At 70.5% G+C, this 55454-nt stretch carries 53 protein-coding genes and 1 pseudogene (2 of these 54 cut by a window edge); 32 read left to right on the top strand and 22 right to left on the bottom strand.

All coding sequences use genetic code 11. From position 1 onward, the window contains the following. The 3 genes in view from EZ216_RS00825 to EZ216_RS00815 are tightly spaced (at most 30 nt apart) and all read left to right on the top strand, a layout consistent with a single transcriptional unit that may run on beyond the window. Positions 1–735: the 3' portion of a patatin-like phospholipase family protein gene (locus EZ216_RS00825; protein ID WP_135247678.1), read on the top strand. It extends 120 nt beyond the left edge of the window; the window shows 735 of its 855 coding nt (coding positions 121–855); its start codon lies off the left edge, out of view; the stop codon is at positions 733–735. 30 nt (positions 736–765) lie between these two features. Beyond that, a complete protein-coding gene (locus tag EZ216_RS00820; RefSeq protein WP_135247677.1) occupies positions 766–1734 on the top strand; it encodes a Bug family tripartite tricarboxylate transporter substrate binding protein in 969 nt (322 codons plus the stop codon). Position 1735: 1 nt separating this feature from the next. After that, positions 1736–2314 carry a nuclear transport factor 2 family protein gene (locus EZ216_RS00815; RefSeq protein WP_135247676.1) on the top strand — a complete coding sequence of 193 codons (579 nt, stop codon included), beginning with the start codon at positions 1736–1738 and terminating at the stop codon, positions 2312–2314. A 103-nt stretch (positions 2315–2417) separates the two neighbouring features. On the opposite strand, the gene EZ216_RS00810 is transcribed toward EZ216_RS00815, so the two are convergent. The 3 genes from EZ216_RS00810 to ygiD form a co-directional block, all read right to left on the bottom strand. After that, the gene (locus tag EZ216_RS00810) at positions 2418–4619 is read right to left on the bottom strand and encodes an ATP-binding protein (RefSeq protein ID WP_135247675.1); all 2202 of its coding nucleotides are present in this window, start codon (positions 4617–4619) and stop codon (positions 2418–2420) included. 105 nt (positions 4620–4724) lie between these two features. After that, a complete protein-coding gene (locus tag EZ216_RS00805; protein WP_135247674.1) occupies positions 4725–5171 on the bottom strand; it encodes a hypothetical protein in 447 nt (148 codons plus the stop codon). After that, positions 5168–6025, bottom strand: coding sequence for a 4,5-DOPA-extradiol-dioxygenase (gene ygiD / locus EZ216_RS00800; protein WP_205959600.1), 858 nt, complete (start codon positions 6023–6025; stop codon positions 5168–5170). Before ygiD ends, EZ216_RS00805 begins: the two co-directional genes overlap by 4 nt. Positions 6026–6135: 110 nt before the next feature. On the opposite strand from ygiD, the gene EZ216_RS21225 reads away from it, so the two are divergent. Continuing rightward, positions 6136–6303, top strand: coding sequence for a hypothetical protein (locus EZ216_RS21225; RefSeq protein ID WP_167772791.1), 168 nt, complete (start codon positions 6136–6138; stop codon positions 6301–6303). Positions 6304–6489: 186 nt separating this feature from the next. Here EZ216_RS21225 and EZ216_RS00795 read toward each other — a convergent pair whose 3' ends face one another. Both EZ216_RS00795 and EZ216_RS00790 read right to left on the bottom strand, forming a co-directional pair. Next, positions 6490–7710: an MFS transporter gene (locus EZ216_RS00795; RefSeq protein ID WP_135247673.1), complete on the bottom strand. Its 1221-nt coding sequence runs from the start codon at positions 7708–7710 to the stop codon at positions 6490–6492. Beyond that, complete coding sequence (locus EZ216_RS00790) at positions 7703–8158, bottom strand: MarR family winged helix-turn-helix transcriptional regulator (RefSeq protein ID WP_135247672.1); 456 nt, start codon at positions 8156–8158, stop codon at positions 7703–7705. Before EZ216_RS00790 ends, EZ216_RS00795 begins: the two co-directional genes overlap by 8 nt. Positions 8159–8215: 57 nt before the next feature. Between EZ216_RS00790 and EZ216_RS00785 the strand changes: the two genes are divergently transcribed. Both EZ216_RS00785 and gloA read left to right on the top strand, forming a co-directional pair. Then, positions 8216–8761 (top strand): PaaI family thioesterase, encoded by a 546-nt coding sequence (locus EZ216_RS00785; RefSeq protein ID WP_135247671.1) that lies wholly within the window; start codon positions 8216–8218, stop codon positions 8759–8761. A gap of 414 nt (positions 8762–9175) precedes the next feature. Continuing rightward, positions 9176–9571, top strand: a complete 396-nt coding sequence (gene gloA, locus EZ216_RS00780) for a lactoylglutathione lyase (protein WP_135247670.1) — start codon at positions 9176–9178, stop codon at positions 9569–9571. Positions 9572–9574: 3 nt separating this feature from the next. Here the strand turns inward: gloA and EZ216_RS00775 are convergent, their stop codons facing one another. Further along, complete coding sequence (locus EZ216_RS00775) at positions 9575–10324, bottom strand: metallophosphoesterase family protein (protein WP_135247669.1); 750 nt, start codon at positions 10322–10324, stop codon at positions 9575–9577. Between the two features lie 170 nt (positions 10325–10494). On the opposite strand from EZ216_RS00775, the gene EZ216_RS00770 reads away from it, so the two are divergent. Next, positions 10495–11325, top strand: coding sequence for a nucleotidyltransferase (locus EZ216_RS00770; RefSeq protein ID WP_135247668.1), 831 nt, complete (start codon positions 10495–10497; stop codon positions 11323–11325). Between the two features lie 53 nt (positions 11326–11378). On the opposite strand, the gene EZ216_RS00765 is transcribed toward EZ216_RS00770, so the two are convergent. Further along, positions 11379–11585, bottom strand: a complete 207-nt coding sequence (locus tag EZ216_RS00765; RefSeq protein ID WP_135247667.1) for a hypothetical protein — start codon at positions 11583–11585, stop codon at positions 11379–11381. 118 nt (positions 11586–11703) lie between these two features. Further along, positions 11704–12873, bottom strand: coding sequence for a DNA topoisomerase IB (locus EZ216_RS00760; RefSeq protein WP_135247666.1), 1170 nt, complete (start codon positions 12871–12873; stop codon positions 11704–11706). Between the two features lie 191 nt (positions 12874–13064). On the opposite strand from EZ216_RS00760, the gene EZ216_RS00755 reads away from it, so the two are divergent. Further along, positions 13065–14537 (top strand): sensor histidine kinase, encoded by a 1473-nt coding sequence (locus EZ216_RS00755; protein WP_439126717.1) that lies wholly within the window; start codon positions 13065–13067, stop codon positions 14535–14537. A gap of 7 nt (positions 14538–14544) precedes the next feature. Here EZ216_RS00755 and EZ216_RS00750 read toward each other — a convergent pair whose 3' ends face one another. The 4 genes from EZ216_RS00750 to EZ216_RS00735 are packed head-to-tail and all read right to left on the bottom strand — an operon-like array spanning position 14545 to position 19372. After that, positions 14545–15030 (bottom strand): GNAT family N-acetyltransferase, encoded by a 486-nt coding sequence (locus tag EZ216_RS00750; protein WP_135247664.1) that lies wholly within the window; start codon positions 15028–15030, stop codon positions 14545–14547. Between the two features lie 49 nt (positions 15031–15079). Next, positions 15080–16126, bottom strand: coding sequence for an ABC transporter ATP-binding protein (locus EZ216_RS00745; RefSeq protein WP_135247663.1), 1047 nt, complete (start codon positions 16124–16126; stop codon positions 15080–15082). Between the two features lie 16 nt (positions 16127–16142). After that, positions 16143–18362 (bottom strand): ABC transporter permease, encoded by a 2220-nt coding sequence (locus EZ216_RS00740; protein ID WP_135247662.1) that lies wholly within the window; start codon positions 18360–18362, stop codon positions 16143–16145. Beyond that, complete coding sequence (locus EZ216_RS00735) at positions 18362–19372, bottom strand: ABC transporter substrate-binding protein (protein WP_135247661.1); 1011 nt, start codon at positions 19370–19372, stop codon at positions 18362–18364. The genes EZ216_RS00740 and EZ216_RS00735 overlap by 1 nt, the downstream gene beginning before the upstream one ends. 126 nt (positions 19373–19498) lie before the next feature. Between EZ216_RS00735 and EZ216_RS21705 the strand changes: the two genes are divergently transcribed. From EZ216_RS21705 to EZ216_RS00725, 3 genes are read left to right on the top strand one after another with little or no spacing between them, the layout of a single operon-like run. Then, positions 19499–19999, top strand: coding sequence for a hypothetical protein (locus tag EZ216_RS21705; protein ID WP_239024241.1), 501 nt, complete (start codon positions 19499–19501; stop codon positions 19997–19999). Then, positions 19888–20346: a nucleotidyltransferase family protein gene (locus EZ216_RS22045; protein WP_338050519.1), complete on the top strand. Its 459-nt coding sequence runs from the start codon at positions 19888–19890 to the stop codon at positions 20344–20346. Before EZ216_RS21705 ends, EZ216_RS22045 begins: the two co-directional genes overlap by 112 nt. Next, complete coding sequence (locus EZ216_RS00725) at positions 20343–21320, top strand: Bug family tripartite tricarboxylate transporter substrate binding protein (protein ID WP_135247659.1); 978 nt, start codon at positions 20343–20345, stop codon at positions 21318–21320. The genes EZ216_RS22045 and EZ216_RS00725 overlap by 4 nt, the downstream gene beginning before the upstream one ends. 3 nt (positions 21321–21323) lie before the next feature. On the opposite strand, the gene EZ216_RS00720 is transcribed toward EZ216_RS00725, so the two are convergent. Both EZ216_RS00720 and EZ216_RS00715 read right to left on the bottom strand, forming a co-directional pair. Further along, positions 21324–22640 (bottom strand): ABC transporter ATP-binding protein, encoded by a 1317-nt coding sequence (locus EZ216_RS00720; protein ID WP_135247658.1) that lies wholly within the window; start codon positions 22638–22640, stop codon positions 21324–21326. A 12-nt stretch (positions 22641–22652) separates the two neighbouring features. Continuing rightward, positions 22653–24389, bottom strand: a complete 1737-nt coding sequence (locus EZ216_RS00715; protein WP_135247657.1) for an ABC transporter permease — start codon at positions 24387–24389, stop codon at positions 22653–22655. Positions 24390–24567: 178 nt separating this feature from the next. Here EZ216_RS00715 and EZ216_RS00710 point away from each other — a divergent pair, with 178 nt between their 5' ends. After that, positions 24568–25641 (top strand): sterol desaturase family protein, encoded by a 1074-nt coding sequence (locus EZ216_RS00710; protein ID WP_135247656.1) that lies wholly within the window; start codon positions 24568–24570, stop codon positions 25639–25641. Here the strand turns inward: EZ216_RS00710 and mctP are convergent. Both mctP and EZ216_RS00700 read right to left on the bottom strand, forming a co-directional pair. Then, positions 25617–27167, bottom strand: coding sequence for a monocarboxylate uptake permease MctP (gene mctP, locus EZ216_RS00705; RefSeq protein ID WP_135247655.1), 1551 nt, complete (start codon positions 27165–27167; stop codon positions 25617–25619). The two genes, EZ216_RS00710 and mctP, sit on opposite strands and share 25 nt — an antisense overlap. After that, entirely contained in the window at positions 27164–27391 is a 228-nt protein-coding gene (locus EZ216_RS00700; protein WP_135247654.1) for a DUF3311 domain-containing protein, read from the bottom strand. The genes mctP and EZ216_RS00700 overlap by 4 nt, the downstream gene beginning before the upstream one ends. 453 nt (positions 27392–27844) lie before the next feature. Here EZ216_RS00700 and EZ216_RS00695 point away from each other — a divergent pair, with 453 nt between their 5' ends. The 10 genes from EZ216_RS00695 (at position 27845) to EZ216_RS00650 (ending at position 40604) form a co-directional block, all read left to right on the top strand. Beyond that, complete coding sequence (locus EZ216_RS00695; protein ID WP_135247653.1) at positions 27845–29041, top strand: EAL domain-containing response regulator; 1197 nt, start codon at positions 27845–27847, stop codon at positions 29039–29041. Further along, complete coding sequence (locus EZ216_RS00690) at positions 29038–29508, top strand: chemotaxis protein CheW (protein ID WP_135247652.1); 471 nt, start codon at positions 29038–29040, stop codon at positions 29506–29508. The genes EZ216_RS00695 and EZ216_RS00690 overlap by 4 nt, the downstream gene beginning before the upstream one ends. Then, positions 29505–30869: a CheR family methyltransferase gene (locus tag EZ216_RS00685; protein WP_239024240.1), complete on the top strand. Its 1365-nt coding sequence runs from the start codon at positions 29505–29507 to the stop codon at positions 30867–30869. Before EZ216_RS00690 ends, EZ216_RS00685 begins: the two co-directional genes overlap by 4 nt. Further along, positions 30866–31429: a chemotaxis protein CheW gene (locus EZ216_RS00680; RefSeq protein ID WP_135247651.1), complete on the top strand. Its 564-nt coding sequence runs from the start codon at positions 30866–30868 to the stop codon at positions 31427–31429. The genes EZ216_RS00685 and EZ216_RS00680 overlap by 4 nt, the downstream gene beginning before the upstream one ends. Beyond that, entirely contained in the window at positions 31426–33153 is a 1728-nt protein-coding gene (locus EZ216_RS00675) for a methyl-accepting chemotaxis protein (protein WP_135247650.1), read from the top strand. Before EZ216_RS00680 ends, EZ216_RS00675 begins: the two co-directional genes overlap by 4 nt. A gap of 3 nt (positions 33154–33156) precedes the next feature. Beyond that, on the top strand, positions 33157–35259 hold the full coding sequence (locus tag EZ216_RS00670) for a hybrid sensor histidine kinase/response regulator (RefSeq protein ID WP_135247649.1): 2103 nt from the start codon (positions 33157–33159) through the stop codon (positions 35257–35259). A gap of 10 nt (positions 35260–35269) precedes the next feature. Further along, positions 35270–36307 (top strand): chemotaxis protein CheB, encoded by a 1038-nt coding sequence (locus EZ216_RS00665; protein WP_135247648.1) that lies wholly within the window; start codon positions 35270–35272, stop codon positions 36305–36307. Next, the gene (locus EZ216_RS00660; RefSeq protein WP_135247647.1) at positions 36307–38880 is read left to right on the top strand and encodes a response regulator; all 2574 of its coding nucleotides are present in this window, start codon (positions 36307–36309) and stop codon (positions 38878–38880) included. The genes EZ216_RS00665 and EZ216_RS00660 overlap by 1 nt, the downstream gene beginning before the upstream one ends. Positions 38881–39015: 135 nt before the next feature. Then, positions 39016–39672: a cysteine peptidase family C39 domain-containing protein gene (locus EZ216_RS00655; RefSeq protein WP_135247646.1), complete on the top strand. Its 657-nt coding sequence runs from the start codon at positions 39016–39018 to the stop codon at positions 39670–39672. A 35-nt stretch (positions 39673–39707) separates the two neighbouring features. Next, positions 39708–40604 carry a response regulator transcription factor gene (locus EZ216_RS00650; RefSeq protein WP_135247645.1) on the top strand — a complete coding sequence of 299 codons (897 nt, stop codon included), beginning with the start codon at positions 39708–39710 and terminating at the stop codon, positions 40602–40604. 73 nt (positions 40605–40677) lie between these two features. Here EZ216_RS00650 and EZ216_RS00645 read toward each other — a convergent pair whose 3' ends face one another. Next, the gene (locus EZ216_RS00645; protein WP_135247644.1) at positions 40678–41574 is read right to left on the bottom strand and encodes a LysR family transcriptional regulator; all 897 of its coding nucleotides are present in this window, start codon (positions 41572–41574) and stop codon (positions 40678–40680) included. A gap of 62 nt (positions 41575–41636) precedes the next feature. Between EZ216_RS00645 and EZ216_RS21695 the strand changes: the two are divergent. After that, positions 41637–41780: pseudogene (locus EZ216_RS21695) on the top strand (YjiS-like domain-containing protein); the annotation flags it as partial. 47 nt (positions 41781–41827) lie between these two features. On the opposite strand, the gene EZ216_RS00635 reads toward EZ216_RS21695, so the two are convergent. Continuing rightward, positions 41828–42367: a cytochrome b gene (locus EZ216_RS00635; protein WP_135247642.1), complete on the bottom strand. Its 540-nt coding sequence runs from the start codon at positions 42365–42367 to the stop codon at positions 41828–41830. 14 nt (positions 42368–42381) lie between these two features. Next, a complete protein-coding gene (locus EZ216_RS00630) occupies positions 42382–42627 on the bottom strand; it encodes a hypothetical protein (RefSeq protein ID WP_135247641.1) in 246 nt (81 codons plus the stop codon). 88 nt (positions 42628–42715) lie between these two features. Between EZ216_RS00630 and EZ216_RS00625 the strand changes: the two genes are divergently transcribed. The 4 genes from EZ216_RS00625 (at position 42716) to EZ216_RS00610 (ending at position 46128) form a co-directional block, all read left to right on the top strand. Then, complete coding sequence (locus EZ216_RS00625; RefSeq protein WP_135247640.1) at positions 42716–44284, top strand: cation:proton antiporter; 1569 nt, start codon at positions 42716–42718, stop codon at positions 44282–44284. Positions 44285–44435: 151 nt separating this feature from the next. Further along, complete coding sequence (locus EZ216_RS00620) at positions 44436–44624, top strand: hypothetical protein (protein ID WP_135247639.1); 189 nt, start codon at positions 44436–44438, stop codon at positions 44622–44624. Positions 44625–44737: 113 nt separating this feature from the next. Then, a complete protein-coding gene (locus EZ216_RS00615) occupies positions 44738–45661 on the top strand; it encodes a LysR family transcriptional regulator (protein ID WP_135247638.1) in 924 nt (307 codons plus the stop codon). 113 nt (positions 45662–45774) lie between these two features. After that, on the top strand, positions 45775–46128 hold the full coding sequence (locus EZ216_RS00610) for a hypothetical protein (RefSeq protein WP_135247637.1): 354 nt from the start codon (positions 45775–45777) through the stop codon (positions 46126–46128). Here the strand turns inward: EZ216_RS00610 and EZ216_RS00605 are convergent. Next, positions 46125–46550 (bottom strand): SRPBCC family protein, encoded by a 426-nt coding sequence (locus tag EZ216_RS00605; RefSeq protein WP_167772789.1) that lies wholly within the window; start codon positions 46548–46550, stop codon positions 46125–46127. The genes EZ216_RS00610 and EZ216_RS00605 overlap by 4 nt on opposite strands. 31 nt (positions 46551–46581) lie before the next feature. Beyond that, complete coding sequence (locus tag EZ216_RS00600; protein WP_135247635.1) at positions 46582–48993, bottom strand: hybrid sensor histidine kinase/response regulator; 2412 nt, start codon at positions 48991–48993, stop codon at positions 46582–46584. A gap of 105 nt (positions 48994–49098) precedes the next feature. Between EZ216_RS00600 and EZ216_RS00595 the strand changes: the two genes are divergently transcribed. From EZ216_RS00595 to EZ216_RS00580, 5 genes are all read left to right on the top strand, one after another. Further along, the gene (locus EZ216_RS00595) at positions 49099–50706 is read left to right on the top strand and encodes a 4-hydroxyphenylacetate 3-hydroxylase family protein (RefSeq protein ID WP_135247634.1); all 1608 of its coding nucleotides are present in this window, start codon (positions 49099–49101) and stop codon (positions 50704–50706) included. Positions 50707–51157: 451 nt separating this feature from the next. Continuing rightward, positions 51158–51754, top strand: a complete 597-nt coding sequence (locus EZ216_RS00590) for a DUF1003 domain-containing protein (protein WP_135247633.1) — start codon at positions 51158–51160, stop codon at positions 51752–51754. A gap of 58 nt (positions 51755–51812) precedes the next feature. Next, positions 51813–51986 (top strand): hypothetical protein, encoded by a 174-nt coding sequence (locus EZ216_RS21220; protein ID WP_167772788.1) that lies wholly within the window; start codon positions 51813–51815, stop codon positions 51984–51986. 49 nt (positions 51987–52035) lie between these two features. Continuing rightward, the gene (gene ctaD / locus EZ216_RS00585) at positions 52036–53664 is read left to right on the top strand and encodes a cytochrome c oxidase subunit I (protein WP_135247632.1); all 1629 of its coding nucleotides are present in this window, start codon (positions 52036–52038) and stop codon (positions 53662–53664) included. A 299-nt stretch (positions 53665–53963) separates the two neighbouring features. Then, positions 53964–54839, top strand: a complete 876-nt coding sequence (locus tag EZ216_RS00580; RefSeq protein ID WP_135247631.1) for an SDR family NAD(P)-dependent oxidoreductase — start codon at positions 53964–53966, stop codon at positions 54837–54839. A 162-nt stretch (positions 54840–55001) separates the two neighbouring features. On the opposite strand, the gene EZ216_RS00575 is transcribed toward EZ216_RS00580, so the two are convergent. Beyond that, a protein-coding gene (locus EZ216_RS00575) for a methyltransferase (protein WP_135247630.1) crosses the window boundary here: on the bottom strand, positions 55002–55454 show its 3' portion. It continues 522 nt past the right edge of the window; only the last 453 of its 975 coding nucleotides appear in the window; its start codon lies off the right edge, out of view — the gene reads right to left on this strand; the stop codon is at positions 55002–55004.

The raw sequence follows: 55454 nt of genomic DNA, 5'->3' as shown, positions 1-55454 counted from the left end.
ACCTCCGGCGGCTCGGTGGTCGGCGCGCAGATCGCCGCCGGCGTGCCGCTGGACCAACTGCTTTCCGCGCAGCTGGCGCCGCCCGCGGACTCCAAGGAAACGGCGCGTCCCTATTCGCAGGCCGACTCCGACGCCCGCAACCGGCAGCTGATCGACAAGGTGGGCGGCGACGTCGTCGCCGCCCGCAAGCGCATCGCGGCCTACGCGCTGCGCAGCGAGACCGTGCCGCTGCCGATGCGGCGCGACATCATCGCCTCGCGCCTGCCCACCGCCGACTGGCCGGAGGGCAACCTGCGCGTGGTGGCCGTCGACACCGCCACCGCCGAACACCGGCTGTTCGACCGCGCCAGCGGCGTCGACTTCGTCGATGCCATCGCCGCCAGCTGCGCCGTGCCCGGCGCCTGGCCCTGCGTGCCGATCGGCGGCGCGCTGTGGATGGACGGCGGCATCCGCTCGCACACCAACGCGGACCTTGCCGCCGGCGCCAGGTCGGTGCTGGTGGTCGCGCCGCTCGGCTGGAGCGACGGCGACCCGGTCTGCGGCCACCTGCGCGCCGAGGTGTACGCGCTGGAGTCGCAGGGCACCGAGGTGCACGTCGTCGTGCCCGACGCCGGATCGCTGGAAGCCATGACCGACAACGTGCTGGACCCCGCGCGCCGCCTGCCCAGCGCGCGCGCCGGGCTGGCGCAAGGCCAGCGCATCGCCGCGCAACTGGCCGCCCGCTGGGCGGCCTGAAGCATTCCCACACCACATAGGAGACAAGCAATGGACATCCGACGCCGACAGCTGATCGCCGCGGGCGCCGCCCTGCCGCTGGCGGGCATCGCGCACGCGCAGCAGGACTGGCCCGAGCAGACCGTCAAGGTCATGGTGCCGTTCCCGCCGGGCGGCTCGACCGACATCCTGGGCCGCATGGTGGCCGACAGCCTGCAGAAATCGCTGGGCAAGCCGGTCATCGTGGAGAACCTGCCGGGCGCCACGGGCACCATCGGCGTGGCCGCGGTCGCGCGCGCCAAGCCCGACGGCCACACGCTGCTCATGGGGTCCGTCGGCACCATGGTGACCAACCACTTCGCCTACGAGAAGCTGCCCTTCACCATCGATTCCATCGCGCCGGTGATCGACCTCGCGGAAACGCCGAACGTGCTGATGGTGCGCGCAGACCTCCCCGTGAACACGCCGGCCGAGCTGATCGCGCTGATGAAGGCCAACCCGAACAAGTTCCAGTACGGCAGCTCGGGCATCGCGTCCAGCTCGCACGTGTCGTGCGAAATGTTCAAGCTGCGCGCGGGTGTCAACGCCGTGCACGTGCCGTACAAGGGCGGCACGCCCATGCTCACCGACCTGGTCGGCGGCCAGATCGACTTCTCCATCGACCAGATCTCGTCGGCGCTCAAGCTGATCCAGGCCGGCCGCATCAAGGCGCTGGCCGTCACGTCGGCCAAGCCCTCGACGCAACTGCCCAACCTGCCCACGCTCAGCCAGACGCTGCCCGGCTTCGTCGCGTCGCCCTGGTTCAGCGTCGGCGCGACCGCGGGCACGCCGCGCCCCATCATCCAGCGCCTGAACGCCGCGCTGAACGCCATGCTGGCCGACAAGGCGGTGCTGGCCAAGCTGGACGGCTACGGCATCGTGCCCGTCGGCGGCACGCCGGAGGACCTGGCCGCGCTGATGAAGCGCGAAGCGGACCAGATGCGCGAGTTGTCGCAGCGCGTGAGCCTGAAGGCGGGTTGAGATGGCGCTCGATCCTTTCGGTCCCGGGCGCATCCGCGACCGCCTGCAGATCCAGGACCTGATGTACCGCTGGTGCCGGGCGGTGGACCGCCTGGACAAGCAGGGCATGCTGGACATCTTCTGGCCCGGCGCCATCGACAGTCATGGCCCCTACATCGGCCCCGCCGAGGGGCTGGTGGAATGGATCCTGGTGCGGCACAAGCCCATCGCCACGTCCAGCCACTTCGTCGGCAACCTGCTGATCGAGTTCGCTTCCGACGACGTGGCGCTGGTGGAAACCTACGTGCGCACCATCCAGCAGTACCCGCCGGAAGCCAAGTCGCAGCTGGCGCAGCTGACCGGCGGCGCGGCCGGCGAGCCCGGCGGCGCGATGGACATGTTCACTTCCTCGCGCTACCTGGACCGCATGGAGCGGCGCGACGGCGAGTGGCGCATCGCGCACCGCGACCTGATCCAGGACTGGAAGCAGATCGCGGACGTGAAGTACCCGGCGCTGGCGCCCAAGGAAGGCTGGATCATCGGCCGCCGCGACGGCACCGACCAGATGCAGGCCGAGCGCAAGCGGCTCGGCATCGGCTGAGCGCCCAGGCGCTCGGTTCAATGCCCCGCAGCTGGCGCTTCGCCGCGCGCATCCGCAAGCTGGCACCGGGACGCAGCCTGCGGCCGATGACGGAGCGCGCCGCCTAGGCTCCCGCGCCCGGCCAGCGGAAGGTGAAGACGACGTCCGGCGCCTGGTAGCGGTAGCTGAGCGTGCCGCCGTGCGCGCGGGCGATCTCGTTGGCGATGTACAGGCCCAGGCCCAGGCCGCCGCGGTTGCGCTCGTTGCCGACCGACTGCCGCTTGTACGGGTTGAACAGCTGGCTCGCCAGTTCGCCCGGGATGGGCGGACCCTGGTTGGCGACCGACACCACTGCATCGCTGCCCTCGCGCCGCAACGCGACGCGCACCGGATGCCCCGGCTCGCCGTGCTGGCGCGCATTGCCCAGCAGGTTGTCCAGCAGCTGCTCCAGCCGCGCGGCATCGGCCGGCACGACGAAGCTGAAAGGCGCGTCCAGCGCCACTTCCACGCTGGGATGCGCGATGCGCGAGTCCTGCGCGATCTCGCGCAGCACCGCGGCCACGTCCACCGGCTCGGGCTGCACGCCCAGGCCGATGCCGGCCTGCAGCCGCGAGACGTCCAGCACGTCGGTGATGAGGCGCGCCATCTGCGAGCTGCTGCGGCTGATGCGCTGGCCGATCTTGGCGCCGTCGGCGCCACGCTGCAGCATCTGCGAAGCCATCGCGATGGTCTGCAGCGGATTGCGCAGGTCGTGGCCCAGCACCGCGAACATCTGGTCGCGCGCGCGGGCCATCTGCGCCTGCCGCGCCACGGTGGCGCGCAGCAGTTCGCCGCGCAACGAACTGCCCAATTCCTTTTCGGTGTCGGTCCACGGCAGCGTGATGCCGCGCACCGTCTCGCGCCACACGTCGAACGAGCCGCGCGGGGTGAGGCGCGGGCCGTTGGGTCCGGGCACGTACTGCTTCTCCGGCCGGCCGCCCCACTCGATGGTCTCGACCTGCTCCTTGCGCAGCAGCACCAGCCAGCCCGAGCCTTCTTCCTCCATGCGCAGCGCCATCAGGCCGCAGTACGGCCACAGGCTTTCCGCCAGCTCGGGCGGCAGCTCCGCGCGCGAAGACACGCACAGCATGCCGCGCGGCAGCGAGTGCCCGCGCAGCCAGCGCACCAGCTCGCCCGCCGCCTCGGCCGGCACGCCGCCATGCACGAAGGTTTCCGTGCCTTCCGAAGCGACCAGCGCCTCGGCATGGAACAGCGCGCACAGCTCCTGCGCGAACGGGGTGATGCCGGCCATGGTGGCGTCGGCGTGCGTCACCTTCTCGATCAGGCGCACGCGCAGTTCGCTGCCCAACGCCAGCTGGCGCGAGTGCTCGGCCGACAACAGGGTCTGCACGCTGCTGGCCAGCAGCTGCGCCAGCACGTCGGCCGCGGTGCGCATGGCGTACGGCACCACCTTGGGCGACATGTGGTGGCAGGCCAGCATGCCCCACAGGTGGCCGCCGATGACGATGGACACGCTCATCGAAGCGGCCACGCCCATGTTGGTGAGGTACTCGATGTGGATCGGCGACACGCTGCGCAGGCTGCACCAGCTCATGTCCAGCGTGGAAGGCACGTCCGCCACCAGCGGCACAGGCCTGGCGCCGACGTCCGCGATCTGCCGCACCGTGTTCAGCACATACAGGCGCCGCGCCTGCGCCGGGATGTCGCTGGCCGGGTAGCGGCGGTGCAGGAAGGGTTCCAGGTCTTCTCTGCACGCTTCGGCGACCACGTCACCGCTGGCGTCGTGGCGGAAGCGGTAGGCCATCACCCGGTCGAAGCCGGCGATGGCGCGCAGCTCCACCACCGCCGTGTCCAGCAGGTCGCGGATGCTGCGCTGCTGCCGCAGGCGCGCCATGCTGGTGTAGGCCAGGCCGGCGAAGCCGGTGCGCTCGGCCGCGCCGTCGCCGGAGCGGATCTCGAACTCGGCCACCGCCGCGTGGCCGTTGTGGTGCACCAGAAGGTCGAAGGTGCGCGAGCCGAACGCGACCTCGTGGCGGTCGACCATGCCCACGCGCGCGGAGCCGCGGGACAGCACCGCCTCGATCGCGCCCCGCGCGACGCCGTCCGCGTCGAAGTGGCCTTCCGCCAGCTTCTGGCCCAGCGAAGGCAGCATGGCCTGCAGCAGCCCGCCCGCGTCCTGGCTGGCCCAGTGCAGCATGCCGTCGCCGCCGAAAGCCAGCAGCGCGCCATGCGGCTGCACGTGGCCCGGCACATGGATGGGCTCGCGGTCGCAGTTGTCCAGCGTCACCGGCGCCTGCGGCGCGCTGGGTTGGAAGCGGTGCGGCATCAGAGCGCCGCCCGGTGGACCGCGGGAACGTTCATGCCCCGCGTTTGTCGCCGATCCGCGCGAACGCGGCTGTAGGACCGGGCGCTGATGCGCTTGCCGGCCGCGTCAAGGTGGAGGGAATGAATGCGGAGGTTCCAGTTTCACCGCGCCGATCTGCAGGTGGTGCATCAGTTCGCGCAGCAGCAGGAGTGTCGCAGCAAAGTCCGGCCCGGGCGGCAAGGCGTCGGCGGAAGGGAGCGATCCGCCCGCGGCCATCGCCAGCCGGGTGAACACGCGCTCGACCGCATCGGCGGTGAGCGGTTCGCGCGAGGCATCGACGCCGGCGGCCCGGGCGATGGCGGCCAGCTGCGCGCCCTCGCCCTGCAGCGTCGCGCCGGCGAACTTCGCGGCGGGCGCGCCGATGGCTTCCTCCACCACGTCGATCCCCGCTTCGATCTGCCCGGCCGTGGGCGGGTCGCGGCGGAACAGCGCAGCGACCTCGGCCACGCCGACGCGCAAGACGAGATCGCCCGCCTGCGTGGCGTGGTCGCCGAGCACGAGCCGCGTGGTCACAGGTTGGTCTGCTCCGCCGGCACGCCTGCGGGCACGCCCGCCGCTTCGCCCGACGACGGGCTGGCCGGCTTGGCGCCGCCGAGCAGGTAGCCGGTCATGGTGATGCCGCCCATCGTGCCGCCTTCGACGAACGGGACAGGCCGCTCGCCCGCCGCATGCGCAAGCCCCGCCAAATACAGCAGAGGCAGGAAGTGCTCGGGCGACGGCGCGGCCATCGGGTAGTCGGGATGCCGCTCCACCGAAGGCAGCTGCGAGGGATCGGTGGTCATGATGCGGCGCACCTCGGCGTCGAAGCGCTCGCCCCAGTCGTAGGCGCGGTCGCGCAGCGAACGGTCCATGCGGCGCAGGTTGTGCACCACGTTGCCGCTGCCGACGATGAGGATGCCGCGCTCGCGCAGCGGCGCCAGCCGCGCGCCCAGGTCGAAGTGGTACTGCGAGCCCTCGCCGCCATTCAGGGACAGCTGCAGCACCGGGATGTCCGCTTTCGGGAAGACGTGCGCCAGCACCGACCAGGTGCCGTGGTCCAGGCCCCAGCTGTCTTCGTCCAGGCCGACGTAGGCGGGACGCACCACCTCCGCGATCTCGCGCGCGATCTCCGGCGCGCCCGGCGCCGGGTAGTCGAACTCGAACAGCTCGCGCGGGAAACCGTAGAAGTCGTGGATCACGCGCGGTTGCGGCATCGCCGTGACGGCGCTCCCATGGATGAACCAGTGCGCCGAGATGCACAGGATGGCGCGCGGCCGCGGCAACGTGCGGCCCAGTTCGCGCCACGCGCTGGTGTAGCGGTTGTCCTCCAGCGTGTTCATCGGGCTGCCGTGGCCGATGAAGGCGGCGGGCATGAGGGTCGAGTGCATGCCGGGAGCATAGTGCGCGCGCAAGCTCATCCACCAACGGCGCCCCGTCCTACGCCGCGCTGCCGCGGGAACGCGCGATGCTGTCCCATTCCCACTCCCGGGAGGACCGCATGGACGCGACCGGCAGCAACCCACCGCAGCAGCCCGACGACGAGGAAGCGCCGCGGGCGCAGCAACCCAGGCCGATACCCGACGAGCCCGGCCCGCACGACGTGCCCGACAACGAGGTGATCGACAAGACCCTGCCCACGGGCGGCGGCGACAAGCCGCGCGACTGACACGGCGGCTTGCTATTCCGCGGCGTTCACCAGCCGCACCTTCCGCCAGCTCGCGCCGATCTCCAGCAGCTGACCGGCGCGGTCGCGATGTCGAAGTGCTTGAGCGCGTCAACGCTCAAACGTCCCCGGAGAATGAGCCCAGGCCGGGCGCGCAGGCGCAGCCTCAAGGCAAGCACCTCCAGGAACTCAAGCCGCCGCGGCACCCACCTTGGGCTGCAACTTCGCTTCCCGGATCGGCAAGTGCACCAGCGCCGCCCCCACGGCCAGCACGATGTCCACGTACCAAACCCAGTCGTAGCTGCCGGTCGCCTGGAACACGGTGCCGCCCAGCCACGCGCCGAGGAAGCCGCCGACCTGGTGCGACAGCATGACGATGCCGAACAGCGTCGCCATGTTGGCCGGCCCGAAGAACTTCGCGACCAGGCCCGCCGTGGGCGGCACGGTGGACAGGAAGGTGACGCCCATCACCGCCGCGAAGACCAGCACGATGGGACCCGTGCGCGGCGACAGCAGGAACACCAGCACCGCCAGCGCGCGCGTGGCGTACACCAGCGACAGCAGCGACTTCATGCGCCAACGGCCGACGGCCCAGCCCATGGCGACGCTGCCCACGATGTTGAAGAGGCCCAGCAGCGACAGCGCCCAGCCCGCCCATTGGGGAGTGAGGCCGCACGCGGCGACCACGCCCGGAAGGTGCGTGGCGAGAAAGGCGACGTGGAAACCGCAGACGAAGAAGCCGCAAGCCAGCATCAGGTAACTGGGGTTGCGCAGCGCCTGCCCGATGGCTTCGCGCGTGCCTTGCGGCTTGGGTCCCGCGCCGGCAGCCTGCACGGAGTTGCCTTTGAGCACCCAGGCCGCGGGCAAGGCAAACAGCACGAGGACACCCAGCACCTGCATCGCGTTGACCCAGCCCACGCCCACCATCAGCGTGGCGGCCAGGGGCGCCAGCAGGAACTGGCCGGTGGAACCTCCCGCGTTGACGATGCCGGTGGCGAAGCCGCGCTTTTCCGGCGGGGTGAGCCGCGTGACCGCGGACATCAGCACCGCCGGCCCGGCCATGCCCGCGCCGCCCGCGGCCAGCAGGCCGATGACGACGACCAGGCCCAGCGTGCTGTTCATGTACGGCGTGAGGACGGTGCCCAGCGCCACCAGCAGCGCGCCGATCAGGATGACGCGGCCGGTGCCGATCTTGTCGGCGACCGCGCCGGCGAAAGGCTGCGTGAGGCCCCACCACAGCTGGCCGAAGGCGAACGCCAGGCTGATGCTGGCCAGGCCGAGGCCCGTGGCCGTGTTCAGCGGCGAGAGGAACAGGCCCATCGTCTGTCGCACGCCCATGGTCAGCGCGAAGGTGCCGGCGGCCGCCAGCAGCACCAGCCAGAGCGGGTGGACGCGTTTGCTTTCAGTCATCGGATTCCCCCGGTTCGGCGGGCGCGAGCAGCGCACCGCATTCGTCGATCAAGGCGTGCAGCGCCACCACGCGGCGCGCCCCCAGCTGAGCGTTGAGGCTCTCCTGCGCCACGCGCCAGCGGCGCTGCGCTTCCTGCCGTTTCTCGCGGCCGGCTTCGGTGGCCGTGACCACGCGCGTGCGGCCGTCGCCGCCCTGCTCCATCGCCAACCAGCCGGCGGCCAGCAGCGGCTGCAGGTTGCGGCTCAAGGTGGACGGCGTGACCTGCATGGTGCGCGCCAGGTCGACGCAGCGAATGGGCCCCAGCTTGCACACGTACGACAGCAGCGAGTACTGCGTGCCCTTCAGGCCGGTCTTGCCGACTTCCGCGTCGTAGTGCTGCGCCACGCGGCGCATCAGCTGGCGCAGCTTGAGGTTGGTGCAGCCCTGCGGCTTGACAGCGGTGTCCATGGCGATTAGTGTACCTGCAACTATTGCATATGCAATGACCTTTCGGAGCCAACCGCGATGACGCAGAACAACCAACTCGAGCAATGGCTGGCGCAGGAGCGCGAGCAGAAGGCCCTTTTCGAAGGCGGCGCCGGCGTCGGCGTGGCCACGCCCGAGCAGGTCGCCGGGCTGTCGGGGCTGGAGCAATTGCGCGCCATGCTGGCCGGCAAACTGCCCTCCCCTTCGATCGCGCAGACCTTGGATTTCCTCCTGGTCGAGGTGGACGACGGCCGCGCGGTGTTCCAGGGCACACCGGGGCCCGCGCACCTGAATCCGATGGGCACGGTGCATGGCGGGTGGTACGCGACGCTGCTCGACTCGGCGCTGGGCTGTGCGGTGCACACGAAGATGCCGCCGGGTCGTGGATACACCACGGCGGAACTTGGCGTGAATCTGGTGCGCGCGATCGGTGCCAAGGCGCCGCGAGTGCGGGCGGAGGGCAAGGTGATTCATTGCGGGCGGCAGTTGGCTACGGCCGAGGCGCGGCTGTATGGACCGGATGGAACGCTGTACGCGCACGCGACTACGACTTGCCTGGTGTTTGATTTGCCGAGCGCGAAGTGATTCGTTGAAGGCCGTGCGGGCGCGGCGGGTGGCGCCTGGCGCGGCCTCATGCTCCAGCGGCCGTGCTTCGCCTCCGGCTCGCACAGGCTTCCCGCCGAATCGGCCGCGCCAGGCGCGACCCGCCGCGCTGGGACGCGCGTGCGGGTTCGAAGAAGGTATTGCACCTGCAGCGCGCGGCCCCTCAACGGCGTCATTCCCGCGAAGGCGGGAATCCATCGCTTCCACTACGGCCGTTGAATGCGGACGCCATGGATTCCCGCCTTCGCGGGAATGACGCCATTGGAACCCGCGCACTGGTTCCGCGCGCCAGGCGCGCTCTTCGGACAACCACCAAAAAACCCAACTTCACGTCATAAATTCCCACGTTCGCTCCGCGCCTCACGCGGGAATGACGGTCTGCGGATAATTCGGCCCATGCGCCTCCTCCACACCATGCTCCGCGTCGGCGACCTACAGCGCTCGATCGACTTCTACACCCGCGTGCTCGGCATGAAGCTGCTGCGCACGACCGAACGGCCGGAGCAGAAGTACTCGCTGGCCTTCGTGGGCTACGGCACCAACCCGGACCATGCCGAGCTGGAGCTCACCTACAACCACGGCGTCTCCAGCTACGAGCTGGGCACGGCCTACGGCCACATCGCGCTGGGCGTGCCGGATGTGTACGGCGCCTGCGACAAGATCCGCGCGGCCGGCGGCAACGTCACGCGCGAGCCGGGACCGGTCAAGGGCGGCAACACGGTGATCGCCTTCGTCACAGACCCCGACGGCTACAAGATCGAGCTGATCCAGCGCGAAGCCGAATCCGCCTGACGTTCAGGGCTTCGGCACCTCGAACAGGTAGAACGGCGGCTGCTCGGGCCGCGTGCGCGTCAGCAGCGGCTTGGCCACGTTGAACACCGGCACGCCGTTGATGGTCTTGCCTTCCACCGTGCCGCGGTGGGCGTGGCCGTGGAACACGGCGTCCACCGGGTAGCGCAGCAGGGGCTCTTCCAGGCGGCTGCTGCCGAGGAACGGCAGGATCTCCGTGGGCTCGCCCTGCACGGTGCTGCTGACGGGCGAGTAATGCAGCATGGCCAGCCGGCGCGGCGTGCGCAGCTTGGCCAGCGCCGACTCCAGCTTCAGCGCCTCGTTCAGCGCTTCCTGCACGAAGAGCTTGATCGCCGGTTCGCCCCACGCGCCGAGCGAGCCGCGGCCGAAGCCGCCCGCGAAGCCTTTCGCGCCGGCGATGCCAACGCCTTCGATCTCGCAGGCTTCGCCATCGAGCACACGCACGCCCGCCTTGGTGAGCATCTGCCGCACGACGTCGGGCGTGCCGGATTCGAAGTCGTGGTTGCCCAGCACGGCGACGATGGGCACCGAGGAGGCCGCGGCCAGTTCGTCGGCCAGCACCTTGGCTTCCTCGGCCGTGCCGTAGTCGGTGAGGTCGCCGCACAGCAGCAGCGCGTCGGCGGCCTCGGCGGCCTGCGCGAAGAAGCCGCGCAACGTGCCGGCATGGTCCTTGGTGACGTGGATGTCGCCGACAGCGGCGAAGCGCACCACGCCGGGAGAGGCGGTTCTGGACATGGGAATGGGATGGGAGTCGCCGCACCATGCTGCACCGGGGCGCGAGGCTGGGCCATCGTCCATCCACCGTCGCGCACTGTAGGCGCGCGCCGACGCCCGATGGGGCAGCTTGGCCGTGCCTGCCGGACCGCCACGCCCCTACCCTGACCGCAACCTGTCACGGAGCCGCCATGTCCGCCCTGCCCGTCGCCACATCGCTGGAGGAAGAAGTCGCCCCGCACACGGCCGGCTTCTACCGCGCCGCGCTGCGCACGCTCGCCGACGCGGGCGTGCCCTTCCTGGTGGGCGGGGCGTTCGCGCACGCCTGCTTCACCGGCATCCGCCGCTCGACCAAGGACCTGGACCTGTTCATCCGCCGCGAGGACTTCGACCGCGTGGCCGCGCTGATGCGCGAACGCGGCTGGCGCACCGAGATGACGTACCCGCACTGGCTGGCCAAGGTGTACGGCGGCGAGGACTTCATCGACCTCATCTTCAACTCCGGCAACGGCGTGACGCCGGTGGACGACCTCTGGTTCCACGACAACACCGAGACGCTGGTGCTGGGCGTGCCGGTGCGCATCGCCAACATCGAGGACGGCCTGCTGTCCAAGGCCTTCATCATGGAGCGCGAGCGCTACGACGGCGCCGACATCGCGCACCTGCTGCAGGTGAACGCCGAACTGCTGGACTGGCCCGGCCTGCTGCAGCGCTTCGGCCCCAACTGGCGCGTGCTGCTGGCGCACCTGACGCTGTTCGGCTACATCTACCCCGGCGAGCGCCACCGCATCCCCGCGTGGGTGATGGACGAACTGGCCAACCGGCTTCTGCAGGAGGTGCGCCAGCCGCCGGCCGCCGACCCGCACGTGTGCGCCGGCACGCTGCTCTCGCGCGAACAGTACCTGCACGACGTCGAGCAGCTGGGCTACGTGGACGGCCGCCTCACGCCGGCCAGCACGATGACGCCCGGCGACGTGGCGTTGTGGACCGACGCCATCCCGGCGCGGCAGGCGGACGCCTGAAGCGGCTGCCCGCCCTACCATCCGCGAATACGGCGCGCTCGTCGCGCGCTAGGTCAGCGAGCCACGCCTTCCTGCAGCCGGCTGCGGCGCTGCAAGCCCTGCATCGGTTGCGCGGCGCCGGCGTTGGCGAAATGAGCCACTTCGTTGCGGGCCACGGCCAGTTCGCGGGCGAAAGGCGGGCGGGCGGGCGCGGCGGCCGACTGCAACTTGGCCAGCTGGGCGAACAGCGCGCTGTTGCGGTCTTCGGGCGGCAGGTACATGGGGCTTCTCCTTTCCTCTTGCCTTCGTTCGGCGTGGGTGGAAGCTTAGGCACGCGCCTGCGCCTGCGCTTAGGCAGTTGGCTTAAGCCGGGGCAGGACGATGCTTGAAAAAAAGCCCTCAAGTTTTCGCTTGCGCTGCCGAGGCCTTGCCACGCCTGGGCCGGGCGCCATGCTTTTTGCCTTGCAGTGCCACCAGGCTTTGGTCCAGCTGGCCTTCCAGGGTGCGGGAGAGGCGGGTCTCCAGCAGCGTGAGCACCGCCGTCTCCTCCGGCCGCAGCCGGGCGGTGTCCAGCGCCCGCTCCACCCTCCCGCCCACCTGCAGCAGCAGTTCGCCTTCGGCGTAGGCGGCGAACACTTCCGGGTGCACGTAGCACTTGCGGCAGACGGCCGGCGTGTTGCCCAGCCGGGCGGACACGCGCTCCACCGCCGCGCGAACGTTCTTCTTCATCGCCGCCTGCGTATCGACCCTTTCGATCTCCTGCAGGGCCAGCGCCGCCATGACGGTGCCGGCCCAGGTGCGGAAGTCCTTGGCCGTGACGTCGCGGCCGGTGATCTCGCGCAGGTAGTCGTTGACGTCCGATGACGTCACCTCGCGCGCCTCGCCGCCGTCGTCGGTGTACTGGAAGAGGCGCTGGCCCGGCAGCTCCTGGCAGGCCCGCACCACCTTGGCCACGCGGCGGTCCTGCACCTGCAGCCGCCAGGTCTTGCCGCTCTTGCCCTTGAAGTTGAAGCGCAGCTGACCGCCCTCCACCGCCACGTGCCGGTTGCGCAGCGTGGTGAGGCCGAAGCTCTTGTTCTCCCTGGCGTAGTCGTCGTTGCCCACGCGGATCAGCGTGGTCTCCAGCAGGTGCACCACGGTGGCCAGCACCTTCTCGCGCGGCAAGCCGCGCATCGCCATGTGATCCGCGATGGTCTGGCGGATGGCCGGCAGCGCGCGCGCGAACTCGAGCATGTGGCCGTATTTGGTCTCCTCGCGAACCTCGCGAAAGCGCGGGTGATAGCGGTACTGTTTGCGGCCGCGGGCATCGCGGCCGGTGGCCTGCAGGTGGCCGTTGGGCGACGTGCAGATCCACACGTCGGTGTACGCGGGCGGGATGGCCAGCTTGCGGATGCGCTCGAGCGTGGCTTCGTCGCGCACCTCCGCGCCGCCGGAGCGCCGGTAGGTGAAGCCGTCCTTCGCCGGCTCGCGTGACAAGCCAGGCTCCTCGTCGCTGACGTAGCGCAGGCCGGCCGCGAGGGCGGCCTGTTCGGGATCGGCCGCCGGGTCGGGCGCGCGTTCTTCCTTCATGGCCCGCGATGGTGGCCTCCGCGCGGCGCCGCAACCGTAGGACGCCGGCGCCGCGGCGCCGCCCGCGCGTGCCGACAGGCCGCATTGCTGAGCTCCGCGCGCGGGCCTTGCCGCCGATAATGGCGTGCCACCCAAAGGCATTTCCCACCGTCTTGACAGCCATCGCAACCGCCCCGGCCAGCGGCAACTCGATCGAACAGCGCCTGCAGTTGCTGATCGAGGCGGTCGTCGACTACGGCATCTTCCTGCTCGACACCGGGGGGCACATCGTCTCCTGGAACAGCGGCGCCCAGAAGCTCAAGGGCTGGCGCCGCGACGAGGTGCTGGGCCGCCACTTTTCCATCTTCTACCCGCCCGAGGCAGTGGCCACCGGCTGGCCCGAGGAAGAGCTGCGCCGCGCCACCCGCGACGGCCGCTTCGAGGACGAAGGCTGGCGCGTGCGCAAGGACGGCACGCGGTTCTGGGCCAACGTGGTCATCACCGCGCTGCGCGACCCCGCCACCGGCGAGCTGACCGGCTTCGCCAAGGTCACGCGCGACCTCACCGAGCGGCGCGCGCACGAGGAAGAACTGCGCCGCAGCGAGGAACGCTTCCGCCTGCTGGTGGACAGCATCTCCGACCACGCCGTGTTCATGCTCGACGCGCAGGGCCGCGTGCAAAGCTGGAACCGCGGCGCCGAGATGATCCACGGCTACACCGGCGCCGAGATCCTGGGCCAGCACTTCGGCATCTTCTTCTCGCCCACCGACCGCACGGCCGGCAAGCCGCAGAACGAGCTGGAGCTGGCGCGCCGCCACGGCCGCTTCGAGGACGAAGGCTGGCGCTTGCGCAAGGACGGCAGCCGCTTCTGGGGCAAGGTGACGGTGACGCCGATGTACGGCAGCACCGGCGAACTGGTGGGTTTCGCCAAGATCACGCAGGACCTGTCGCAGCTGCGCAAGCTGGAAGACCTGGAGCGGTCCAGCCAGCGCATGAACGAGTTCCTGGCCATGCTGGCGCACGAACTGCGCAACCCGCTGGCCCCCATCCGCAACGCGGTCACCATCCTGCAGAAGCTCGACGGCCAGGTGCCGGGCCAGGTGGGCAAGCTGCGCGACGTCATCGACCGGCAGGTGACGCAGCTCACGCGGCTGGTGGACGACCTGCTGGACGTCTCGCGCCTGACCACCGGAAAGATCAAGCTGCGGCGCGAGCCGGTGCCGCTGGAGGAGATCATCCAGCGCAGCATCGAGACCGTGCGGCCGCTGATCGAGGCACGCCACCACCAGCTGGAGATGGACATCATGCCCGGCCACGCCTGGGTGGACGCCGATCCCACGCGGCTGGCGCAGGTGCTGCAGAACCTGCTGGTCAACGCCGCCAAGTACACGCCCGAGAAGGGGCTGCTGCGCGTCGCGTCGCGCCGGCTGGACGGCACCGTGGAGGTTTCGGTCACCGACAACGGCCGCGGCATCAGCACCGAAGAGCTCGACCAGATCTTCGACCTGTTCGCGCAGGGCGCCGCCGGCCTGGCCGTCACCACCGACAGCGGCCTGGGCGTGGGCCTGGCGCTGGCGCGCGCGCTGGTGCAGATGCACGGCGGCACGATGACCGCGCACAGCGGCGGCGTCGGCCAGGGGTCCACCTTCACGTTCCGCCTGCCGGCGATCCGGGCGCCGGCCTGAGGCCGCTTCAGTTTCCGGGCTGCAGGTACACCACGCCGGGGCGCAGCTCTTCCATCACGCGGTAGTCCGTGCCCGCCATGCCCAGGCTGCGGTAGGTGGCCATCGCGGCCTCGTTGTCCTTCTCCACGTACAGGCGAAAGCCACAGACGTCGCCTTCGTTCATGGCGCGCTCGCGAATGGCTTCGTACAGCGCGCGGAAAGCGCCCTGCCGGCGCGCTTCGGGCCGCACGTAGACGCTTTGCAGCCACCAGAAGCGGCCGTCGCGCCAGTCGCTCCACTCGGTGGTGACCATGGCCGAAGCCATGACGGCGCCGGCGCGTTCGGCCACGAGGTAGAAGCCCATCGAAGGCTGGTCCAGCATGCGGCGCACGCCGCGGCCCACCACCTCGGGGATCAGGCGCCGGTGCTCGGTCTCGAAAGCCATCGCGATGTTGAACCCGGCGAGCGTGTCCGCGTCGGCGGGCGCCGCGGGACGGATGGTGAAGGTGGACATGCGGCGGATCATAGGCACGCGTATGCTCGCCGCCGCAGTCGCCGGCGGCTCAGGCCGCCGGCACCACCGACACGCCGTGGCCCGCCAGCGAAAGCCCCACGCGGTCGCCGGGGCGCGGGCGGAAAGCCAGGTCGTGCGACACCACGAACAGGTCGCCCAGCTCCGTCTGCACCCGGTATTCGCAGGCGGTGCCCAGGTAGGCCGACTTGGTGACCGTGCCGCCGAAAGGCGCGTCTTGCGCGGCATCCAACCGCCACGCTTCCGGCCGCACCGCCACTTTCACGGGTCCCGCCGCCGGCGGCGCACCGGTTGGGATGTGCAGAGGACCCAGCCGCACGGTGCCATCGCCTGACGCGCAAGCTTCGAACAGCATCGCCTCGCCCATGAAGCCGGCGACGAAAGCCGTCCCGGGACGTTCGTAGAGTTCCTCCGGCGTGCCGCGCTGGGCGATCAGGCCGTGGTCCATCACGATGATGTGGTCGCTGACCGCCAGGGCTTCGCTCTGGTCGTGCGTGACGTAGGCCACCGTCAGCGACAGCCGCTGCTGCAACGCGCGGATCTCTTCGCGCATCTCGCGCCGCAGCCGCGCGTCCAGGTTGGACAGCGGCTCGTCGAACAGCAGCACGGCGGGTTCCAGCACCAGCGCGCGCGCCAATGCCACGCGCTGCTGCTGCCCGCCCGAAAGCTCGCCGGGCGCGCGGTCGTCGAAGCCCACCAGCCCGACGCCGGCCAGAGCCTCGCGCGCGCGTTCCGCTGCGCGGGCCTTGGGGATGCCCGACATGCGCAAGCCGTAGCCCACGTTGTCGATCACGCTCATGTGCGGGAAGAGCGCGTAGCTCTGGAACATCATGCTGACGTTGCGCTCGGCCGGGCCGAGCGTGGTGACGTCGCGGCCCGCGATGAAGATGCTGCCGGAGGTCGGCGACTCCAGGCCCGCGATCATGCGCAGCGTGGTGGTCTTGCCGCAGCCGGAGGGGCCGAGGATGGTCGTCAGCGTGCCTTCGGGCACTTCGAAGCTGATGCCCTTGACCGCCAGCGGGGCCGAAGGGTCGGAGCCGTAGCGCTTGGTGACGTCGCGGAATTCGATGCCGTTCATGTTCCCGCCCGGCGCCCTAGGCCAGGCCCTCCATCTTGTGATGCCCCTGGTGCGCGGGCGCCGCCGTGCGCCGGCCCAAACGCCGTTCGCCCACTGCCAGCTGGATCAGCGCGATGGCCAGCGTCATCAGCACGATCAGCACCGTGCAGTACGCCAGCGCGACGCCGTAGTCGCCGTTGCCCACGCGGCTGATGATGTAGGTGGTGGCCAGGTCGTTCTCCGCCGTCACGAGGAAGATCACGGCCGACACCGTGGTCATCGCGCGCACGAAGCTGTAGACCAGCGACGCCACCAGCGCCGGCTTCAGCAGCGGCAGCACCACGTGCCACAGCGTCTGCGCGGTGGACGCGCGCAGCATCAGCGAAGCTTCGTCCAGCGACCGGTCCAGCTGTTTCAGGGCCGCCGTGCCCGCCCGCACGCCCACCGGCAGGTTGCGGAACAGGAAGCACAGCACGATGACCAGGCCGGTGCCCGTCAGCTCGAATGGCGGCACGTTGAAAGCCATGATGTAGCTCACGCCTAGCACCGTGCCGGGGATGGCGAAAGCCAGCAGCGCGGCGAACTCGAAGAGCCCCTGCCCGCGGAATTCCGTGCGCGCCAGCAGCCAGGCGATGAGCAGCCCCAGGCCCGCCGTCAGCGGCGCCGCGGCGGCCGCCAGCTTCAACGTGGTGAAGAGCGAGTCCCAAGCGGTGCCCGCCCACACGATGCCGAAGGCGCCCCATTCCAGCGCGAAGGCGGTCCTGAAGTGCTGCAGCGTCGGCGTGTAGTTGCGTCCCCACGTCTGCACCAGGCCGCCGGCGAAGGCGAACAGGTAGATCACCACCGTGAAAGCCAGCCACGGGACGGCGACCGCGTACACGGCCCGGCGCACGCCATCGGGCAACGGCATCGCCAGGCCCGCATCGCCCTTGCCGCCGACGGTGGTGAACGAAGTGCGGCCCAGCATCGCGCGTTGCAGCGCGAAGACGCCGAGCGCGAAGAGCGTGAGCACCCAGGACAGCGACGCCGCGCGGCCGGGATCGTTCTGCGCGCCGACGATGGCGAAGAAGATGTCGGTCGACAGCACGGCGAACTGGCCGCCCACGACCACCGGGTTGCCGAAGTCGGCGATGCTCTCGATGAACCCGACGAGGAACGCGTTGGCCAGCCCCGGCTTCAGCAGCGGCAGCGTGATGGTGAGGAACGTGCGCGAGCGGCCCGCGCGCAGCGTCTGCGCCGCTTCTTCCAGGCTGGGCGCGACGCCCTGCACCACGCCGCGCATGATCATGAAGGCGATGGGCGTGAAGGCGAACAGCTGCGCAAGCCAGATGCCGAACATGCCGTAGAACCAGCGCGTGGGCTCGACGCCGAAGAAGTGTTCCAGCAGCTGGTTGACCACACCCGCGCGGCCGAACAGCAGGATCAGGCCCAGCCCGACCACGAACGGCGGCGTGATGATCGGCAGCAGCGCCAGCACGCGCAGCGGCACCTGCCACCGGCGCGGGCCACGCTCGGCCAGCAACGCGAACAGCGTGCCCAGCAGCGTGGTGCCGGCCGCCGTGAGCAGCGCAAGCGTCAGCGTATTCCAGGCGACGCCGCAGCGCACGCCGCCCGCCAGGCAGGACAAGCCCCAGATGCGTTCGTTGCCGATGCGTTCGTAGATGGCGAGCAGCGACAGGTGCCCGGCGTCATCGAGGAACGCCGCCGACAAGGCCCTCGCGACCGGGTAGGCGATGAACAGCAGCAGCAGCAGGCCCGCGCCGAGCACGCTGGCCGCGACGAAGGTGTCGCCGCGGAAGAACCCCATTCGCGCGACGCCGGCCGCGGCGAGCACCGTCAGTGCCGCGAGCACCACGAAGGCGCCCGCACCCATGCCGTACTGCTGCGCGGCCAGTTCGCCGAAAGCGCGCTCGAGGAAGGCGAAGGACCACCCCTTCGCGCCGACCAGAAAGCCGCTGCCCAAGAGGGTGAGCAGCCCGGTGAGCCCGCCCGCCAGCAACCAGCGGCCTTGCACGCGTCCCGGTGGGTGGCCCAGGCCGACGGCGGCGATGGCCAGCCCGATCAAGCCGCCGAGCAGCCATTTGCGTCCGTGCAGGAGCGCCTGCGTGATGCCGTTGGCGGTTTCGGGACCGCCGAAGACGCCCGGCACGGCCTGCCACCAGCCCGCGTCCTGGATGGCGTACCAGGGCAGCGCCACATACCCCAGCAAACCCGCCACCAACCAGAGGCGGATGGCCAGCTCGGGCGCGCGGCGCATCAGCGAGGCAGCGAGTTGACTTCCTTCTCCCAGCGCGAGATCAGGCGCTTGCGCTCGCTGCTGGCGCCGTACTTCGCGTAGTCATAGCTGATCAGCTTGATCTTCTTGAAGTCGGGGACGTTGGGATCGACCTTCGCGCCCTTGTTGCTGGGCAGCTGGTACTGCTTGGCGGCGGCGGCGAGTTCCTGCGCCGAAGCCGTCAGCGCGAACTCGTAGAACTTCTTGGCCGCGTCGAGGTTGCGCGCGCCCTTGATGATGCTCATGGAACCGATCTCGGCGCCGGTGCCTTCCTGCGGGGTGACCGTCTCCACCGGGAAGCCCGCCATCTTTTCCTGCGGGCCGTCGTGCACGAAGCTGATGGACACCGCGGTCTCGCCGCGCGCGACGGCCTTGATGGGCGCCGTGCCCGAGCGCGTGTACTGCCCCACGTTCTTGTGCAGGCCCTTCAGGTAGTCGAACGCCTTCTCCTCGCCCATCAGCTGCACCAGCGTGGCGATCATGGTGTAGGCGGTGCCGCTGGAAGCGGGGTTGGCCACCTGGATATCGCCCTTGTACTGCGGCTTGAGCAGGTCGGCCCAGGCCTTGGGCACGGCGAGCTTCTTCTTGGCCAGCAGCTCGGGGTTGTAGCCGAAGCCCAGCGGGCCGGAATAGATGCCCACGGTCTTGTAGCCCGATTGCTTCGCTTGCTGCTGCGCCCATTCGTGCAACTGCGGCAGGGAGGGCGACTTGTATTCGAGGGTGAGGCCCTGCTCCGCCGCCTGCAGGTGAGGGTCGCCCGTGCCGCCGAACCAGACGTCGGTCTTCGGGTTCTCCTTTTCGGCGGCCAGCTGCGCCAGCGCCTCGCCGGAGCCCTTGAGCGACATGTTCACCTTCACGCCCGTGGAGCGCGCATAGACCGTGGACAGCAGGCTGCACCACTCGGCCTGGACCGAGCAGATCACGTTGATTTGCTGCGCGAACGCGCTGCCTGCGCAGGCCGCGAGCGCCGCGGCGATGAGGGGTTTTTTCATGTGGAAGCGGCGGGCGGTGATGGGCCCGGAAGAAAGAGATGGCGACCCCGCCAAGTTACCGGAACATGACAGTTCCATGACAGCGGAAAAACCCGGGCAGCCGTCCCCGTGGTCTATGCTGCACGGATGCGATTCCGCTTCCTCTCGCGCGCGGCGCGCACGCTGATCGCGCTGGCTGCTTTCGCCTGCGCAACCTCCATCGCCGGTCCGCTGCCGGGCGGCCTGTCGCTCGGCATGACGGTGCCGGAAATGCAGCAGGCGCAACCGGGCCTCAAGCGCGTGCCGCATCCCGCGCGGCTGGCCGGCGGGCTGGTGGGCAGCTGGTCGGCGGACGAAGTGCGCCTGGCCGGCGTCGCCCTGCTGCCCACGTTCTACATCGCCGACGGCCAGCTCGCGCGCGTCGAGTACTTGGCACGCGAAGGCGGCCCCGCTTCGTATTCGTCCCTGCTGGCGTGGGCCCGCGGCACCTGGGGCGCGGAGCTCGCGTCCAACGCGCCGGAGGGTTCTTACGCCAGTTGGGAAGGCGAAGAGGTGGACGCGTACCTGCAGCTCGCCAACACCGCGGCCGGCCCGCAGACGCGGCTGGTGATCAAGCGGCGCGTGCTGAAGGACGCGAGCGAACTCTAGCGGCCCGTCATGCACGGCCACCACGCCGGTCCGCAGGATTTCCTGCGCGGCATCCTTTCGAACCGCTTCAACCGCGCCATCCTGGACAACTGGGCGGCATCGACTGCTTCCTGGTTCCCGCCACCTGCGTGGGGGTGCGGCCGTCGTGCGATGGCCTGGAGCTCCACGCGCCGAACGGGCTGGACATCCTGTACGCGGGAAAGCTCGCGCCCAACCCGCTGACGCCGCACCTGGAACTGTTCCGGCGCAAGGCGGCTTCGTACCGCCGGCGCTGGGGCTGGTTGCAGGTGATTGAGTACGATCCAGCCACCACCCGACCACCGGACACACCGAGGAGCATCCCTTGATCAATCGACGAAGCGCCACCGGCCTGCTGGCCCTGTCCGCCCTGTTCGGCGCCACCGGCGCCGCGCACGCCCAAAGCTATCCCGCCAAGAGCATCCGCTGGGTGGTGCCCTACCCGGCCGGCGGCGGTTCGGACTTCCTGGCCCGCACCATCGGCCTGCAGCTGTCCGCGCAGTCCGGCCAGCCGGTTCTGGTGGACAACAAGCCGGGCGGCAACACGGCCATCGCCGCGGCGGACGTGGCGCGCTCGGCCCCCGACGGCTACACCATCCTGTCGGCCGACAACGGCACCATGGTGTTCAACACCGCGCTGTATTCCAAGCTGACCTACAGCCCCGAGAAAGACCTGCTGCCCGTCACGCTGATGGGCAAGTTCCCCATGATCCTGGTCGTGGGCCCGGGCTCGGACGCGAAGGACGCGCGCGACTTCATCGCCAAGGCCAAGGCGCGCCCCGGCGCCATCAGCTACGGCTCGGCCGGCGCCGGCAGCCCGCACCACCTGGCGATGGAATTGCTGAAGGTGGACGCGGGCCTGCACATGGTGCACATCCCCTACCGCGGCGCCGCGCCGGCGCTGAGCGACCTGGCCGGCGGCCAGATCCCCGCGATGATGGTCGACCTGGCCGCGGGCGCCGGCTTCATCAAGGGCGGCAAGATTCGCGCGCTGGCCGTGGCCAACCCCACGCGCCTGCCGCAGTTGCCCGACGTGCCGACGTTCGCCGAACTCGGGTTCAAGAACGTCGAAGCCGCCGCGCAGGTGGGCATCGTCGTGCCGGCCCGCACGCCCGCCGACGTGGTGAACGCGCTGCAGAAGCAGATCGCCACCGCCATCAACACGCCCGCGGTGCGCCAGAAGCTGGTGGACTTCGGCATCGAGCCGGTCGCCAGCACGCCGCAGGAATACGCCGACCTCAACCGCCACGAAGTGGCGCGCTGGCACAAGCTGATCCGCGAGCAGAAGATTTCGCTGGACTGATCGTCAGGGGGCCGTCCCGGCAGAGGCGGCCTCGCCGTCCGGCAGCTTCAGCACGCCGGCATTGAAGTCGTACTCGTAGACCTCGCCGTACCGGCCCCATTCGATGGCGATCTCCAGGGTGCGACCGGCCTGGCCGGCGTCCAGCGATTCCTGCAGCACCGACAGGAAAGGTTCCTCGCCCAGGGTGCCCGAAGGCTCGGCTTCCAGGTCCTCGCGGATGCGCGAAGCCAGCGGCACATGCATCAGCAGCTGCTGGCCGAAGATCTCCTGGCGCAGCGTGTGGGCCGCCGCCGCGTAACGGTGCCCCAGCGGCGTCAGGCTGATGTCGCCCTTCTCCACGTGCGCCAGGCCCAGCAGGCCCAGCGCTTCGTAGGTCGGGAACAGTTCCTCGTCCGGAAGCTCGGCTTCGTCGGCCAGCTGGGGCAGGTCGGCGCGGCCGCCGAACGGCGGGCCGGCCAGCAGGTCCAGCACGGCTTCGATGCGATTGACGTCGGTCTCGGGCAGGCGGTAGTCCACGGCCGGTGCTGCCTGCGCCGCGGCGGCGGGCGCCGGCGCGACGCGCATGGTCATGAGGCCGTACACCTCGTCGATCAGCGCGCGCACCGCGGCCGAGTCGGCGTCGCGCGGACGCGGCACGTCGATGACGTACTCGCTGCGGATGCGACCGGGGTCGCTGGACAGGATGACGATGCGGTCGGCCATCATCACCGCTTCCTCGATGTTGTGCGACACCACCAGGATGCCCCGGGTGGGGATGCTCTTGGTGTCCCACAGCTCCAGGATCTCGGTGCGCAGCGTCTCGCCGGTGAGGACGTCCAGCGCCGAGAAGGCTTCGTCCATCAGCAGCACGTCGGGGTTGGTCACCAGCGCGCGCGCGATCCCCACGCGCTGGCGCATGCCGCCCGAAAGCTCGCGCGGCAAGGCGCCGCCGAAGCCGGCCAGCCCGATGAGTTCCAGCATGGCGTCGGCCCGCTGCTGCCTGTCGGCGGGCGCGACGCCCTGGGCTTCCAGCCCCAGTTCGACGTTCTGCTGCACGGTGAGCCAGGGGAACAGCGCGAACGACTGGAAGACCATCGCGACGCCTTCGACCGGCCCGGCGATGGGCTTGCCGCGGTAGGCCACCGACCCGCCGTCGGCGGGGATGAGCCCCGCCATGATGCGCAGCAGCGTCGACTTGCCGGAACCCGACTTGCCGAGCAGCGCGACGATCTCGCCCTTGCCCAGCGAGAAGTTCACGCCGTCCAGCACGAGGCGCGGCGCGCCCTCCGCGGTGCGGAACGACTTGGAGACGCCGCGCAGGTCGAGCAGGAATTCCTTCATGTCGGTCGATCCCTATTTGCTGCGGTCTTCCGCCAGCACGTACAGGCGCCGCCAGAAGAACCGGTTGAGCAGCATGACGAAGACGCACATCACGCCGATGCCCAGCGCGATGCGGTGGAAGTCGCCGGCGTCGGTCATCTGCTTGATGTAGCTGCCCAGGCCGTCGGCCACCAGTGACGTTTTTCCCCAGGTCACGTATTCGGCCACGATGCTCGCGTTCCACGAGCCGCCGCTGGCCGTGATGGCGCCCGTGACGAAGCTCGGGAAGACGGCGGGCAGGTAGACGCGCTTCCACTTCAGCCAGCCCCGCAGGCCGAGGTTCTCGGATGCCAGCCGCAATTCATTGGGCAGCGTCGACGCGCCCGCCACCACGTTGAACAGGATGTACCACTGGGTGCCGAACACCATCAGCGGGCTGAGCCACACGTTCGGGCTGAGGTGGTAGGTGGCCAGCACGTACACCACCAGCGGGAACATCAGGTTCACCGGGAAGGCCGCGAGGAACTGCGCCACCGCCTGCACCTTCTGCGAGTACGCGGGACGCAGCCCGATCCACACCGAGATGGGCACCCACACGATGGACGCCAGCGCGATGAGCACCAGCACGCGCGCCAGCGTGATGAGCCCCAGCCCGGCCACGTGGGCCACTTCGCGCCAGCCCACCACGCTGTGCACGTAGAAGAAGAACTGCAGCGTCGCGGCGACGCCCGCCAGCAGCAGCGCGGCATCCCACAGCCGGCCCCAGCGCGCGTCCGGCGCGGCGGCCTGCCCCGCGCCGGCGCGGCGTTGCGTGCGCGGACCGCCGAACCAGCCGAGCGCCTTGCGCATCTGGGACCAGAAGCGGTCGGTGACGGCCCGCACGAAAGCGCTGCGGCGGCCCCAGTCGAGCAGCCAGGACTTCTGCGCGGTGTCGCCCTGCGATTCCTCGAAGCGGAACTTGTCGGCCCACGCCAGCAGCGGGCGGAAGAACAGCTGGTCGTAGAGGATGATGCCGGCCAGCATCGCGCCGATCGCCCAGAAGATGGCGCGCCCGCTCTCCTGCGCGATGGCCACGGCGATGTACGCGCCGATGCCGGGCAGCTTGATGTCCTGGTTGGCGACCGAGACCGCCTCCGCGGCGACCAGGAAGAACCAGCCGCCGGACATCGACATCATCATGTTCCACAGCAGCCCGGGCGTCGCGAACGGCAGTTCCAGGCGCCAGAACCGCTGCCATCCGGACAGGCGGAACACGCGGGCCGCCTCGTTCAGCTCGGGCGGGATCGTCTTCATCGACTGGTACAGGCTGAACGCCATGTTCCAGGCCTGCGACGTGAAGATGGCGAAGATGGCCGCGCATTCCACGCCGAGCAGGTTGCCGGGGAACAGCGCGATGAACGGGGCGATGGCGATGGCCTGGAATCCCAGGATCGGAACGGACTGCAGCACGTCCAGCAGCGGGATCAGCACCTTTTCCGCCGCACGGTACTTCGCCGCCAGCGTGGCGAAGACGAAGCTGAAAAGCAGCGCGCACCCCAGCGCCAGGAACATGCGCAGGATGGTGCGCAGCAGGTAGTAAGGCAGCTCCAGCGGGTCCAGCGTGATGGGCGTGGGCTGGCCGACGATGAAAGGCCGGCTCATCTGCATGGCCCCGAAGGCCACCGCCGCCAGCACGGCCAGCACGATGGGCAGCAGCGCCCAGTCCCAGCGGTTGGGCGTGGTCGCCAGCAGCGAAGTGCCCGTGCGGCGGGGAGAGAAGACAGAGAACATGTGGCCGGCGTTCGGCGGCTGCCTTGCGCGGTGCGCGCGGGCCGTCTTTCCCTTGCCCGGCGGGCGCGGGCTGGAAGACGATGCCGTCGAGTCAGGAGGCCGCGATTATCGCCCGGCCATGCCGGCGCGCCGGGCCGCCGCTTTGGGAAAATCGGCGCAGTCCTCCCGCGAAATCCCCATGCACACCCTCGCCCTCCTGTGGTCCCACCTCGTCGACTGGACGTCGGCGCACGCCGTGGTGCCGGTGGCGGCCGCATTGCATGCGGGCGCCGCCGCGGACGACGCGCGCGAGATCGCGCAGGCCTTGCTCATCGCCTGCCTGCAGGTGTTTCTCATCGCCTGCGTGATGCGCCCGCTGGAAAGCGTCTGGCCGCACGAGCGCTGGGAAGACCGCGAGCTGACCACGGTGGACCGTCAGTACACGCTGGTCATGCTGGGGCTGTTTCCGCTGTTCAGCTATCTCGCGCTGCGCCCCTTCGCGGACCTTTTCGCGGGCGGAACGGCCGCCGCCGGCCCGGGCGGCCTGCGCGAGTGGTTTCCCTGGTTCGCCGCGCATCCGCTGGCGGCGTTCCTCGCCTACTACGCCGCCTACGACCTCTGCTACTACTGGATGCACCGGGCGCAGCACGCCATCCCCTGGTGGTGGGCCCTGCACAGCATGCACCACAGCCAGCGGCAGATGAGCTGCTGGACCAACGACCGGGGCAGCTACCTGGACGGCGTGCTGCAGTCGTTCGTGCTGTCACTGGTGGGCATAGCGCTGGGCGTGGAGCCTTCGGAGTTCGCGCTGCTCGTGCTGCTGAGCGAGCTGGTGCAGAACCTGTCGCACGCCAACCTGCGCCTTCAACTGGGATCGGTGAGCCGCTGGGCCGCGCGCATCTGGGTGGGGCCGCGCTTCCATCGCCTGCACCACATGCGGCGCGATCCCGACCGGCCCGCGCTGCACAACTGCAATTTCGGCCAGGTGCTGTCGGTCTGGGACAGCCTGTTCGGCACGGCGCTTCACGGCGAGCCCGTGCGGCCCACCGGCGTGAGCGACCCGGTCGTCGATGCCGACAACGGCCGCGGGCTGGTGGCGATGCAGTGGCACACGCTGAAGCGCTTCTGGGCAGCGGTGCGCCACCTGGAAGGCTGGCGGCTGGGCGACGTGCACTTCGGCGGGCCGGGCTTGCGGCCCGTGCACGACGACGGCACCGGCGGCGTGCACGCGCCGGGCGAAGCCCTCGTTCAGCCGCCCACCGGATCCAGGTAATCCTCCGGCCGCGTGGCGTCCACCGCCGGCCGCATGCCCATCACCCGCACCACCACGCTCACCACGATGGCGACCACCAGGTTCACCACCAGCGACCACACGGCGGCGTAGCCGGGGATCGCGGTGCCGAACAGGTGGATGGTGTAGGTGGAGCTCGCCAGCTTCAGCGACACCGCCATCCAGGTGCCCGTGACGATGCCGGCCGCCCAGCCGAGCAGCAGGCCGCGGTGGTCCAGCGCGCGCGTGTACAGCCCCAGCACGATGGCCGGCAACGTCTGGATGATCCAGATGCCGCCCAGCAACTGCAGCTGGATGGCGTACGTGAGCGGCAGGCCCAGGATGAAGGCCAGCGCCCCCACCTTCACGATCAGCGAGACGAACTTCGCGACCTGCGTCTCCTGGTGGTGCGCCATGCCGGGGTTGATGAACTCCTTGTGGATGTTGCGCGTGTACAGGTTGGCCGCGGCGATGGACATGATGGCCGCCGGCACCAGTGCGCCGATGCCGATGGCCGCGAACGCCACGCCGACGAACCACGGCGGGAAGAAGTGCAGGAACAGCGCGGGCACCGCGAAGTTCGGCCCGAAAGCCTTGAAGTACGGCGCGTACTGCGGCATGTCCTTCACGCCCGCGGCCAGGGCCATGAAGCCCAGCAGCGCCAGCAGCCCCAGCACCAGCGAATACGCCGGCAGCAGGGCCATGTTGCGGCGGATGGTGCTGCCCGACGAAGAGGCCAGCAGCGCGGTGACGGAGTGCGGGTAGAGGAACAGCGCCAGCGCCGAGCCCACCGCCAGCGTGGCGTACGCGCTGTAGCCGTTCAGGCTTCCCGCGTCGGGCGGCTTGAGCAGCAGGTTCTTCTCCGGCACCGCCGAGAAGATGGCGCCGAAGCCGCCCAGCTGCGCCGGGATGACGATCATCGCGACGATGATCGTCAGGTAGATCAGCAGGTCCTTCACGATCGCGATCATGGCCGGCGCACGCAGGCCGGACGTGTATGTGTAGGCCGCCAGGATGACGAAGGCGATGATCAGCGGCAGGTCGCCGACCAGGCCCTTCGTCTCGAACCCCAGCGCGCCGATCACGACCTCGATGCCCACCAGCTGCAGCGCGATGTACGGCATGGTCGCGACGATGCCGGTGACCGCCACGGCCAGGCCCAGCATGCGGCTGCCGTGGCGCGCGGTGACGAAGTCGGAAGCCGTCACGTAGCCGTGCCGCTTGGCCACGGCCCACAGTTTCGGGAACACCACGAAGGCGAACGGGTAGATCAGCACCGTGTACGGCAGCGCGAAGAACCCGGTCGCGCCCGCGCCGAACACGAGCGCCGGCACGGCGATGAAGGTGTAGGCCGTGTACAGGTCCCCGCCCAGCAGGAACCAGGTGACGACGGTGCCGAAGCGCCGCCCGCCCAGGCCCCATTCGTGCAGGTGCGCCAGGTCCCCGCGCCGCCACCGCGCCGCGAAGAAGCCCAGCACCGTGACGAACACGAACAGCAGCACGAAGACCGTGACGGCGACCGCGTTCATGGCGCCTCCCCGTTGCCGTTGCCGTTGCGGGTCATGAAGTACACCAGCGCGGTGATCACCGCGCTGATCAACACCCAGAGCAGCTGGTACCAGTAGAAGAACGGGAAGCCCCACAACCGCGGGTCGGCGCGGTTGTACGAAGACACCCAGACCATCGCGATCCAGGGAATCAGCAGGAGCCACAACCAGTGCCGTGAAGGCCGGCGGCCACGCGACCCGTTCATGTCGTCACCTCCCGACAGCGAATGGAGGAGACAGGGATGTTGCACCAATCGCGCTCCATCGGGTGCTGGGCCGTGGCACATCTTTGCGCCAGCCCGGCGGCAGTGGGATCGTCGCCCTGCCGCACCGGCGGCCCGGCCGGATGTCATATGAGGAATTTGGTTCTATCTTCCGCCAGGCCACCACGAAACACGGCCTCACGAACAGCGCCGCCACGGTTGAGCTCGCCGCGGAGATTAGAACGGAAGACATCAACTCCATCGATGCGCTTGCCGCAGGGAGGGCGCCCTCGGTGGTCACCCTAGGGCAGCCCCGGTGGATCGCATCTAGACTGTACTTTCCGAGCGGCAAAAAATACAGGTCGGGAGGCCCCATGAAGACCACGGTATCCGCAAGCGTTCGTGGGATGTATAGAGCCACGGCAGCAGGAAAAGACTTCACTCCTCGCTGAGCCGATGCCCTGCAGGAACCTGCGCTTCCTGGTGGTCGAAGACCACGAGTTCCAGCGCCTTGCATTGACGCGGCTGCTCCAGACGCTCGGCGCCGCGACGGTGCGCGAAGCCGGCGACGGCCGGGCCGCCCTGCAGGTCCTGCGGGACCCCGACCGGCCGGTGGACATCGTTCTCACCGACCTTTCCATGCCCGCCATGGACGGTATGGAGTTCATCCGGCACCTGAGCGAAGCGGGCTCGCCGGTGTCGGTGATCCTCACCAGCGCCCTCGAGCCGGCACTGCTCGCCTCCATCGCGCACATGGCGCGCACCTACAAGGTCCGGCTGCTGGGCGTCATCGCCAAGCCCGTCGCGGCGGCCAAACTCGTGCCGCTGGTCGAACTGCACCGGGGCATGGCGGACGAGCAGGTCCCGCCGGAAGTGGCGTTCCCGCTCGACGAGATCGCCGAGGCCTGGACGCGCAACGAGTTCGAGCTCTGGTACGAGCCGCAGGTGCTGCTCGCCAGCGGCACGGTCCGCGCGATGCACGCCGGCGCGCGCTGGGACCACCCGGGCCGCGGCATCCTCGAACCGGCGGCCTTCATGCCTTCGGTTCAGGCAAGGGGCCTGAAGGAGGACTTCGGCTGGCTCGTGCTGCAGAAGGCGGTGGCGCAGTGCCGCCTCTGGCAGGCCGAAGGGCGCGATCTCTCCGTGTGGGTCCGCCTGGACTTCGATTCCCTCGCCGACGTGAACACCGCGGCGCGGATCCGGCAGACCACCGACAACGAAGGCCTGTCGCCGGGGCACCTGGTGCTGGGCATCCCGGAGGCCGCGCTGCAGGCCGACCAGGCCCGCGTGCTGGAAAACCTGGCGCGCCTGCGGATGCACGGCTTCGGACTCGCGATCGAGGATTTCGGCCACGGCGCCATGGACGTCGACCGGCTCGCGCTGGTGGCGTTCACCGCGCTGAAGTTCGACCGCGGCTTCGTGACCGGCGTGGACCGCGACAGCGCCGCGCGTGCCGGCCTGGCCGTGGGCCTCGAGCTGGCCCGGAAGCAGCAACTCGCCACGGTCGCCACCGGCATCGGCACCAAGGATGAATGGCAGCTGCTGCACGACTGGGGCTGCCTGCTCGCCCAGGGTCCCTTCATCGCGGCTCCCATGCCGGCCGCCGCGGTCCCCGCGTGGACGACCCGCTGGACCCGCTCCACGATCCGATGAGCAACAGCGCTGCCGCTCGCCGGCTGGTCGCTTTCCGCCTGGGAAGCGGTCGACACGCGGTCGCTCTCGCGGCCGTGCAGCGAGTGCTCGCGGCGGCGGCGGTGACCCCGCTGCCCGCGGCCGCGCCGGAAGGCGTCCTGGGCGTCCTCGACGTGGCGGGCCAGGTCCTTCCCGTGTACGCGGCGCGCGAAAGGTTCGGCCTGCCGGCCAAACCGCTGGAACCGGACGACCAGTTCCTTCTCCTGCGAACGCCGCGCCGGCTGCTGGCGCTGGTGGTCGACGAGGCGCTCGGCGTGATCGAGTGCGATGCCGCGGTGCTGGACGCGGCGGCACTGGTGCCGGGCCTGCAACGACCGGCGGGCGTGGCGCGCCTGCCCGACGGGCTGCTGCTGGTGCACGACGTGGAGCTGCTGCTGTCGCCTTCGCAGGAAGAGGCGCTCGTCGTGGCCCTGGAGGGGCGCACGTGACCGCCGCGGGCCTGGAGGAAGCCGAGTGGGGCGAGCTCGCCGCGCTTGTCGCCCAGCGCATGGGCCTGCATTTCCCGCCCGAACGGTTCCCGCAGCTGCACCGCGGCATCGAGGCCGCCGCGCGCGAACGGCAGCAGGACGACGTGCCGCGCTATGTGCGCGGCCTGCTCGACACCGGCATCGGCCATGCCGAGGTCCAGCGGCTGGCGGCGCACCTGACCGTCGGCGAAACCTACTTCTTCCGCGACCCGCCCCTGCTGGATGCCGTGGCGGGCATGGTGCTGCCCGAGATGGTGCGAGCGCGCCGCGGCCGTGACCAGCACCTTCGGGTGTGGAGCGCCGGTTGCGCCAGCGGCGAGGAAGCGTACACGCTGGCCATCCTGCTGCACGAGGCGCTGCCCGATCCCCGCGGCTGGCGCGTCTCGATCACGGGCACCGACATCCACCCGGCCGCCCTCGAAAAGGCGCGGGCCGGCGTCTATGGCGAGTGGTCTTTCCGTTCCACGCCCGCGCGCCTGAAGGCCGCCTATTTCCTCCCCCGCGCCGACGGCCGGCACGAAATCGCGCCGCACCTGCGCCGGCTGGTGGACTTCCGCTGGCTGAACCTGGCCGAGGACAGCTTCCCGTCGTCGGACGGCGGGACCGATGCGGTGGACATCCTTTTCTGCCGCAACGTGCTGATGTACTTCCGGCCGGAGCGCGCGCGCGCCACCGTGGCGCGGCTGCGCCGTTCGCTGGCCGACGGCGGCTGCTTGGTGGTGGGCCCGAGCGAGGCGTCGCAGGCACTGTTTTCGCGGTTGGCGGTGGAAAACCATCCGGGCGCGATCCTCTATCGCAAGCGGTCCGCGCCGCGGCGCGCCGAGGTCGCCGTGGCGCCTTGCGCGCCCGTGCGCCCACCCGCCCGCGCGCCCGTCCCCGCTTGCGCACCCGCGGCCCCATCGCGGTCTTGCCTGGCGGCGGCGCCGGACGAGCCCGCGGCGCTGGCCCGGTCGATGGCGGACCGGGGCGACCTCGGCGCGGCGCTGCAATGGTGCGAGCGCTGGATCGACGCGGACAAGGTGAACCCGGCCGCACACTACCTGCGCGCAATGGTGCTGCTGGAGCGCGGCGAAGCCGAGGCGGCGCGTCTCGCGTTGCGGCGCGCGGTGTTCCTGGAGCCCGGGTTCGTGCTCGCGCATTTCGCGCTGGGCAACCTGGCCCGCCAGGCCGGCGAAACGGCGGCCGCCGCGCGCCACTATGCCAACGCGCGCGTGCAGCTTGCGCGCTACCAGCCCGGCGACCTGCTGCCCGAAGGCGATGGGCTGAGCGCCGGAAGGCTCACGCAACTGCTGTCCGGGCTCGCCCCGGCGGACGCCGCATGAGCACGCCTTCCGCAACCCTGCCCGATCCGGGGGACGTCCTGCGGGCCCGGGCGCTGGCGCTGGCCCGGACGCCCCCCGCACCACCTTCCGGCCCGGTGCTGGAGGTGCTGGAATTCCGGCTGGCGCGCGAGCACTACGCGATCGAGTCGCGGCACGTCGCCGCCGTCGTGCCGCTGCTGCACCTCGCGCCGGTGCCATGCACGCCGGCTTTCGTGCGCGGCGTGATGAACGTTCGGGGCCGCATCACGGCCGTCCTCGACCTGCAGGTGCTGCTGCAGACGCCGGCGCCGGGGCTGCACGACCTGCACCACGTCGTCCTGGTGCGCAGCGGCGCGATGGAGTTCGGGCTGCTGGCCGAGGCGGTGATCGGCGCGCGCACGCTGCCCGGCGCCGACCTGCAGCCGCCCTTGCCGTCGCTGCGCGTCAGGCACCTGCGCGGCATCACGGCGCAGCGGCTGCTGGTGATCGACTTCGAGCGGCTGGCGGCCGACCCCGGGATTCTCGTCAACGAAGAGGGGCCTTCCATGAGCGATGCATGGCTGGGCAAGGAGGAAGCATGAAGTGGAACGTCGGCGCGAAACTCGCCACCGGATTCGGCTTGGTCCTGGCCTGCGTGCTCGCCGTGGGCGCTGCCTGCTACGGAGCCACCGCGGACCTGATCCAGGCCAACGAGCAGCGCAGGATCACGGCGGGAATCCTCAACCGGCTCGATGACATCGTGCCCCTGGTCAAGGAGATCGAGCTCGGCACGCGCAGCTACTACCTCACCGGCGACGAGCAGTTCCTGCGGCCCGTGGGCCCGGCGACCGAGCGCGCCCCCAGGCTGCTGCAGGAGATCCGGCAGCTGATCGGCACCGGCGATTCGCAGCTTCGCCGGCTGGACGCCATCGAGCCTCTGGTGAAGAACCGCATCGAGCACGTGCGCGGGACCACCGAGGTCTACCGCTCCCAAGGGAGCAAGGCGGTCGTGCAGCGCATCCTGGCCGGCGGGGGCCTCGGCATCACGAACGACATCACGCGCGTCGTCCGCGAGATGCAGGACGAGGCGCGCGCCGACCTGCAGAGGCAAGTCGGCGAGACCGAGGCGAACAGCCGCAACGCCGTGCTCACCATCGTCGTCGGCACCGGCCTGGCGGTGCTGGCCGCATTGCTCGCGGCCGCGCTGCTCACCCGGACCATCGCGCGCCCGCTGCGCCAGCTGACCGCGCACGCCGCGCGCATCGAGCGCGGCGACATCCGGGCGGAGATTCCCGAGGACGCGCGCGCGGACGAGGTCGGCGCGCTGGCCCGCGCCTTCTCCGGGATGACGCGGTACCTGCAGGACATCGCCGCGCAAGCCGAACGCATGGCCAGCGGCGACCTGCGCACCAGCATCGCGCCGCAATCCGCCGACGACATGCTGGGCAACGCGTTCCAGCGCATGAGCGGCAACCTGCGCGATCAGATCCGCGGCATGGTGGAAGCGGTGTCCGTGCTGGGCGCGTCGACCACCCAGATCGTGGCTTCGACCAGCCAGCTGGCGTCGAGCGCGACCGAATCGGCGGCCGCCGTCGCGCAGACGACCGCCACCGTGGAAGAAGTGCGCCAGACCGCCGAATTGAGCAACCAGAAGGCGCAGCACGTCGCGGACAGCGCGCAGAAGGCGGTGCAGCAGACACTGGACGGCCGCCGGTCCGCCGAGGATCTCGACGCGGGCATGGAACGCGTCCGCCGGCAGATGGAAAGCATCGGCACCAGCATGGCGCGGCTGTCGCAGCACGGCCAGACCATCGGCCAGATCATCGCGACCGTCGAGGACCTGGCGGTCCAGTCCAACCTGCTGGCCGTCAACGCGTCGATCGAGGCAGCCAAGGCCGGCGAGCAGGGCAAGGGCTTCGCCGTGGTCGCGCAGGAAGTCAGGAGCCTGGCGGCGCAGTCCCGGCAGGCGACGGCCGAGGTGCGCGCGGTCCTCGGCGACATCCAGGCCGCGACGGCCGCGGCCGTCGCGGTAACCGACCAGGGCGCCCGCGCAGTGCAGGCGGGCAGCGAACAGACCGCCGTGGCGCGCGTGGCGGTCGAGGGTCTCTCGGCCAGCATCGGCGAGGCGGCCCAGGCCGCCACACAGATCGCGGCGTCCAGCCACCAGCAACTGGTGGGCGTGGACCAGGTGGCCGGTGCGATGAACAGCATCAAGCAGGCGAGCAGCCAGAACATGGTCAGCGCCCGCCAGCTCGAAAGCTCGGCCCAGGGCCTGAACGACCTGGGCCATCGCCTGCAGCAGATCGTCTCGGCCTATCGCCTCTAGCGCATGCAAGCGGGCGACGCCGACTTCCTGCGACAGCTGCGAGCCACCTTCGCGGTGGAGGCGCAGGAGCACTTGCAGGCGATCGCGGACGGCCTGCTGCAGCTGGAACGCGGCGAAGGTCAGGAGCGGCAGGCCGCGGTCATCGAGACGGTGTTCCGCGCGGCCCACAGCCTCAAGGGGGCCGCCCGCGCGGTCGACTTCGGCCTCGTCGAGGGCGAGTGCCGGCGCATCGAGGACACGCTCGCCGCCTGGAAGCGCGGCCCCGGCACGGCCACGCGCGAAGCGCTGGATGCGCTGCACCAGCAGCTGGAGCAGGTGGGCCGGCTCGTGCAGGCCCAGGCCGCGAGAGCCGGGACGCCGCCGGCGAATGCGCACGCGGACCCGCTGCGCGCCATGGACGCCGGCCAGCCGAACGCCGCCCCACCTCCGGCCGCCGCCGTGGAAACCGTGCGCATCAGCGTCGAGGGCCTGGAGGCGCGGCTGCTGGAGATCGAGGAGATGCTCGCGGTCAAGCAGGCTTCCCGCCAGCGCGTCGAGGAGCTGCGCGAGCTCGCAGGGCAGGCGCACGCCTCCCGCGTCTCGCCCGTATCGGCCCCGGGCACCGATGCGCCGCAGGTCCTGAAGCACCGGCTCGCCGCCGCGGCGCGCGCTGCGGAGCAGGACCGCGAAGCGGTCGGGCGCATCGTGGACACCCTGCTGGAGAATTCCAGGAAGCTGCTGCTGCTGCCCTTCGACACGCTGGCCGCGCCGCTGCGCATGATGGTGCGCGACCTCGCCCGCGCGGAAGGCAAGGAGGCGGAGTTGCAGGTGCGCGGCGAGCACATCGCCCTGGACAAGCGCATCCTGGACGAACTGAAGGCCCCGCTGAACCACCTGCTGCGCAATTGCATCGCCCACGGGGTCGAGCCGCCGGCCGAGCGCGAGCGGCTGGGCAAGCCGGTGCGCGCGCAGCTGGAACTCACGGCCACGCAGGTGGACGGCGGCAAGGTCCGGATCACCGTCGCCGACGACGGCGGCGGCATCGACCCGTCCAGGCTGCGCGAGCTGGCGCTCCGCGAGGGGCTGATGCCGGCCGCGGAGGCGCTGCAGCTGACCGATGCCCAGGCCCGCGCGCTGGTGTTCCGCTCCGGCGTGTCCACCAGCCCGGGGGTGACCGGCTTGTCCGGCCGCGGCCTCGGGCTCGCCATCGTGCAGGAGAACGCGGCGCGCCTGGGCGGGTCCGTGTCGGTGGACAGCCTCCCCGGGGCGGGCACCGCGTTCCACATCGTCGTGCCCGCGCTGCGCAGCACCTTCCGCGGCGTGGTGGTGTCGGCGGCCCGGCAGCGGTTCGTGCTGCCCACCGCGCAGGTGGAGCGCGTGCTGCGGCCACGGGCCGGCGACCTGCGCAGCGTCGACGGGCGGGGCACGCTGGTGCTGGACGGCAGCGTCATCCCGGTGGTGGAACTGGCGCAGGTGCTGCAGCTGCCGGCGCCGCCGCGGCCACAGCCCGGCGGCAACGCGCTGGCCATTCTCGGCACCGGCGAGCAGCGCGCCGCCTTCGCGGTGGACGAGGTCCTCGACGAATTGCAGCTGCTGGTCAAGCCGCTGCAGGCGCCGCTGGTACGGGTGCGCAACGTCGCCGCGGCCACGGTGCTGCCGGACGGCCACATCGCTTGCATCCTGCAGGTGGGCGACCTGCTGCGGGCCAGCCGCGGCGCCCCGGCCGCCCCACCCGCGCCGGCGCCGGCGGCAACGGCAGCGGTGCCGCGGTCCATCCTGGTGGCGGAGGACTCCATCACGTCGCGTTCGCTGCTGCGGTCCATCCTCGAGAGCGCGGGCTACCGGGTAGGCACGGCCGTCGACGGCCTGGAAGCGCTCCATCGCCTGCAGGCCGAACCCTTCGACTTGCTGGTGACGGACGTGGAAATGCCGCGCCTGGACGGTTTCGGACTGGTCGCCCGCCTGCGCGCCGACCCGCGGACGGCGGAGCTGCCGATCGTGCTCGTGACGGCGCGCGAGAGCCGCGAGGACCGCGAACGCGGCGTCGACGCCGGCGCCAGCGCGTACGTCGTCAAGAGCAGCTTCGACCAGGCGAGCCTGCTCGAGACCATCCAGCGCCTGATCTGAGGACTGCCCGATGAAGGAAGCGAAACGGATGCGGGTGCTGGTGGCCGAGCACGCCGACGCGAGCCGGGCCGAGATCGTGCGGCTGATCGAGAGCGACCCGGGGCTGCGGGTGGTGGGGGCGGTGCGCGACGGCCAGGCGGCGGTGGATTTCCTGCTCGCGCAGAAGGCGGACGTGGCGCTGCTGGACGTGCACCTGCCGCGGCTGGACGGCTTCGAGGCGACACGGCGGATCATGGCGTCGACACCGCTGCCGATCGTGGTGTGCAGCGGCGTCAGCAACGCGGCCGACGCGACGATCGCCTTCCGCGCGCTGGAAGCCGGCGCCCTCGCCTGCGTGGAAAAGCCCGTCGGCGGCGGGGACGCCTTGCGCGCGCGCATGGCGCACCTTCTGCAGACCGTGCGCCTGATGTCCGAGGTGAAGGTGGTGCGGCGGCGGCGCGAACCGGGGCCGCCCCGCCCCGCAGGCCGCGCGGCGGCGGCGCCGCGGGTGGTCGGCATCGGTGCATCCACCGGCGGCCCGCCGGTGCTGCAGGCCATCCTGCACGCGCTGCCGCGCGACTTCGCCGCGCCGCTGCTCATCGTCCAGCACATCTCGCCCGGCTTCCTGCACAGCATGGCCAGCTGGCTGGGCGAGACCAGCGGCATGCCGATCCACATCGCCGCGCATGGCACGGTGCCGCTGCCCGGGCACGCCTACCTCGCGCCGGACGACTTCCACATGGGCGTGGATGCGGGCGGCCGCATCGTGCTGAGCCGCGAGCCGCCGGAGAACCATGTCCGTCCGGCCGTCTCATTCCTCTTCCGCACGATGGCGCAGTACAGCGGGCCCGGCGCCATCGGCGTCCTGCTCACCGGCATGGGCCGCGACGGCGCCGAGGAATTGCGCCGCATGCGCGACGCCGGCGCGACCACCATCGCGCAGGACGAGGAGAGTTCCGCCGTGCACGGCATGGCGGGCGCGGCGATCGCGCTGGGCGCGGCCGGCCAGGTGCTCCCGGCCGAGCGCATCGTGCCGGCGCTGCTGGCCCTGGTGACCGGCGGCCCGTGATGGAGCAACCCGCGTCCCCATCCCCTGCCGGGCGGCGCCACATCCTCGTCGTCGAGGACAGCCGCACCCAGGCCGAGCGGCTGCGCCACATCCTGGAGCAGCAGGGCCACGACGTGGGGGTCGCGGCGGACGGATGCGAGGCGCTGGAACTGGTCGCGCGCCGGCGCCCGGACCTGGTGATCAGCGACGTGAACATGCCGCGGATGGATGGCTACGAGCTGTCGCGCCGGCTCAAGGCCCAACCCGCGCTGGCCGGAATCCCGCTGATCCTGCTCACGACGATGTCGGACGCGCAGGACGTCATCCGCGGGCTGGAATGCGGCGCCGACAACTTCCTGCCCAAGCCCTACGACGAGCGTTACATCGTGTCCCGCGTGCACGACGTGCTGGCCAGCCGCGGGATGCCCGGCAGCGACGACGGCCACGGGGGGGTGGGCATCTTCTTCAACGGGCAGCACCATTCCATCACGGCGGGCCGCCCCCAGATCCTGAACCTGCTGCTGTCGACCTACGAAGCGGCGATGGAGCGCAACCGGGAGCTGACCGAAAGCAAGGAATCGCTGGAGAGGCGTTCGACGGAAATCGGCCTGGCCAACCGGTTCCTGGACGAGGTCATCGAGAACATCCCGCACATCATGTACGTCAAGGACGCGGCGGACCTGCGGCTGGTGCGGGTGAACCGGGCGCTGGAGAACCTGGTCGGCCTGCCGCGCGAACGGATCGTCGGCGGCAGGACCGAAGGCTACCTGTCGCCGGAGCAGGCGGCGGCCGACGCCGAGAGCGACCGCAGGGCGATGGCCAAGGGCTCGGCCGGCGAGGCGGTCGACGAACCGGTGCAGATCCCGGTGCGCGGCCGGCGCGTGCTGCGCACCCGCAAGATTCCGATCCTCGACGAGTTCGACCAGCCCCGCTTCCTGCTCGGGATCGCGGAGGACGTCACCGAGAAGATCGAGCGCGAGAACGAGATCCTGCGGCTGAACGAGGCATTGCGGCAGCGAACCGCCGAAGCGGATGCCGCGAACCGCGCCAAGAGCGCCTTCCTCGCGACCATGAGCCACGAGATCCGCACGCCCATGAACGGCATGCTGGGGATGCTCGAGCTGCTCGGCCTGACCGCCCTGGACCCCCAGCAGCGCGCCACGCTGGAGATCGTCCGCGAATCGAGTGCATCGCTGCTGCAGATCGTCAACGACGTGCTGGACTTCTCCAAGATCGAGGCGGGCCAGCTGGAGATCCACGCCGAACCCACCTCGCCGCGCGACATGCTGCGGACGGTGCAGCGCCTGTTCGGCACGGCGGCCGCCGGCAAGGGGTTGCAGCTGCACCACGGCGTGGGCCCCGGGATCGCGCCGCTGCTGTGGGCCGACGGCCTGCGGCTGCGCCAGATCCTGGGCAACTTCGTCAGCAACTCGATCAAGTTCACGCAGGCCGGTTCGGTGGAGATCCTGGCCGTGCTCGAGTGCGAGTCGGGCGGCGTGCAGCACCTGCGCTTCGAGGTCCGCGACACCGGCGCGGGCATCTCGCCGGAGAACCAGCGCCGGCTCTTCCAGCCCTTCAGCCAGGGCGACGCGCAGCTGGCGCGCCGCGCGGGCGGCACGGGCCTGGGCCTGAGCATCTGCCGGCGGCTCGCGGAGATGATGGGCGCGAGCGTCGGGATGGAGAGCGAGCTGGGCAGGGGCACGACCATGAGCCTGCGCGTCCCGCTGCAGGTGGTCGAGGGCGCCCACGCGGCCGCGCAGGAGCCGCAGGAAGAGGCGCCGCCGGCACCGGTCTGGCGGCGGCGCGCCTCCGACGTGGACGCGGCGCGGGCGGAGGGCACCCTGGTCCTGGTGGTGGACGACCACCCAACCAACCGGATGCTGCTGCAGCGGCAGGTGAACACCATCGGCTACGCGGCGGAAACGGTGGAAAACGGACAGGAGGCGCTGGCGGCGTGGGCATCGGGCCGGTTCGGGATCGTCATCACCGATTGCGAGATGCCCGAAATGGACGGCTACGAACTGGCCCGCCGGATCCGCGAGCTGGAAGGCGCCGGGACCGGACGGCGCACGCCCATCATCGCCTGCACCGCCCACGCCCTCGCCGGCGAGGCGGACAAATGCCGGGCGGCGGGCATGGACGACCGCCTGGTCAAGCCGATCGGACTGCAGAGCTTGCGCAAGGCACTGGACCGCCTGCTCGCGCCCCCGGCATCGGGCGGCGGCGGGACGCAATCGCCCGATGCCGGGGGCGCGCCGATGGACCTGCGGCAGGTGCACGACACCTGGGGCGACGACCCGCGGATCCTGCGCGACGTGATGGCGGTCTTCCGCCGCACCAACGACGCCGATGCCGGGATGCTGCGCGACGGGTTTCAGCGCGGCGACATGGGGCTCGTCGCGCAGGCGGCGCACCGCATGCTGGGCGCCAGCAGGATGGTGGGAGCGCACGAACTCGGCTCCGTCTGCGCGCGCATCAGCGATGCCGCACGCAAGGGAAACCGCCGGACGGTGGGCCGCGCGATGGATGAGTTTGCGCATTGCTGCGAACGGCTGAACGCCTGGATCGAGCGGCTGGGCGCGGACCCGGACTAGGGATTTGACCTACCCAACCTGAACCTGCCCTAAGCCACCCGCGTCAGCGCCCGAGCCTGTCCTGGCCAATGGCTCGCCGGCGGAAGGGCCCGGAAAACGAACCTCCATCCCAAGGCAAATCCTTGGAGATGCGAGATGCGGTTCGGGCAATGGGCGACGATCCTGGCCTTCCTGGCAATGTTCACCGCGACGCAGGCGCGGGCGGAAACGAAGTGCCGTCCCGCGGCCGAGGCCGGCGTGGAGCACTGCGTGTCGGGGCTGCGCGCCGACGCGGTGGCCGAGATGAGGCAGACCCAGCGCGCCAGCCAATGGTGCTGGGCCGCCGCGGTGAGCATGGTGCTGCGCTCGTATGGCGTGCGCGTGCCGCAGGAACAGGTCGTGCGCCAGCACTGGGGCTCCGCCGTCGACATCGGCGTGCCGCCGGCGGTACTGGGCACGCTGCTCAACCGCAGGTGGAACGATGCTTCCGGGCGCGCCGTGTCGCTGGCCTCGGACGTCCGCGCGGGCGCCCAGGCGCGGCTGGGTTCGCCGGAGGTGCTGCAAGACCTGCAGGACGGCCGTCCCGTCGTGGTCGTGCTGCCGGGGCATGCGGTCGTCCTGGTGCAGGTGGAGTTCCAGCGCCGCCGCGATTCCGGCGCGGTGCAGCTCCTTGGCGCGGTTGCGCTCGATCCGGCGCGCGAGGGCCTGCGCACGCTGAAGCCCGACGCGGCCGTCGTCCAGGTCACGCGCTCTGCGCCGGCAGGCGGCGACCAGGTGGCCTCCGCCGGGGTCGAGGCGGAAGCGATCCACTGAGGCGCGCCTTGCGGGCCCGCCGGGCGGGGGCTTGCATGCGCCGCCGGGGATCGAAGAAGGCCGGCGCGCGCCGCCGCGGCGCCCACACGCTGGAAGCAAGTGGTCTGCAGGCCGGCAGGCACAGTAGAAAGTTCTGCACCCGCGCAATCCCGAAAACGCGAAAGCCGTTGATCGGCGCGGCGCGTTCCTCCATGATCGCAAAAGAAGGCCCGGCACACGCCCGGCCCGCCGTGACGCGGCGGCGCAAGCGATTCGGCCGCGCCCAGACAACGATCAGGGAGACGTGCATGAGACCAGAGGAACGCGCGCCCATCCGCGTCGTGCTCGCCGACGACCACGAGCTGGTTCGGTCCGGCATCAACGCCCTCCTCACCTCCATTTCCGGAGTGCAGGTGATCGCGGAAGCGGGCAGCGGCGAGGAGCTTCTCGGGATCCTGCAAACCGTGCGGCCCGACATCGTCATCACGGACATAGGGATGCCGGGCATCGATGGCTACGCCGTGTGCGAGCGCATCCGCGCGGAATCCCCCGAAGTGCGCGTAGTGGTGCTGTCCGCCGACGACTCCATCGAAGCGGTGAAAAAGGCCGTGGCCAGCGGCGCCTGCGGCTACATCCGCAAGGACGCGGCGAAATTCGAATTGGAGCTGGCGGTGCGCGGCGTCATGCAGACCGGGAGCTATTTCACGAGCCGCGTCACGCAGGACCTGCTGCGGCCGTCTGCGCCGCAGCTGCACCAACTGCTGACGGAGCGGCAGGTGGAAGTGCTCACCATGCTGGCGAGCGGGAAATCGGCCAAGGAGATCGGCTTCGAACTCGGCCTGAGTTCGAAGACGGTGGACGCGCACCGCGCCAACATCATGGAGCGCCTCAACCTCCGCGACAACGCGAGCCTGATCCGCTACGCGATACGGAATCGACTGGTGAAGGACTGATCCGGCGGGGGCGCGGTCACGGCAGTCGGCGCCCCCCCGGGGGATGAGGGGCCGGCGCCGGCCGCGCGCGGGCTCAGGCGCCGGAACGCTGCTCCAGCAACACCTCGGCGACGCGGGCGACCGCGCCGTCGCGCGACTCGTTCACGCGACGCCCCACCACCAGTTGGCGCACCAGGCGTGGGCTCAACGGCAGCATCCGCACGCGGTCGTGCGCCACCGGGCTCTCCTTCGGCCGCAGCGGCACCAGCGCCGCCCCGTAGCCGGCCGCGACCAGGCCGCGCATGGCCACGTCGTAGTTGTGCTCGATGCGCGGCCGGGGCGAGAAGCCCGCGCGGCCGAACCACTCCATGGTGAGCGCGTGCATGCGCGAACCGGGCTCGTTCATGATGAGCGGGTGCTGCGCCAGCCATGCGGGCGTCGCCCGCTTCGGGGCGCGCCACTGCGAAGGCACCAGCGCATGCATCTCGTGCCGCATCCAGGGCGTGAAGCGCACGCCGGGCACGGCGGGCTGCGGCAGCGAGACCAGCGCGATGTCCACCGTGCCGGCCTGCAGCCCGGCGGCCGAGAGGTCCGACCCGATGAACAGCGGCGACACCTCGATGCCCGGGTAACGCTTCTCCAGCAGTTCGAACACCGGCGGCAGCAGGTCCACCACGATGCTGGTGGTGCTGACCCCGACGCGCACCCGGCCTTCCAGGCCGGCGTGGCGGCGCCTCGCGGCGTCCAGCGCCTCGTCCAGGTCGCGCAGCAGCCGGCGGCCGCGCTCGACCAGTTCCGCGCCCGCCGGGGTGGCGCGCGCGGGGCCGGCGCCCCGGAGCATCAGCGGCACCCCCACGCGGCCTTCCAGTTCCGACACGTGCAGGCTCACGGTGGGCTGGGCCAGGTGAAGGGCCTGGGCGGCGGCCGAAAAACTGCCCAGGTCGGCGATGGCGATCAGGGTCCGCAGCTGGTCTAGGTTGATCTGGCGCATCAGTCATTCTGATCTGCGCGGTCAGAAAACTCAACTTCCCTGATGTGACCGCGACGGGCACCATGACGGGACTTCGCCAGGAATGCGCCATGGAAACCCTCATCGCCCTCTGCCTGAACCACCTGACCGCGCGCCGGCGGCTGCGAGCCGCGCGCCGGGAACTCGCCGCGCTCGCGCAGCATGAACTGAACGACCTGGGCATCGGACGCAGCGAACTGCCGTACCTGCTGGCGGCTCGCGGCGCCGCCGGCGGTCAGGGCCCGGTGCCCGGCACCATCGAGCGAAGCACGCCGTCGCGCAGCACGAAGTGGTGGTACAGCGCGGCCAGCGCGTGCAGGCCGGCCAGCCAGAGGATGGTGTCCCCCAGCCAGCCGTGAAGCTCCGAGAGGGTGGCGCCGATGCCGTGCGACTCGCGCACCCACGGCCCGATGTCGCCGCCCAGCCAGGTGACGGGGTGCCCTTCCAGCCAAGCGCCGCTGATGGCCGTCAGCGGCACGGCAAAGAGCAGGGCGTAGAGCAGCACCTGCACGGCCTTTGCCGCCAAGCCCATCCAGCGCGACACCGCCACCGGATCGGGCCGCGGGGAGAACGCGCGCCAGCACAGCCGCACCGCGGTGAGCGCCAGCACGCACAGGCCCAGCGTCTCGTGCAGCCGGCGATCCGCATCGCGCGCCGCGGAGTAGATGCGGGTTTCCGATCCGCCGGGGCCATAGATGAACGCCACGACGACCAGGATGGCCGTGGCCCAGTGCAGGGCCTGCTCGAGGGTGGAGTACCGGGTGGCGCTTTTCATCGGCGCTTAGGAGGCTAGCCGCGCGCCGGCTCCGGCACCTGCGAGAGAAGCAGGTTGGACCCGGCCACCCGCAGCGCGCCATCCGGCCCAGCCTCGACCGGGCGCTCGTCGGCGAGCCGGTACTCGATCTGGCCCGAAGGCTCCCAGCCGTCCACGCTGCCCGGCACCGCAACCAGGCGGTCGTACGCGCGAACGGTGTAGCGCTGCCCATCCGAGCCGACGGCCTCGAACGACTCCAGCAGTTGAAGACGAATGTCCATCGCGTTTCTCCTGTGCCTTCATTTTCCGGGCAGGCCGCGGCGAATGCCAAGCGCGGCAGCAGGCGGCAAGGCTCCTAAACTCCGCCACGTGCGCGAACTCGAGCAGATCCTCGCCCTCTTCGTGGCCGCCGTGCTGCTGGCCGCCGCCGCGCGGCGGGCGGGCGCGCCCTACCCCGTGTTCCTCGCGGTGGGCGGCGTGCTGCTGGCGCTCATCCCGGGCGCGCCCAGCCCCACCCTGCCGCCGGAACTGGTGCTGGCGCTCTTCGTCGCGCCCATCCTCGTCGACGCGGGCTACGACGCTTCGCTGCGCGACCTGCGCGACAACTGGGCGCCGCTGCTCAGCCTGGTGGTCTTCGCGGTGCTGCTCACCACCGCCGCGGTGGCCATCGTCGCGCGTGCGCTGGTGCCCGAACTGCCGTGGGCCGCGGCCATCGCGCTGGGCGCCATCGTCGCGCCGCCCGACGCGGTGGCGGCTACGGCGGTGCTGCGGCCATTGCGCCCGCCGCAGCGCATCCTGGGCATCCTGGAAGGCGAAAGCCTGCTGAACGACGCCAGCGCGCTGCTCATCTACCGGCTGGCGGTCGGCGCGGTGGCCGCGGGCGGTTTCTCGGTGCAGGCGGTGGCGCCAACCTTCCTGCTCGGCTTGCTGGGCAGCCTGGCCGCGGGCCCGGCGCTGGGCTGGTGCGTGCAGCGCCTGCTGGAACGCGTGCAGCACATCCCCACGGCCATCATCCTGCAGTTCATCGGCACCTTCACCGTGTGGCTGGTGGCCGAGCACGTCGGCCTGTCGGGCGTGCTCACCACGGTGTGCTTCGCGATGACGCTGGGCCGCACCGCGCCGGGCCGCACGCCGGCACGCATCCGCATCCCGACCAACGCGGTGTGGGCCACGGTGATCTTCGCGCTGAACATCTTCGCCTTCATCTTCATCGGCCTGCAGATCCGCCCCATCCTGGTGGACCTGGCGCCGGCCGCGCGCGAGCAGTACCTGGCGGTGGCGGGCGCGGTGCTGGTGACGGTGATCGTGGTGCGCATCGCCTGGCACATGTCGTTCAACGCCGCCATCCGCTGGCGCGACCGGCACTTCGGCTTCCACCCGCCCCGCCCCATGCTGCGGCCCAGCGTGGGCAGCGGGCTGGTGATCTCCTGGGCCGGCATGCGCGGCATCGTCACGCTGGCCGCGGCGCTGGCGCTGCCCGGAGGCTTCCCCAGCCGCGACCTGATCGTGCTGACGGCCTTCTCCGTGGTGCTGGGCACGCTGCTGGTGCAGGGCCTGACGCTGAAGATGCTGCTGCGCGCGTTGAACCTGCACGACGGCGACCCGGTGGCGCGCGAGGAGCACCTGGCGCGCCATCGCCTGATGGAGGCGGCGCTGGCGCAGCTGCCGGCCACCGGCACGGCGGCGGTGAACCTGGTGCGCAAGGACCTGAAGATCCGCCTGGGGCAGGTGCAGCGCGGCGACGGCCCGCACGCTTCGTTCGGGGTCGAGTACGACACGCATTTCCGTTCGGCCGTGCGCGCGGCGCGCCGCGCCTTGCTGCAGATGCGCGAAACCGGCGACATCGGCGACGACGCGTTCCACACGCTGGAGAACGACCTCGACTGGATGGAAGTGTCGGACCCCTTGCGTGCCGCGAATGCGGACGCCACCGAATAGCGGCGCGCGCCGCCGGATCGGCCTACTCGCCGCGCGACTGAGCAGGCCTGCCCCGTACCCGTCGAGGATGTCATCGTCCCGCCGGAGCCTTCGCGCGAGAACCTCAAGACATCGCGCTCCACCGACGCGCTGCTGTCGTTGTCGCAGGAGCTTGCCGAGTCCCCGATCTCGCCGTGCAGCGCCTGGCCGAAGCCGCCAGGGCAAGCTCATCGGCACGCTGTGGGTGCTGCTGCACCGGGGCGGCAAGACGTTCAGCGAACGCGACATCCGCATCGTGCAGGACCTGACGACTTTCGCCACCGCGATCCTCGACGCACGCAGCCGCGCGCCGGCTGCGTGAAGTCCGGCACGCCGGTCGTGCGCTTGCAGTATTTGTGCCCCGCGACGGGGCGGACATGATGGCCGCGGGGAGCTGCCGGTCCGGCGCAAGGCGCCGGCAACCGAACCGCCTAGATGATGTCCACTGCAGATCGCATCGAACTGCGGCATGTCCGCGCCTTCCTCGTGCTGGCTCAGGAGCTGAATTTCCGCTCGGCTGCGGAGCGCCTGTTCATCACCGAACCCCCCCTGAGCCGCACGATCGCGCAGATGGAGAGCGCGCTGGGCACGCGCCTGTTCAACAGGACTTCGCGCAGCTGCGAACTGACCGAGGCGGGCGCGCGCCTGATCGAGCCGGCGGCCAGGATCGTGCAGATCCTGAAGGAGGAGTTCCGGCCCCTGCAGGAGGCGACGGCCAGCGGCCCCCTTCGGCTGGGTGTCCTGATCTACAACAATCCCCTCAAGACCGAGAAGCTGCGCGCCGACCTGCAGCGCACCATCGGCCGCAAGGTGGAGGTCCGGCTGGGGCGCACGCACGAACTGGAACGCTCGATGAAGCGGGGCGAACTGGACTTCGCCATCCTCCAGCGGCCGCTGCACTCCACCGCCGGCGGCGTCACGAGGCTGGCCACCGCTGAATGGGTGATCGGGCTGCAGTCGATCCATCCGCTGGCGGCGAAGAAGGCCCTGCAATTGAGCGACCTGTTCGCCTTCGATCGCCTGCTGTTCCAGAACCGCCGGGACAACCCGCCCCTTTTCGACCACGTCCATGGCGAGATCATGAGGCGGACCGGCCGCTCGCCCACCTACACCGCCATCAAGGAGCTGTTCGAAGGACAGGCGCTGATCGCGGCCGGCGCGGCCTGCGCGCTGGTTCCGGAAACGGCCAAGGGATTCTCCCAGGACGAGATCACCATCCTGCCGCTCGTGCCCGAAGACCAGATCCGCACCGACATCTGCCTCATGTCCCACCCGCAGGTCAGCGATGCCTGCCTGATGGAGACCATCCGCAGGACGGCGCGGGACTTCCTGGTCCAGGATTGCGGGTTGGCGGCGTGAACGCGCACCCGGTGATGCTTCCCACGCATCGCCGGAGAATGAAATGGACCGGTGCCGGCGGCCTGCCTAGACTGCGCCCCGTGTTCGACACAACCAGAACGGAGACGAGACGCATGACGCATGGACTTCTCCTGCGCCGACGCCTGCTGGAGGCCGTGGCGCTGGCCATCAGGGTCAAGTTCCCGCAGGCGCACGTGGACCCGGTGAGGCACGACAGCGAGACCGGCATCTACTCGGTTTCGATCGTGCTGCGCAACGGCATCGAACTGGCCCTGGCCGACTACGCCGACGGCGTGGACACCTCCTTCTTCGTGATGCGCGCGTCCGAGGAAATGCCGTTCCGGCTTGCGTTCGAGGGCGCGTACGAGGACGGCTGCGGCGTCACCGACTCACTGACGCCCGAGATGGTGCTCGACCTGCTCGAGGCTTACGAAGGCGTCTCGGTCTCCGACCTGGCGCCGCACTAGGCGGAAGGGCCTTCGGCGCGCCGCTTCAGGGCGGTGGCTTCCGAGTCAACGTAAGCGGCGACCATGCGCCGCATCAGCCGGCCCGCCACCGGCGCGAACAGGCCTTCGAAGCGCAAGGCCAGGTGCACACGGCACGCGTTCGCGCCCATCGGTTCGATGTCGTGCTCACCCCGCGCGCCCAGCATGGCGCTGCGCGATGCCCAGGTGAATCCGCGGCCGGGCTCCCATCGGGTGACCGTCATGATGGACGGGGGAAGGCGGGGCTGCTCGACGCGGTAAGCCGCTCCCACACCGGCTGGAGAGCGCACGCGCTGCACGCTCCGGAAAGTGGGCGCCCAGTCGGGCCACTGTTCCAGGCGTTCCATGATCGACCAGACCGCGGGGGCTGGCGCCGAAATGTCGATGGAGCTCTCGAAGATCACGGGACGATTGTCGCCTCGTCCGTGGACCCGCCTACTTCGCCGCCACCTCGCGCGGGTGCGTGGCTGCATAGGCCGCCAGGATGGCATCCAGCGCCTGCGGTTCCACCGGCTTCACCAGGTGGTGGTCGAAGCCCGCGTGCGCGGTGGCCGCGCGGTCCTGCGGCTGGCCGTAGCCGGTCAACGCGACCAGCAGGGTCCCATCCAGCTCGGGCCGCGCGCGGATGCGGCGCGCCAGCTCCAGGCCGGTGATGTCGGGCAGGCCCACGTCGAGCACGCAGACGTCGGGCACGCGCCGGCCGATGGCGGCCAGCGCCTGGCGGCCGTCGTAGCAGACCTCCACCTCGTGCCCGTCCAGCCGCAGCAGCGACGAGAGCGACTCGGCGGCGTCGGCGTTGTCGTCGGTGAGCAGGATGAACAGCGGCGCGGCGCCACGCGCGGCGGCGGGCGCGGTGGCGCCCGAAGTCTCGCCCACGGCCAGCGCGGGCAGCACGATGCCGAAGCGGCTGCCGCGGCCCTTGCCCTGGCTGTGCGCTTCGGCTTCGCCGCCGTGCAGTTCGACGATCGCCTTCACCAGCGCCAGGCCGATGCCCAGGCCGCCCTGCGTGCGGTCGGGCGTGCGCTCGCCCTGCGTGAACAGGTCGAAAACGTGCGGCAGCAGCGCCGGTTCGATGCCGGTGCCGTTGTCGCCCACCTCGATGCGGGCACGCGAGCCTTCGCGCGACAGCGTGACGCGCACCTCGCCTTCGGGCGCGGTGTACTTGGCCGCGTTGGTCAGCAGGTTCACCAGCACCTGCACCAGCCGCGTGCGGTCGCCGTCCACCACCACCGCCGCCGGCGGCACGTCGACGTCCACCCGGTGGTGCCTGGCTTCCATCAGCGGCCGCGCCTGCTCCAGCGCGTCCTGCACCACGCCATTGAGGTCCACCGGCGCATGCTCGATCTGGATCAGGCCGCGCGTGACGCGCGAGACATCCAGCAGGTCGTCCATCAGCTCGCTCATGTGGCGCACCTGGCGGGCGATCATCTCGCTGGTGCGGCGCGCGGTTTCCGCGTTGCCGGGCGCGCGGGCCAGCAGCGCGCTGCCGGTGGCGATGGGCGCCAGCGGGTTGCGCAGCTCGTGCGCCAGCATGGCCAGGAATTCGTCCTTGCGCCGGTTCGCTTCGCGCAGCGCCTGCTCGGACCGCACGCGATCGGTGACGTCGATCACCACGCCGCGCATCAGCGCGGGCCGGCCGTCGGGGCCGGGGAACGCGCGCCCCCGCGTGTCGGTCCACATCAGCGCGCCCGTGTCGCGGCGCACCCGCCGGTGCACCCGCTGGAAGTCGCCCAGCGTCTCGCGCGCGCGGCCGATCTCGTCCCGCAGCTTCGCCACGTCGTCCGGGTGGATGGAGGAGAAGCCGGTCTCGGGGTCGCCGCCCGCATAGCCCAGCACCTGCGCCGCGTTGGGCGAGTAGCGCACCTGGCCGCTGGCGTAGTCCCATTCGAAAGCCACCATGCGCGCGGCCTCCAGCCCTTCCTGCAGCCACGACTGCGTGCGCTGCAGCTCGGCGTTGGCCAGCATCACCTGCGTGGCGTCGCTGCCTTCGCAGAAGATGCCGTCGACGCGGCCGGCCTCGTCGAAGAGCGGCTGGTACACGTAGGTCAGGAACTTCAACTCTCGCGCGCCGCCGGGCCGCGCCAGCAGCGCCGGCATGGCTTCCGCGCGCCAGGGCTTGCCGGTGCCATACACCTCGTCCAGGCGCTCGAAGAAGCCCTGCCCTTCCAGTTCGGGGAACGCTTCGCGCACCCCGTAGCCCAGCAGCTCGCGGCCGAACAGCTGGCGGTACGCCGCGTTCGCGAACTCGAACACGTGGTCCGGCCCGCGCAGCACGCACATGAAGCCCGGCGCCTGCTCGAACATCTGGTGCAGCCGCTCGCGCTCGCCGGCCAGGCGGCGCAGCGCGCGCACCTTCTCGGTGGTTTCGACCACGATGGCGAGCACCGCCGCCGGCCGCCCCTCGCCGTCCAGCACCGGCGAGTAGTCCAGGTCCATCCACGCCTGCTCCAGCGTGCCCTGGCGGTTGAGCGACAGCTCCTGGTCCTTGTACGACAGCGTGCCGCCCGCCAGGCCCACGCGCATCACGTTGTCGTTGAAGTCGGCCACTTCGGGCCAGCCTTCGCGCACCGGCGATCCCAGCAGCTGCGGATGCCGCCCGCCCGCGAAACCCGAGTACGCGTCGTTGTAGATCATGTAGCCCGGCTCGCCGAACAGCGCCACCATGGGCACGTCGCTGCGCAGCATCAGGGCGACCGTGTGGCGCACGTGCGCCGGCCAGCCATCGATGGGCCCCATGCCCGTGGAGGACCACGGATAGCGGGCGATCAGCCCGGCGAGTTCACCGCCGCCGCGCAGGAAGGCGGGCCGGCCGGTTTCGCTGTCGGTACTGCTGGACGGTGGGGACACCAGGCGAGTCTAGGGCCGCGGCGCTCTCGCGTGAGCTCATCCATGCCGCCTCGCCACGGGGTTTGCCGCGTGCCTGGACCGTTGGCATCGTGCTGCAATGACCGCATGAACATCTCCGACGCCGCCCCCACCCGCGCCAACCTGATGTCCGGCGACGGCTACCGCGAGTCGCTGCGGCGGCTGAAGCCGGTGGTCTACGTGGACGGGCAGCTCGTGCGATCGGTCGCCGACGAACCCGCGCTGCGCCCCGGCGTCAACGCGATGGCGTTCACCTACGACTTCGCCCGCGACGAGCGCTACGCGCCCATCGCGCTGGCCACGCAGGCTTCGCGCAACCGCGTGGTCAACCGCATGCTGCACGTCAACGACTCGGCGGGCGACCTTCTCAACAAGCTGGAAGCGGTGCGCGCGCTCTGCCAGGAGACGGGCTGCGCGCAGCGCTACCTGGCACACGACGCGCTGAACGCGCTGGCGCAGGCGACGGCCGCCATCGACGACGCACGCGGCGGCAACGAGCACCGCGCGCGCTTCCAGGCTTACCTGGAACGCTTCCAGGACGAAGACCTCACGCTGGGCATCTGCATGACGGATGCCAAGGGCGACCGCAGCAAGCGGCCGCACCAGCAGGCCAACCCCGACACCTACGTGCACGTGGTGGAGCGCAACGCGAAGGGCGTCGTCATCAGCGGCACCAAGGCCATCGTCACCGGCGCGGCGTACATGCACGAGTTCCTGGTCATGCCCAGCCGAAACATGACCGAGGCCGACAGGGACTTCGCCGTCTGCTGCGCCGTGCCGGTGGACGCCCCGGGCATCACCATCGTTTCGCGGCCCGCGGGGCGGCCCGGCGAAAAGGTGGAGCACGGCGCCGCCCTCTTCTCGCGCAAGTACGGTCAGGCCACGGGCGTGGTCATCTTCGACAAGGTGTTCGTGCCCTGGGAGCGCGTGTTCTACGAAGGCGAGTGGGAGCGCAGCCAGGTGCTGACCTACAACTACGCCACGCACCACCGCCACAGCTGCATCGCCGCGCGCGCCGGCTTCGGCGACCTGCTGATCGGCGCGGGCGCGCTGATGTGCGAAGCCAACGGCTTCGACCCCGGCGAAAAAGCCAACCTGCGCGAGCCCATGGTGGAGCTGATCAAGATCGTCGAAGGCTTCTACGCCTGCGGCGTGGCGGCCAGCGTGTACGGCCAGGCCGACCCGCATTCGGGCAGCTTCATGCCCGAGCCCGTGTTCAGCAACATCGGCAAGCTGCTGCTGGCCACGCAGATCTACGACATGCACCGGCTGGCGCACGAAGTGTCCGGCGGCCTCATCGTCACCCTGCCCGGCCCCGACGAAGACCACAACCCGGCCACCGCCGCCACGCTGGCCGAAGTGCTGCGCACCAACCCCTCGGTGCCGTACGACAAGCGCATCGAGGTCGCGCGCTTCATCGAGGACCTCACCGCTTCCTACCAGGGCGGCTGGTATTCGCTGATCAGCCTGCACGGCGGCGGCTCGCCTGCCGCGATGAAGCAGGAGATCTGGCGCAACTACCCGCTGGGCGACAAGGTCGAGTTGGTGGAACGCCTGCTGGAGCGCGGCGTGCTTGCCAGCGCCGGCGATCGCGCCATCACGCGCAACAGGCAACCGGGGCGGTGCTGTGACACGGGGTGCACCACGCCAGGCCAGCCTGTGATGGTGCCGCTGCCTGCGTTCCGGAAGGACTGAGCCTTTTTTCTGGCGCAGCCGGTCCGGGCCAGGGGGTGGCAGGCCTCCTGCCTCCATGTCCCCCGCGCTGCGTCGCGTCGAATCTCATCGGGGAATTCGCGCCGACCTCAAGGCCGCTCGAGCGGCCCCGCACCTCCGCCGCCGATGACTGCCTTCCAGCATCGCGCGCCGTAGGGCCAGGGTGGGGAGGGTCTCCTGCCGTAAGTCAAGGAGGAGCTACGCCGTTCAGGCGGCGGGGGACATGGAGGCAGGAGACCCTCCCCACCCTGGCCCGGCTTGGCACGGCCAGGCACCGCACAACACAACACAACACGGCACGGCACGGCATGGCACGGCCAGAAGTGGACGAAGCTGAGTTCAGTCCCCGGTCAGCCCATGAAGAAGAACGGCTGACGCGCACGTACTGCGCCGTCCCACGGCCCGGCAAGCGCGCGCCCCCTACAGTGGCGGCATGGATGCCGCCCCTTCCGCCGACCGCGGCGGTTACCGCACGCCCGACAGCGTCGCCGACGTCACTCGCGAGAACGTGGCCGCCGTGCGCCGCCTGGAGCAGCTGGCCCAGGCCAAACGCACCTTCGCCGACCGCGTGGCCGACATCGTGGCCCGCTTCTGCGGGCACATCACGTTCGTCTGGATCCACATCGCGCTGTTCACGGTGTGGATCGCCTGGAACTCGATTCCCGGACTGCACCACTTCGACCCTTACCCGTTCACCTTCCTCATCCTGTGCGTGTCGCTGGAAGCGATCTTCCTGTCGTCGTTCATCCTGATCGCGCAGAACTACGAGATGCGCGTGGCCGAGCGCCGCAACCAGCTGGACCTGCAGATCAACCTGCTGGCCGAGCAGGAAAACACGAAGATCCTGCAGCTGCTGGAGCGCATCGCCTGCAAGGTGGGCGTGATCGAAGAGGCCGATGACGAGATCGCCGCGCTGGAGCAGGCCACGCGGCCGGAGACGCTGGCGCGCCAGATCGACCGGTCCTACGCGGAGGCGAATCGCCGCCGCGCGAAGGCCGGCGACGACGGCAAGAGCAAGTCGGCCGCCTGACGCGCGCGGCAAGCGGCACGCCGCTTGCCGCACTGGCGCGAATCACGCGCAGGCTGCCATGCCACCCCTTGCCGCGCTGTGCGCCGCGACGCTCGCGGCCGCCCTGCTCCTGCTGGCCACGCTCGGCCTGGAGGAGTGGTTCGCGCCGCTCGCGCTGGCCTGCATCGTCAGCCTGCTGCCGGTGGTCCCGGCGCTGTTGCGCAGCTTCTGGATCCACCGGCACCGCCAATAGCCCAAGGCATGGCGATTGCCACCTGCATCTCCCACCGCGGGAGATGTCCATGACTGCTGTCCTCGACCCCACCGTCCACGGCCACGAGAGCCACGATTCGCCGTCGGGCTGGCGCCGCTGGGTCTACGCCACCAACCACAAGGACATCGGCACGCTTTACCTGGTGTTCTCGTTCACCATGTTCATGGTGGGCGGCGTGCTGGCGCTGCTGATCCGCGCCGAGCTGTTCCAGCCGGGGCTGCAGCTGTTCAACCCCGAGCTGTTCAACCAGCTGACCAGCATGCACGGGCTGATCATGGTGTTCGGGGCGATCATGCCGGCCTTCGTCGGCTTCGCGAACTGGATGGTCCCGCTGCAGATCGGCGCGGGCGACATGGCCTTCGCGCGAATGAACAACCTCAGCTTCTGGCTGCTGGTGCCCGCGGCGGCGATGCTGGTGCTGACGTTCTTCCTGCCCGGCGGCGCGCCCGCCGCGGGCTGGACGATGTACGCCCCGCTGACGTTGCAGATGGGGCCCTCGATGGACTTCGCCATCTTCGCGCTGCACATCATGGGCGCCAGCTCCATCATGGGCTCCATCAACATCATCGTCACCATCCTGAACATGCGCGCGCCGGGCATGACGCTGCTGAAGATGCCGCTGTTCTGCTGGGCCTGGCTGATCACCGCCTACCTGCTGATCGCGGTGATGCCCGTGCTGGCCGGCGCCATCACCATGACGCTGACCGACCGCCATTTCGGCACCACCTTCTTCAACCCCTCGGCCGGCGGCGACCCGGTGATGTTCCAGCACCTGTTCTGGTTCTTCGGGCACCCGGAGGTCTACATCATGATCCTGCCGGCCTTCGGCATCATCAGCCACGTGGTGCCGGCGTTCTCGCGCAAGCCGCTGTTCGGCTACACGTCCATGGTCTACGCGCTGGCCGCCATCGCCGTGCTGTCGTTCATCGTGTGGGCGCACCACATGTTCACCACCGGCATGCCGGTGACGGGGCAGCTGTTCTTCATGTACGCGACCATGGTGATCGCGGTGCCCACGGCGGTGAAGATCTTCAACTGGATCGCCACCATGTGGCAGGGCTCGCTCACCTTCGAGACGCCGATGCTGTTCGCCATCGGCTTCATCTTCGTCTTCACCATCGGCGGCTTCACCGGCCTGATCCTGGCGCTGGCGCCCATCGACCTGCTGCTGCAAGACACCTACTACGTCGTCGCGCACTTCCACTACGTGCTGGTGGCGGGTTCGCTGTTCGCGATGTTCGCCGGCTTCTACTACTGGTCGCCCAAGTGGACGGGGGTCATGTACAACGAGCGGCGCGGGCAGATCCACTTCTGGACCTCGATCATCAGCTTCAACATCGCCTTCTTCCCGATGCACTTCCTGGGTCTGGCGGGCATGCCACGGCGGTATGCCGACTACCCCATGCAGTTCGCCGACTTCAACGAGGTGGCCACCATCGGCGCGTTCGGCTTCGGCCTGTCGCAGGTGTACTTCCTCTTCGCCGTGGTGCTGCCGGTGATGCGCGGCCACGGCCAGCCCGCGCCGCAGCGCCCCTGGAACGACCCCGACGGCCGCGGCGCGCACGGCCTGGAATGGGAAGTGCCTTCGCCGGCGCCTCACCACACCTACGAGACGCCGCCGCGGCTGGATGCGGCGGGGGAGCACGTGCTGGGGTGAGCGGCCATCGATGCGGACTCCCTTGCGCAGAGTCCGCAGAGGGCTCGCAGAGGACGCGGAGAGTCCTTGAAGACATCTGAAAGCTCTATCTGCGGACTCCGCGCAACCTCTGCGCACTCTGCGTAAGGGGGTCCGCATTTCGCGGCTAGCATTGCGGCTCTGCCGTTCCTGCCTGCTCGAGACCCTGCAAAACCAGCGCGGCCCGCTGAGTTGACCATCCGGCGACAGCCGCGCGGCGCCCCGGCTGGGACACTCGCGGCCGACCCTTTTCTTTCCACGAACACCCCACAGGAGATTCCATGTCCATCCGCTTCGACGGCCGCGTCGCCATCGTCACCGGTGCGGGCGGCGGCCTCGGCCGCGAACACGCCCTCGCCCTTGCCCGCCGCGGCGCCAAGGTCGTCGTCAACGACCTGGCCAAGGCGGACGCGGTGGTGCAGGAGATCCGCGCGGCCGGCGGCGAAGCCATGGCCAGCAATGCATCGGTGACCGATTTCGACGCCGTGCAGGCGATGGCAAGGCAGGCGCTCGACGCCTGGGGCCGCATCGACATCCTGGTGAACAACGCCGGCATCCTGCGCGACAAGTCGTTCTCGAAGATGGAGCTGGCCGACTTCCGGCTGGTGATGGACGTGCACGTGATGGGCGCCGTGCACTGCACCAAGGCTGTGTGGGAAACCATGCGCGCGCAGCAGTACGGCCGCATCGTCAACACGACGTCTTCGTCGGGCCTGTACGGCAACTTCGGCCAGTCCAACTACGGCGCCGCCAAGATGGCGCTGGTGGGCCTGATGCAGACGCTGTCGCTGGAAGGCGAGAAGTACGGCATCCGCGTCAACTGCCTCGCGCCCACCGCGCACACACAGATGACCGAAGGCCTGCTGCCGCCCGAAGCGCTGGCCGCGCTGCAGCCCGCCGCGGTGACGCCGGGGCTGCTGTACCTGGTAGGCGAGGATGCGCCGACGCGCACGATCCTGAATGCGGGCGCGGGCGTCTTCGAGCGCGCGAACATCACGCTGACGCGCGGCGTGCACCTGGGCACGGGCGAGGACATGGCCGAACAAGTGGCCGCGTCGTTCGGGCGCATCTCCGATCGCACCGGCGAGGTGGTGCCGGAGAGCGGGTCGGTGCAAGGGCACAACGAGCTGACGCTGGCTGCGGCGGCGCGCCGCTGACCCGCTTGCTCCCTCCCCCGCCGGGGAAGGGTTGGGGTGGGGGCACGCCGTCATCCCCCGCGCGCTGCACCCCGTCCGACAATTCCAGGTCCACGTCCAGCAGGTCGTCCGGCGCACCGGCCGGCGCGGCCAGGTCGTTGCTGTCGCCGATGCCCAGGATCCTCATGGCGCGGGCCGCTCCACCACCAGCGCCGTCACCGCGATGCGGTCCACTTCCGCGTACGCGGGCGAGTCCAGTTCCTCGCCGAACACGTCGGGGTCCAGCTCGCGGTAGTACCAGGACCAGCCGCATTCGCGCAGGTGCGGCGCCAGGCCTTCCAGCAGCGCGTCGCGGCCGTCGACGATGGCCACGCCCGTGTAGAGCACCAGCCGTCCGCCGCGCGCCAGCCGCGGCAGGCCTTCGCGCACGATGCGATCGGACAGCGCTTCGCCCCAGCGGCCGCCGCCGTGGCGGTACGTGCGCCGCGCGGCGTCGTTGAGGTAAGGCGGATTGGAGACGATCAGGTCGAACCCGCCTTCGAGCGGCGCGTACAGGTCGCCCGCGGCGAAAGCCACGGCGTGGAAATCCGCAAGCGCCGCATTGGCCGCGGCGAAAGCCAGCGCGCGCGGGTTGAT

This window comes from Ramlibacter humi, from assembly GCF_004681975.1.
Lineage (GTDB): Bacteria > Pseudomonadota > Gammaproteobacteria > Burkholderiales > Burkholderiaceae_C > Ramlibacter > Ramlibacter humi.
Note: the sequence above shows the minus strand (reverse complement) of the source record. Positions and strands in the feature narration are given on the sequence as shown.

Excerpts from the sequence above, each read along its gene's own strand:
- EZ216_RS00820 (WP_135247677.1), top strand. The coding sequence starts at position 766 with ATGGACATCCGACGCCGACAGCTGATCGCCGCGGGCGCCGCCCTGCCG.
- EZ216_RS00815 (WP_135247676.1), top strand. The coding sequence starts at position 1,736 with ATGGCGCTCGATCCTTTCGGTCCCGGGCGCATCCGCGACCGCCTGCAG.
- EZ216_RS00810 (WP_135247675.1), bottom strand. The coding sequence starts at position 4,619 with ATGCCGCACCGCTTCCAACCCAGCGCGCCGCAGGCGCCGGTGACGCTG.
- ygiD (WP_205959600.1), bottom strand. The coding sequence starts at position 6,025 with ATGCACTCGACCCTCATGCCCGCCGCCTTCATCGGCCACGGCAGCCCG.
- EZ216_RS21225 (WP_167772791.1), top strand. The coding sequence starts at position 6,136 with ATGGACGCGACCGGCAGCAACCCACCGCAGCAGCCCGACGACGAGGAA.
- EZ216_RS00795 (WP_135247673.1), bottom strand. The coding sequence starts at position 7,710 with ATGACTGAAAGCAAACGCGTCCACCCGCTCTGGCTGGTGCTGCTGGCG.
- EZ216_RS00790 (WP_135247672.1), bottom strand. The coding sequence starts at position 8,158 with ATGGACACCGCTGTCAAGCCGCAGGGCTGCACCAACCTCAAGCTGCGC.
- EZ216_RS00785 (WP_135247671.1), top strand. The coding sequence starts at position 8,216 with ATGACGCAGAACAACCAACTCGAGCAATGGCTGGCGCAGGAGCGCGAG.
- gloA (WP_135247670.1), top strand. The coding sequence starts at position 9,176 with ATGCGCCTCCTCCACACCATGCTCCGCGTCGGCGACCTACAGCGCTCG.
- EZ216_RS00775 (WP_135247669.1), bottom strand. The coding sequence starts at position 10,324 with ATGTCCAGAACCGCCTCTCCCGGCGTGGTGCGCTTCGCCGCTGTCGGC.
- EZ216_RS00770 (WP_135247668.1), top strand. The coding sequence starts at position 10,495 with ATGTCCGCCCTGCCCGTCGCCACATCGCTGGAGGAAGAAGTCGCCCCG.
- EZ216_RS00765 (WP_135247667.1), bottom strand. The coding sequence starts at position 11,585 with ATGTACCTGCCGCCCGAAGACCGCAACAGCGCGCTGTTCGCCCAGCTG.
- EZ216_RS00760 (WP_135247666.1), bottom strand. The coding sequence starts at position 12,873 with ATGAAGGAAGAACGCGCGCCCGACCCGGCGGCCGATCCCGAACAGGCC.
- EZ216_RS00750 (WP_135247664.1), bottom strand. The coding sequence starts at position 15,030 with ATGTCCACCTTCACCATCCGTCCCGCGGCGCCCGCCGACGCGGACACG.
- EZ216_RS00745 (WP_135247663.1), bottom strand. The coding sequence starts at position 16,126 with ATGAACGGCATCGAATTCCGCGACGTCACCAAGCGCTACGGCTCCGAC.
- EZ216_RS00740 (WP_135247662.1), bottom strand. The coding sequence starts at position 18,362 with ATGCGCCGCGCGCCCGAGCTGGCCATCCGCCTCTGGTTGGTGGCGGGT.
- EZ216_RS00735 (WP_135247661.1), bottom strand. The coding sequence starts at position 19,372 with ATGAAAAAACCCCTCATCGCCGCGGCGCTCGCGGCCTGCGCAGGCAGC.
- EZ216_RS21705 (WP_239024241.1), top strand. The coding sequence starts at position 19,499 with ATGCGATTCCGCTTCCTCTCGCGCGCGGCGCGCACGCTGATCGCGCTG.
- EZ216_RS00720 (WP_135247658.1), bottom strand. The coding sequence starts at position 22,640 with ATGAAGGAATTCCTGCTCGACCTGCGCGGCGTCTCCAAGTCGTTCCGC.
- EZ216_RS00715 (WP_135247657.1), bottom strand. The coding sequence starts at position 24,389 with ATGTTCTCTGTCTTCTCTCCCCGCCGCACGGGCACTTCGCTGCTGGCG.
- EZ216_RS00710 (WP_135247656.1), top strand. The coding sequence starts at position 24,568 with ATGCACACCCTCGCCCTCCTGTGGTCCCACCTCGTCGACTGGACGTCG.
- mctP (WP_135247655.1), bottom strand. The coding sequence starts at position 27,167 with ATGAACGCGGTCGCCGTCACGGTCTTCGTGCTGCTGTTCGTGTTCGTC.
- EZ216_RS00700 (WP_135247654.1), bottom strand. The coding sequence starts at position 27,391 with ATGAACGGGTCGCGTGGCCGCCGGCCTTCACGGCACTGGTTGTGGCTC.
- EZ216_RS00695 (WP_135247653.1), top strand. The coding sequence starts at position 27,845 with ATGCCCTGCAGGAACCTGCGCTTCCTGGTGGTCGAAGACCACGAGTTC.
- EZ216_RS00690 (WP_135247652.1), top strand. The coding sequence starts at position 29,038 with ATGAGCAACAGCGCTGCCGCTCGCCGGCTGGTCGCTTTCCGCCTGGGA.
- EZ216_RS00680 (WP_135247651.1), top strand. The coding sequence starts at position 30,866 with ATGAGCACGCCTTCCGCAACCCTGCCCGATCCGGGGGACGTCCTGCGG.
- EZ216_RS00675 (WP_135247650.1), top strand. The coding sequence starts at position 31,426 with ATGAAGTGGAACGTCGGCGCGAAACTCGCCACCGGATTCGGCTTGGTC.
- EZ216_RS00670 (WP_135247649.1), top strand. The coding sequence starts at position 33,157 with ATGCAAGCGGGCGACGCCGACTTCCTGCGACAGCTGCGAGCCACCTTC.
- EZ216_RS00665 (WP_135247648.1), top strand. The coding sequence starts at position 35,270 with ATGAAGGAAGCGAAACGGATGCGGGTGCTGGTGGCCGAGCACGCCGAC.
- EZ216_RS00660 (WP_135247647.1), top strand. The coding sequence starts at position 36,307 with ATGGAGCAACCCGCGTCCCCATCCCCTGCCGGGCGGCGCCACATCCTC.
- EZ216_RS00655 (WP_135247646.1), top strand. The coding sequence starts at position 39,016 with ATGCGGTTCGGGCAATGGGCGACGATCCTGGCCTTCCTGGCAATGTTC.
- EZ216_RS00650 (WP_135247645.1), top strand. The coding sequence starts at position 39,708 with ATGCGCCGCCGGGGATCGAAGAAGGCCGGCGCGCGCCGCCGCGGCGCC.
- EZ216_RS00645 (WP_135247644.1), bottom strand. The coding sequence starts at position 41,574 with ATGCGCCAGATCAACCTAGACCAGCTGCGGACCCTGATCGCCATCGCC.
- EZ216_RS00635 (WP_135247642.1), bottom strand. The coding sequence starts at position 42,367 with ATGAAAAGCGCCACCCGGTACTCCACCCTCGAGCAGGCCCTGCACTGG.
- EZ216_RS00630 (WP_135247641.1), bottom strand. The coding sequence starts at position 42,627 with ATGGACATTCGTCTTCAACTGCTGGAGTCGTTCGAGGCCGTCGGCTCG.
- EZ216_RS00615 (WP_135247638.1), top strand. The coding sequence starts at position 44,738 with ATGATGTCCACTGCAGATCGCATCGAACTGCGGCATGTCCGCGCCTTC.
- EZ216_RS00610 (WP_135247637.1), top strand. The coding sequence starts at position 45,775 with ATGACGCATGGACTTCTCCTGCGCCGACGCCTGCTGGAGGCCGTGGCG.
- EZ216_RS00595 (WP_135247634.1), top strand. The coding sequence starts at position 49,099 with ATGAACATCTCCGACGCCGCCCCCACCCGCGCCAACCTGATGTCCGGC.
- EZ216_RS00590 (WP_135247633.1), top strand. The coding sequence starts at position 51,158 with ATGGATGCCGCCCCTTCCGCCGACCGCGGCGGTTACCGCACGCCCGAC.
- EZ216_RS21220 (WP_167772788.1), top strand. The coding sequence starts at position 51,813 with ATGCCACCCCTTGCCGCGCTGTGCGCCGCGACGCTCGCGGCCGCCCTG.
- ctaD (WP_135247632.1), top strand. The coding sequence starts at position 52,036 with ATGACTGCTGTCCTCGACCCCACCGTCCACGGCCACGAGAGCCACGAT.
- EZ216_RS00580 (WP_135247631.1), top strand. The coding sequence starts at position 53,964 with ATGTCCATCCGCTTCGACGGCCGCGTCGCCATCGTCACCGGTGCGGGC.